This window comes from Nitrospirota bacterium (assembly GCA_013388455.1).
Classification (GTDB): domain Bacteria; phylum Nitrospirota; class Thermodesulfovibrionia; order Thermodesulfovibrionales; family SM23-35; genus JACAFF01.
In genome coordinates, this window is sequence record JACAFF010000042.1 from 1 (window position 1) to 47,718 (window position 47,718).

At 35.2% G+C, this 47,718-nt stretch carries 47 protein-coding genes and 1 tRNA gene; 21 read left to right on the plus strand and 27 right to left on the minus strand.

Annotated elements, in window-relative coordinates; all coding sequences use genetic code 11:
* Nucleotides 1-1,607, plus strand: a 1,607-nt coding sequence (locus HXY53_10195) for an Ig-like domain-containing protein (protein ID NWF76913.1), incomplete at its 5' end; no start/stop codon positions are given.
* A 71-nt stretch (nt 1,608-1,678) separates the two neighbouring features.
* Here HXY53_10195 and HXY53_10200 read toward each other — a convergent pair.
* From HXY53_10200 to HXY53_10270, 15 genes are all read right to left on the minus strand, one after another.
* Nucleotides 1,679-2,974 carry a hypothetical protein gene (locus HXY53_10200; GenBank protein ID NWF76914.1) on the minus strand — a complete coding sequence of 432 codons (1,296 nt, stop codon included), beginning with the start codon at nt 2,972-2,974 and terminating at the stop codon, nt 1,679-1,681.
* Between the two features lie 108 nt (nt 2,975-3,082).
* Entirely contained in the window at nt 3,083-3,460 is a 378-nt protein-coding gene (locus HXY53_10205; GenBank protein ID NWF76915.1) for a hypothetical protein, read from the minus strand.
* A gap of 50 nt (nt 3,461-3,510) precedes the next feature.
* Entirely contained in the window at nt 3,511-4,665 is a 1,155-nt protein-coding gene (locus HXY53_10210) for an acyl-CoA dehydrogenase family protein (GenBank protein ID NWF76916.1), read from the minus strand.
* A 147-nt stretch (nt 4,666-4,812) separates the two neighbouring features.
* Complete coding sequence (locus tag HXY53_10215; protein NWF76917.1) at nt 4,813-5,433, minus strand: response regulator transcription factor; 621 nt, start codon at nt 5,431-5,433, stop codon at nt 4,813-4,815.
* 290 nt (nt 5,434-5,723) lie between these two features.
* On the minus strand, nt 5,724-6,116 hold the full coding sequence (locus tag HXY53_10220; protein NWF76918.1) for a PilZ domain-containing protein: 393 nt from the start codon (nt 6,114-6,116) through the stop codon (nt 5,724-5,726).
* 146 nt (nt 6,117-6,262) lie between these two features.
* Entirely contained in the window at nt 6,263-6,889 is a 627-nt protein-coding gene (locus tag HXY53_10225; GenBank protein NWF76919.1) for a response regulator transcription factor, read from the minus strand.
* A 59-nt stretch (nt 6,890-6,948) separates the two neighbouring features.
* Nucleotides 6,949-7,320, minus strand: a complete 372-nt coding sequence (gene queD, locus HXY53_10230; GenBank protein ID NWF76920.1) for a 6-carboxytetrahydropterin synthase QueD — start codon at nt 7,318-7,320, stop codon at nt 6,949-6,951.
* Entirely contained in the window at nt 7,313-7,843 is a 531-nt protein-coding gene (gene hpt / locus HXY53_10235) for a hypoxanthine phosphoribosyltransferase (protein NWF76921.1), read from the minus strand. Before hpt ends, queD begins: the two co-directional genes overlap by 8 nt.
* Before the next feature lie 65 nt (nt 7,844-7,908).
* A complete protein-coding gene (locus tag HXY53_10240; protein NWF76922.1) occupies nt 7,909-8,625 on the minus strand; it encodes a CsgG/HfaB family protein in 717 nt (238 codons plus the stop codon).
* Nucleotides 8,626-8,639: 14 nt separating this feature from the next.
* Nucleotides 8,640-10,043: an HD-GYP domain-containing protein gene (locus tag HXY53_10245; protein NWF76923.1), complete on the minus strand. Its 1,404-nt coding sequence runs from the start codon at nt 10,041-10,043 to the stop codon at nt 8,640-8,642.
* Nucleotides 10,033-11,682, minus strand: a complete 1,650-nt coding sequence (locus HXY53_10250; GenBank protein ID NWF76924.1) for a HEAT repeat domain-containing protein — start codon at nt 11,680-11,682, stop codon at nt 10,033-10,035. The genes HXY53_10245 and HXY53_10250 overlap by 11 nt, the downstream gene beginning before the upstream one ends.
* Nucleotides 11,683-11,718: 36 nt before the next feature.
* The gene (locus HXY53_10255) at nt 11,719-11,997 is read right to left on the minus strand and encodes a hypothetical protein (GenBank protein ID NWF76925.1); all 279 of its coding nucleotides are present in this window, start codon (nt 11,995-11,997) and stop codon (nt 11,719-11,721) included.
* Nucleotides 11,994-12,779, minus strand: a complete 786-nt coding sequence (gene tatC, locus HXY53_10260; protein NWF76926.1) for a twin-arginine translocase subunit TatC — start codon at nt 12,777-12,779, stop codon at nt 11,994-11,996. Before tatC ends, HXY53_10255 begins: the two co-directional genes overlap by 4 nt.
* An 83-nt stretch (nt 12,780-12,862) precedes the next feature.
* Entirely contained in the window at nt 12,863-13,207 is a 345-nt protein-coding gene (tatB, locus tag HXY53_10265; protein ID NWF76927.1) for a twin-arginine translocase subunit TatB, read from the minus strand.
* 4 nt (nt 13,208-13,211) lie between these two features.
* Nucleotides 13,212-13,997 carry a hypothetical protein gene (locus HXY53_10270; protein NWF76928.1) on the minus strand — a complete coding sequence of 262 codons (786 nt, stop codon included), beginning with the start codon at nt 13,995-13,997 and terminating at the stop codon, nt 13,212-13,214.
* 150 nt (nt 13,998-14,147) lie between these two features.
* Between HXY53_10270 and trxA the strand changes: the two genes are divergently transcribed.
* The 7 genes from trxA (at nt 14,148) to HXY53_10305 (ending at nt 23,101) form a co-directional block, all read left to right on the plus strand.
* Nucleotides 14,148-14,480 carry a thioredoxin gene (trxA, locus tag HXY53_10275; protein NWF76929.1) on the plus strand — a complete coding sequence of 111 codons (333 nt, stop codon included), beginning with the start codon at nt 14,148-14,150 and terminating at the stop codon, nt 14,478-14,480.
* A gap of 71 nt (nt 14,481-14,551) precedes the next feature.
* A complete protein-coding gene (ffh, locus tag HXY53_10280; protein ID NWF76930.1) occupies nt 14,552-15,871 on the plus strand; it encodes a signal recognition particle protein in 1,320 nt (439 codons plus the stop codon).
* 47 nt (nt 15,872-15,918) lie between these two features.
* Nucleotides 15,919-16,596, plus strand: coding sequence for an HAD-IA family hydrolase (locus tag HXY53_10285; protein NWF76931.1), 678 nt, complete (start codon nt 15,919-15,921; stop codon nt 16,594-16,596).
* A gap of 88 nt (nt 16,597-16,684) precedes the next feature.
* Nucleotides 16,685-18,346, plus strand: coding sequence for an alpha-glucan family phosphorylase (glgP, locus tag HXY53_10290; protein ID NWF76932.1), 1,662 nt, complete (start codon nt 16,685-16,687; stop codon nt 18,344-18,346).
* 482 nt (nt 18,347-18,828) lie between these two features.
* Entirely contained in the window at nt 18,829-19,155 is a 327-nt protein-coding gene (locus tag HXY53_10295; protein NWF76933.1) for a hypothetical protein, read from the plus strand.
* Complete coding sequence (locus HXY53_10300) at nt 19,152-19,817, plus strand: hypothetical protein (protein ID NWF76934.1); 666 nt, start codon at nt 19,152-19,154, stop codon at nt 19,815-19,817. The genes HXY53_10295 and HXY53_10300 overlap by 4 nt, the downstream gene beginning before the upstream one ends.
* Nucleotides 19,818-19,939: 122 nt before the next feature.
* Nucleotides 19,940-23,101, plus strand: a complete 3,162-nt coding sequence (locus HXY53_10305) for a hypothetical protein (GenBank protein ID NWF76935.1) — start codon at nt 19,940-19,942, stop codon at nt 23,099-23,101.
* Nucleotides 23,102-23,139: 38 nt separating this feature from the next.
* On the opposite strand, the gene murA is transcribed toward HXY53_10305, so the two are convergent.
* The gene (murA, locus tag HXY53_10310) at nt 23,140-24,393 is read right to left on the minus strand and encodes a UDP-N-acetylglucosamine 1-carboxyvinyltransferase (protein NWF76936.1); all 1,254 of its coding nucleotides are present in this window, start codon (nt 24,391-24,393) and stop codon (nt 23,140-23,142) included.
* 202 nt (nt 24,394-24,595) lie between these two features.
* Between murA and HXY53_10315 the strand changes: the two genes are divergently transcribed.
* The 6 genes from HXY53_10315 to HXY53_10340 all read left to right on the plus strand — a co-directional run bounded on the left by HXY53_10315 (nt 24,596) and on the right by HXY53_10340 (nt 31,166).
* Nucleotides 24,596-25,858 carry a magnesium transporter gene (locus HXY53_10315; GenBank protein NWF76937.1) on the plus strand — a complete coding sequence of 421 codons (1,263 nt, stop codon included), beginning with the start codon at nt 24,596-24,598 and terminating at the stop codon, nt 25,856-25,858.
* 35 nt (nt 25,859-25,893) lie between these two features.
* The gene (locus tag HXY53_10320) at nt 25,894-27,087 is read left to right on the plus strand and encodes an Nramp family divalent metal transporter (protein ID NWF76938.1); all 1,194 of its coding nucleotides are present in this window, start codon (nt 25,894-25,896) and stop codon (nt 27,085-27,087) included.
* 25 nt (nt 27,088-27,112) lie between these two features.
* Nucleotides 27,113-28,183 (plus strand): S-methyl-5-thioribose-1-phosphate isomerase, encoded by a 1,071-nt coding sequence (gene mtnA / locus HXY53_10325; GenBank protein ID NWF76939.1) that lies wholly within the window; start codon nt 27,113-27,115, stop codon nt 28,181-28,183.
* 71 nt (nt 28,184-28,254) lie between these two features.
* A complete protein-coding gene (locus tag HXY53_10330) occupies nt 28,255-29,226 on the plus strand; it encodes a polyprenyl synthetase family protein (protein ID NWF76940.1) in 972 nt (323 codons plus the stop codon).
* Nucleotides 29,227-29,733 carry an AmmeMemoRadiSam system protein A gene (gene amrA / locus HXY53_10335; protein ID NWF76941.1) on the plus strand — a complete coding sequence of 169 codons (507 nt, stop codon included), beginning with the start codon at nt 29,227-29,229 and terminating at the stop codon, nt 29,731-29,733.
* Nucleotides 29,730-31,166, plus strand: a complete 1,437-nt coding sequence (locus HXY53_10340; protein ID NWF76942.1) for a tetratricopeptide repeat protein — start codon at nt 29,730-29,732, stop codon at nt 31,164-31,166. Before amrA ends, HXY53_10340 begins: the two co-directional genes overlap by 4 nt.
* 8 nt (nt 31,167-31,174) lie before the next feature.
* On the opposite strand, the gene moaC is transcribed toward HXY53_10340, so the two are convergent.
* The 11 genes from moaC to HXY53_10395 all read right to left on the minus strand — a co-directional run bounded on the left by moaC (nt 31,175) and on the right by HXY53_10395 (nt 42,330).
* Nucleotides 31,175-31,651 carry a cyclic pyranopterin monophosphate synthase MoaC gene (gene moaC / locus HXY53_10345; GenBank protein ID NWF76943.1) on the minus strand — a complete coding sequence of 159 codons (477 nt, stop codon included), beginning with the start codon at nt 31,649-31,651 and terminating at the stop codon, nt 31,175-31,177.
* A gap of 23 nt (nt 31,652-31,674) precedes the next feature.
* Nucleotides 31,675-31,761 (minus strand) — tRNA-Leu (locus tag HXY53_10350).
* Nucleotides 31,762-31,948: 187 nt separating this feature from the next.
* Nucleotides 31,949-32,632 carry a PilZ domain-containing protein gene (locus HXY53_10355; protein ID NWF76944.1) on the minus strand — a complete coding sequence of 228 codons (684 nt, stop codon included), beginning with the start codon at nt 32,630-32,632 and terminating at the stop codon, nt 31,949-31,951.
* Between the two features lie 33 nt (nt 32,633-32,665).
* Complete coding sequence (gene amrB / locus HXY53_10360) at nt 32,666-33,469, minus strand: AmmeMemoRadiSam system protein B (protein NWF76945.1); 804 nt, start codon at nt 33,467-33,469, stop codon at nt 32,666-32,668.
* A complete protein-coding gene (dnaB, locus tag HXY53_10365) occupies nt 33,466-34,830 on the minus strand; it encodes a replicative DNA helicase (GenBank protein ID NWF76946.1) in 1,365 nt (454 codons plus the stop codon). Before dnaB ends, amrB begins: the two co-directional genes overlap by 4 nt.
* Before the next feature lie 127 nt (nt 34,831-34,957).
* The gene (locus HXY53_10370) at nt 34,958-35,401 is read right to left on the minus strand and encodes a 50S ribosomal protein L9 (protein NWF76947.1); all 444 of its coding nucleotides are present in this window, start codon (nt 35,399-35,401) and stop codon (nt 34,958-34,960) included.
* An 81-nt stretch (nt 35,402-35,482) separates the two neighbouring features.
* Nucleotides 35,483-36,316 (minus strand): site-2 protease family protein, encoded by an 834-nt coding sequence (locus HXY53_10375; GenBank protein NWF76948.1) that lies wholly within the window; start codon nt 36,314-36,316, stop codon nt 35,483-35,485.
* 150 nt (nt 36,317-36,466) lie between these two features.
* On the minus strand, nt 36,467-36,910 hold the full coding sequence (lspA, locus tag HXY53_10380) for a signal peptidase II (GenBank protein NWF76949.1): 444 nt from the start codon (nt 36,908-36,910) through the stop codon (nt 36,467-36,469).
* Nucleotides 36,910-39,729 (minus strand): isoleucine--tRNA ligase, encoded by a 2,820-nt coding sequence (gene ileS, locus HXY53_10385; protein NWF76950.1) that lies wholly within the window; start codon nt 39,727-39,729, stop codon nt 36,910-36,912. The genes lspA and ileS overlap by 1 nt, the downstream gene beginning before the upstream one ends.
* 12 nt (nt 39,730-39,741) lie before the next feature.
* A complete protein-coding gene (gene fusA, locus HXY53_10390) occupies nt 39,742-41,844 on the minus strand; it encodes an elongation factor G (GenBank protein ID NWF76951.1) in 2,103 nt (700 codons plus the stop codon).
* Between the two features lie 27 nt (nt 41,845-41,871).
* Entirely contained in the window at nt 41,872-42,330 is a 459-nt protein-coding gene (locus HXY53_10395; protein ID NWF76952.1) for a SoxR reducing system RseC family protein, read from the minus strand.
* 103 nt (nt 42,331-42,433) lie between these two features.
* Between HXY53_10395 and HXY53_10400 the strand changes: the two genes are divergently transcribed.
* The 7 genes from HXY53_10400 to HXY53_10430 form a co-directional block, all read left to right on the plus strand.
* Complete coding sequence (locus HXY53_10400; GenBank protein ID NWF76953.1) at nt 42,434-43,282, plus strand: pantoate--beta-alanine ligase; 849 nt, start codon at nt 42,434-42,436, stop codon at nt 43,280-43,282.
* A 16-nt stretch (nt 43,283-43,298) separates the two neighbouring features.
* On the plus strand, nt 43,299-43,637 hold the full coding sequence (locus HXY53_10405) for a hypothetical protein (protein NWF76954.1): 339 nt from the start codon (nt 43,299-43,301) through the stop codon (nt 43,635-43,637).
* A gap of 53 nt (nt 43,638-43,690) precedes the next feature.
* Nucleotides 43,691-44,515, plus strand: coding sequence for a phosphoadenosine phosphosulfate reductase family protein (locus HXY53_10410; protein ID NWF76955.1), 825 nt, complete (start codon nt 43,691-43,693; stop codon nt 44,513-44,515).
* Complete coding sequence (locus HXY53_10415) at nt 44,515-45,843, plus strand: alkaline phosphatase family protein (GenBank protein NWF76956.1); 1,329 nt, start codon at nt 44,515-44,517, stop codon at nt 45,841-45,843. The genes HXY53_10410 and HXY53_10415 overlap by 1 nt, the downstream gene beginning before the upstream one ends.
* A 19-nt stretch (nt 45,844-45,862) precedes the next feature.
* A complete protein-coding gene (locus HXY53_10420) occupies nt 45,863-46,816 on the plus strand; it encodes an SDR family oxidoreductase (GenBank protein ID NWF76957.1) in 954 nt (317 codons plus the stop codon).
* A gap of 67 nt (nt 46,817-46,883) precedes the next feature.
* Nucleotides 46,884-47,462 (plus strand): response regulator transcription factor, encoded by a 579-nt coding sequence (locus HXY53_10425; GenBank protein NWF76958.1) that lies wholly within the window; start codon nt 46,884-46,886, stop codon nt 47,460-47,462.
* Nucleotides 47,463-47,527: 65 nt separating this feature from the next.
* Nucleotides 47,528-47,718, plus strand: a 191-nt coding sequence (locus tag HXY53_10430; GenBank protein NWF76959.1) for a hypothetical protein, incomplete at its 3' end; no start/stop codon positions are given.

Consider the following 47,718-nt stretch of genomic DNA (forward strand, 5'->3'; position numbering starts at 1 on the left):
TACTTCAGTTAGGCACATGCACAAGCCTTACACCAACAATCTCTCAAGGTGGAAGCTGCACTGTTACAGTAACCTTTTCTCCGACATCAGAAGGGTCAAAAACTGCAACATTACAGATAATATCGAATGATTCAGATTCTTCTCCTCTAAACGTATCTCTTAGCGGGACAGCTGTAACACAAACTGTCAATCTTCCAGATCTTACAGGTCAATGGCTCACAATGACACAGACCTGCAAGGCTAAGAAGACCGGGACAAAGTGCAAGATAAACGGGACATTGAGTATTCAGAATATCGGGACTCAAAATGCCACAACTTCTTTTGTGAGATACTACCTTTCAACAGATAACACATATGATAGCCAAGATACATTTCTGAAACAGGTTGCAACTGGAAAGGTGAAGGTAGGCAAACCCAAGACAAAGAAACTGAGTTACAGTTTCTCATCAGGGCAGTCAGCCTCAGGACAATATGTGATTGCTGTGATTGACGCAGACAATACAATAACAGAGAGCAATGAAACAAATAACAACATCTCCCATTACTTTGAAGGTGAAGCACCTCCTGCTGATACAACACCACCAACTATTACATCTATCCATCCTGCAGGCAATGCCACAGGAGTTTCTGTTAGCACAACAATAAGTGCAACATTTTCAGAGGCAATGGATTCATCAACTATTAACACATCTACATTTATAGTCTCAGGAGTTTCAGGGACAGTAACATATTCAGGAAACACAGCCACCTTTACCCCTTCAGGCAATCTTGCATATAACACAACTTATACTGCAACTATTACAACAGGTGTAAGGGATTTAGCTGGAAATCTAATGGCAGCGGATTATACATGGAGTTTTACTACAACAAGTAGTTCAGAGCCCCCTCCAACAACACTAACAAATCTCTTCTTTCTACACCATTCTACTGGTGATGGTTTGATTGTAGAAGGAGATATGAGAGGAGTAATCTCAACATATAACTCCTCTCATGGGACACAGTTTGAATTCTGGGATCACGGTTATAACTCTGATGGACTTCGTAATCCTCAGGGAGAATTTACAGGCACAAACTACAATATCCCTGGTGACAATACAGACCCTGATGGACTATATAATCTATGGACAAGTAACGAAACAGATTATGTCAATGCACGAAATCAGATTCTCAACAACCATGAGGTGATTGCCTTTAAATCGTGTTTCCCTGCATCGAATATACCTGATGCTGCAACATTAGCACAATATCAGACATGGTATCTCGGAATGAGGGATTTCTTTGACACACGCACAGACCGTCTGTTCATTGTAATGTCAACACCACCTTTACACAGGCTGGCAACTAATTCAACCACAGCAGCAAATGCAAGGGCATTTGCAGACTGGCTGTGCAGCGATACTTATCTTAGCGGGCATCCGAATGTTCGATGCTTTAACCTCTTTGATTATCTTGCACATCCTGATGATGGAAGTTCCAATGCAAACATGCTTCGTTATGATTATGAAGGGAGCCATTCAGACAGCGATTCACATCCAAATACACTTGCAAATCAGACCGTAGGACCTATTTTTGCAGATTTCCTTTGCACTTCAGCAGCAAGTTATTAATATTAAAAAAAGGGGCGAGTTTAAACTCGCCCCACTCTCTAAACTATACATCTCGATTCTTATTTTATTATTTATGGCAATACCTGAAGTGCGTCAAGGTCTATATAGTATCCTGTCGAGCTTGCATTCTTCTGCCCTGATACCTCAATGCCGACAGTATGGCTTCCTGATGAAAGTCCAGTCTTTCTCAATATTACCTGCCACTGAGGTGAAGGGCTGTAAAGGTCTACCATGCCGAGATATGAACCGTCAAGATATACCTTTGCCTTACCGAGTATAGGGGCTTTTGTGACAATCCAGCTTATTCCTGTACCGTCAAAAGAAAAGTTTAATCTTGCTCCGATCTCATTAGAATACATCAGTGCATGATCACTGCAGGAAGAACAGTTATATACATTCCACGTTCCCACATAGTCAATAGAAGGTGAAGGATCGTTTTCTTCAAACCAGTTGTAGATTGCATCGCCGTAAGCAATGGTATAATCGCCGAAACAAACTACAGAGTCTAACTCGCTGTAAGCAATCCTGAAAAACCCTGCCTCTCCCCAACCTGTTCCCCAACTGTTTTTTACGATAAAATATTGACCGGCGTCGTTATATCCTACAATCAACACCGCATGTCCACCTTCATAGGTTCCATATGTATATGAATAAATACCGGACGTGTAATAAAAAAAGTCAGTATATACATCCATTGATGTCACCAATGGGCCATACAAATATAGCGCATTCTTGATTGCATTTACAGTAGGATTAGTAGTTGCTACATAACCCCATTCATAAATCTTGTGTGCTTTGTTTTGCCAGTTTGAACAGGCATTTGAACAGTTCCCATTCGTTGCGGTGTAAGGATAGCATATCTCTGAGGCTGTTCCAGTATTTCTGAGAAAATTCGATGCGATATCCGTATAGCCTCCATAACAACCACCAATGGGACTGCATGATACTACAATTTGTTCTGACAGGTCTCTGTTAAATCCAGAATAGGAATATGTAATCAATTCTTTTGACTCGAGTGCCGCAGTTGTTGCAAATGCCCAACATGAACCACAGTCACCTTGATCCTTTATAGGTGTGACATAATTGCCTCCATTAGATCTCCAATCAAGTGACGAAGGAGGTGAGATTCGAATGCCCAATGTTATAAACTTTTCTTCACCTGTAAGATCAGGTTTAATAAATCCAAGTCGAAATCTCCTTTGCTCTTGAGATAATTCAGAGACCGAAGTTTTACCAGCAATCCACTTGGCGCCTTTCATGAGTATTTCCTTCTTTATATCATCTAATTCAGAGCCATAAACTAATGATGAAAATAGAAATATTAAGGAAAATATTAGTGCTAAAATACTGATTTTTTTGTTATACATAATAAACACTCCCCCCTCTCACTTATTCATTGATAATTATCTTTGAATCTCTTTATCTTGTCAAGACCTACAAAGGTTTTAAAAAAAATTTAAACTAAAGTCTTATTTTTAAGCATGTTCGATCTTTATCCTGATAGAACCCTTTACTTCTCTGAGAATTGTAGCATCACCAATAATCCGACCAACAAGATTCACATCGCTTGCAGGCACAGGATCAGAGCCTTTGCTTATAGGTGTAGGCCCGAAAAAGATTGCAAGTGCATTTCCTGGTGGCCAATAACCAATATCTCCAATTTTTACTCTGGAAGTGGCTGTTTCATCAAGTGGCAGTTCTACAGGGATTTCAAAATAGTATTCATCTCCCCATTTTTCTGGAATTGTTTCGATAGGAAGGACATTATAAATCGCAATTGCAGTCTTTGTTTCATATAATTCTGCGAATAGGGTAATATTTTTTATAGTAATTTTTATCTTTCTCTTCTCCATGATGGTTAACCCAAAAATGCAATTTTAGGATTAAAAAGTCTGCCTTTTAATTATTTTTTTGCAGACTCTTTTATGAGTGACTGTCCGATTATGTTCCTCTGTATCTGGTTTGTTCCCTCGTATATCTGAAGAATTTTTGCATCACGCATCATTTTCTCAACAGGATATTCCCTCATATATCCAGAACCACCCATAACCTGCACAGCGTTTGTTGTCACCTTCATTGCCATGTCAGTTGCAAAAACCTTTATCATTGCAGATACTTTAGATATATCCTTCGCACCACTATCTATATAGCGTGCTCCACAATACAAGAATGCCCTTGCTGCTTCTATCTCTGTTGCCATATCTGCAAGCATATGCTGAACAGCCTGAAAACTGATTATTGGATGTCCGAACTGAATACGCTGTCTGGCAAATTTTATAGCTTCTTCGAAAGCTCCTTGTGCTACCCCAACACCCTGGGCTCCAACACCAGCCCTTGCATTATCGAGTGTCCTCATAGCAATAATAAATCCCATACCTTCTTTGCTTATAATATTCTCCTTAGGAATTTTACAGTTATCAAATATCAACTCTCTTGTTGTAGATGCCCTTATACCCATCTTTTTTTCTTTCTTTCCAAACTGGAAACCAGGCGTTCCTTTTTCAACAATAAAAGCAGATGCCCCACGTGCACCCTTTGTTTTATCAGTCATAGCGATTATTGTATAAATATCCGCCTCTCCTCCATTGGTAATCCACTGTTTTGTTCCGTTTAATATATATTCACTTCCATCAAGCTTTGCAGTTGTTTGTATGCCAGCAGCATCACTTCCAGCATTAGGTTCGGTAAGCGCAAATGCAACAAGTCTTTTGCCTATAGCAATATCAGGAAGATATTTTTTCTTTTGTTCTTCGCTTCCAAATAGTAAAATCGGATAAGTTCCAAGTGCATTCGCTGCATATGTTGTTGCAACACCAAGACAAGCCCTCGAAAGCTCTTCTACAACTAAACAGAGTTCAAGACAACCTTTACCAAGTCCACCATACTCTTCTGGAACAAAGATGCCGAAGATATCTGACTGTGCAAGAACTTTCATAATTTCCCATGGAAACTCCTCTTTTTCATCAAGTTCTGCTCTTACAGGAACAACTTTATCTTCTGCTATTTCTCTAACAAGATCTCTTATCATTTTTTGCTCTTCAGATAAAAAGTAATCCATCTCTGTCCTCCATAATCTATAATCTTTTAGAAATTAAAGGTTCACAGTGAACTTGCCAAATGAAAACCTTTTTAAAATTTAATTCTAACAAAAAGGAGATAGGTTTTAAAAGTTTTCTACTTATCTTTTTATTGCTGAATTTATGACTTAAATAATGCAGGTATGCGATTGATTATTAATCTTGTGGTTATTCATACTAAACGCAATCAACTGAGAACGGTTCGATACATTGAACTTCTTGTAAATTCTATTTAAATGTGCTTTAATAGTTTGTTCACTAAGCGAGAGCTTCATTGCAATTTTTTTATTATTATACCCCTGACTGACATATTCTATAATCTCTCTTTCGCGGAATGTTAGAGATTTTATTTTACCGGATTTAGAGATAAGCCCTTTGTTATGCAGAAACTCCTTCAAAGTGCTGTTACTTATCCAGATCTGGCCTTCATGAACAACTTTTAAAGCTTTTTTAAACAATTTTAAATCTGTATGTATTGAAATAACTCCATAAATTTTATAGGAAAGCAATGCAGATATAATATCATCCTGATGTATCCCGATATCAATAAGTATAATTTTAGAATTAGGATATTGTGAAAAAAGTTTTTGGTTAAGATTATTAATATCTATCAAAATAATATCAGGTTTTAAAAAAAATATTTTATTACCATCATGATAACAAAATGTTTGAAAGCCTTCTTCTTTTCTTAGAAGTTCACAAAGTCCTTCGCAAAGTAAACGATTCGTAATAAGGACAAAGATATTCATTTGAATATTTAAATAGCACTAACCCCTATTATTCATAAATTTTTAAGACATTGACAGGACATAGTATTTAAGCGGATTTATTTTGCCAACATTCAAATACACCCCTCTTGGTCCTCCCTTCGCAAAGGGGGAATTAAAGGGGGAAAGAGGCAAAATACCTGTCTTATTAACCATAGTTTATGAATAATCAAGGCTAAAGGTATTTTTATAATTATCTATTGAAGTTTCTAAAAATTCAATTAGAAAAAAGTTGTAATTTTAGAAAATAAAGTATGAGAAAAGATTTAAAACTAAAGTTCAATAGAATTAAAACTTCCGTTTATAATTTTAAGGCCTGTCAGTGATATAGCTTCATCATGTGAAGTTGTTACCCATTTAATCTCAGCTTTAATAGGAGAATCAGCCAATTTTAATTCTAATATGTCACCTAAAGGAAAAGATGGCATGCCGAATATCTTCAAACCAATACCGGTATTTGAGAAATTCACAGTAGTAGCTTCCATTTGAATATCTTTATAAGTGCATACACATGGTATTTCTTTATTTTTACGATATTCTTTTCTTTTATCAGCTCCATATTTTCCGCTAAAAATTATTCCGCAGTAAGGGCATGGCTTAAAATTTTCTACAGAAGAACTGTATGAATCCTTGTTACATTTAGGACAAATTATCCTTAAAATCAAATATTGCCCCCTTAAAAATTGTTACCTCTAAGACGATGTATTTTTATTTAATTTTTAAACCATTTTTTAAGAATTTACAATTACCCTAAAGGTTAATTTTTGCATTAAAAAGTTATGTTTTATTACAAACTAAAGTTTTAAAACTTTTAGATACATCCATACCACATCTTATGCGTAAACAATGCAAGCTGAAGTCTATCTGATACGCCAAACTTTTTGAAAAGCCTGTTACAATGTGATTTAACGGTATATTCACTAATATCAAGCTTCTGAGCAATCTCCTTATTCCTGTATCCATCACAAATGAGGTTCAATATTTCCTTCTCTTTCTTGGTAAGATGCACTTTCTTTTCTGCTTGGTTTATCTGCAATATTACGTCTTTTATTGCCTTACGATCCAGCCATAACTCTCCAGAATGAACAACCCTCAAAGCTTTCTTTAACACAGCAAAATCTGCTTCAGGAGAAAGGATTCCTGATACCCCTCTAACTATTAGTTCAGGAACATGTTTTTCATAGTCATAAAACCAGGATTTATCACTTATTAGAAGGATTTTTACTTTTTTATCATCAAACGGAAATTCTTTTGGGAAAGAGCGAAATATTTTAAAATCAGCAAGGATAATATCTGGATTTAGTTTTATTATCTCTTCAAAGTCTATACCTTCATCAAATATTCCTATTATTTCTATATCAGGGTCACCTTTAAAAAGTCTTTTAATGCCCTCACCGAGAAGATAGCTATGGCATCCTATAGCAATTCTTATTGACAAAATGAATGAAACCTCCCTTTTAAATATAAATCTATTATAATATTGTTTTTTATCTAAAATTACTCTTCAAAATATGTAGCAGAGGCTGTTTCAGATTCCCACACAGTTACAGCAGATAAATGAACATTGTCATCGTTCAGCTTTTTTTTGAGTAAATCAAAAATCCATTTTGCAATATTTTCTGAAGAAGGATTTTTTTCAGTAAAAGGAAATATCTCATTCAAGAAACTATGATCAAGAGGAGCGATAACTTCTTCAGTTAAGTCTTTCAGTTCATGAAAATCTATTGCTATATCGATTTCATTTAGCTTATTTGCAAGAACATATACCTGAATTTTCCAGTTATGACCATGAATTTTTTCACAGTCACCATTATAACCTCTAAGTTGGTGAGCAGCGGAGAAATTACTTTCTATCATCAATTCAAACACTTCTGATATCCTTTTTAAAAACCGAAATATAAGGCAGATTTCTGAATTTGTTCTCGTAATCAAGCCCGTAACCGACCACAAACTCATCAGGGATGTCAAAGCCTACATAATCAAGTGGAACATCAACAAGCCGTCTATCTTTCTTGTTTAATAGCACACATATTTTTATGCTTTTTGGTCTTCTTGAAAAAACTCTCTCCCTTATTTTATTCAAAGTAATTCCAGTGTCAATTATATCATCTACAAGAATAATATCTTTATTAGTTATTTCTTCACGAACGTCATAAAAAACCTTCACCTCACCTGATGTTTGAGTCTTTATATAACTTGAGGCAATGATGAAATCTATGGTAATTGGAATAGTTATACGCCTGATGATGTCAGAAAAAAACATTAAAGCACCTTTGAGTATTCCAATAACAATTATGTCTTTTCCTGAATAATCCTTTGAGATTCTATCTGCAAGTTCCTTAACACGAATCTGTATTTGACTCTCTGAAAAAAGAGGTTTTCCAATAATCATATTACCCAACTATACATAAATTTTGTATATAATATAAATAAAATTTAACTAAAATTCAAAAATTCTTATTCTAATTCAATAGCTTTCTTCGTCCTTTCTTTCCTCTTCTCTTCTTTTTCTGTATATTCTTGCATACATTCATCATCTTTACCTTTCACAAGAGAGCATTCGAGATATTCTGCAATCTCAATTATACAGGCTCTAATTGCTTTTCCTGTAGGTGTTTTTTCATGTTTGGCAAGGCTGCCTGAAAAAATTCCAACACCACCACCTAAACTGATTCCTTTTGCAGCCGAGGATGCCTCTATGGTCCTTGCATCTACTATCTCAGCGGTTTCGGTGTCAATAACCTTTAAATCAACTGCAATATAGGCTTTTTCTTTGGAACCACCTATTCTAAAACCTGCAATGCCAAACCCTGCGCCTGAACCGCTTGTTTCTTCTTCATATGCAGAAACAGTAGCTGCAACAAGATATTGTGCGCCTTTTATTTTCCCTATCTTTGCTTTAGTTTTGTTGTCTATTCTTCCTGATTCACCCAGATCCTGCTCGCCTAAAACAGCATCTAACTCCTTTCTTTCGAGCACCTGAAATGCTTTAGTGCTTACAAGTTCTGCAGCTAACATATCCTGTAACTCCCTGCCAACCTGCCATGACCACCAACCTGCACTAGTGTGGTTTGTGAATCTTAAAACGCCGACTCGTGGTTTTTCATCTGCAAAAATGTTTGAAACTAACGTTAACATAAAACACATTGTCATAAAAAAGATAAATTTTTTCATATGTTAACCTCCTCTTAAAGTAAATATTCAGCAAGATTTATCTTATATTTATTCGGATCAAGGGTTTTTACTATTGATCTGATATATTTTCCTTTTTCATTCTTTTCATTAAGATCTACAACCGGTCCACGGACATTTTCACCATTGCTATCTATAATAATCATTACCCGAGGTCTATCAGCAAAAACAACATCACTCTCATATACAAGTCCAAGTTCTCTTGTATCAAGCATTACTAAAGTTCCAATTGGGAATACTCCGACCATATTAATAAAAAATTTAAACAAAAGAGGGTCAAGCTGTGAGCCGGATCTTTCCATCATAACACTCAATGCTTTATCTGGAGCTAAAGGTATTCTTGAATATACCCTGGCAGAAGTCATTGCATCATACTGATCCACCAGACTTACTATTCTCGAAAAAAAGTCGAGCTCAGAATAACGTCGGACTTTTGGATATCCTGAAAGATCATAATTCATATGATGTTCGAATGCAACAATAGATGAACGAATGGATATATTATCAACTGATCTTAATTTTAAAATTGCTATAACACCCCATATCGGATGGCGCTTGATAAGCTTCCACTCATCCTCGGTGAAGTTAGTTGATTTATTAAGAATATCATTCGGAATTTCGATCTTTCCTATATCATGAAAAAGTGCTACAAGTCCAAGTTCTGTAAGTATCTTCTTACTCAATCCAAGTCGTTGTCCGAGGGCTACAGATAAAATGCTAACATTAACCGAGTGGTGATAAGTATATTCGTCGTAGTCTTTTATAGCTGTCATACCTAAAAGGAGCTTTTCTTCTTCTAATATTTGATCAACCATCGTTTCAACTATTCTCTTTGCCTTTTTGATATTAACTTTTTCTCCAGCCTTTATTTTTGTTATAACACCCTTTGAATAAGAAACTGCGTTGAAATATACTTTTTTAATTATTTTGCGCCTGTCTACTTCTTCCCCTTCCTTTATCTTTTTCAGTATACCTATCTCTATATTATCTGATTCCTCAAGTCCATCAGACATTATCTCATAAGGAGAATCTGAGATTCCTGCTGCAAGAAATGCCTTTATGAATAATTGAATATCTTTCTTACTAATAATATTTTTAAAAATAATACTCCCGATCCGACGTTTCTTTAATTCTCTCGTTAAATAATCAAAGTTCAGTAGATGTTCAAGTGAGTAACGAACCCTGTTATCATTTATATAGAAAAATTCACCTATGAGATCAAGTGAAATAATATTTTCATAACGCAAAAGAGAATTAATAAGAGAAAGAAATCTTTCAATAGCAGTTACAACAGCAATATTATCTGTATCATGAATTTGTGCAGTTCGAAGAATAACAGATAAATGATTGATAATGTCCTGGTAGTTTTTTCTTATTTCTTTTTCTTCTTTAACTTCCATATTCTATTCTTTTGAGTGCTGCCTGAGTGTAATCTCTTAGAAGTTTATTCCCGGAATTTTTGAATTCATCAAGTATTGGCAAAACATCTTTGCTTCCGATTAATCCGAGACAAAATACAGCACATGCCTTATTTTCATATAGTTTTGCCCTGTTGAAGAACGTTTTTTTTCTTAAGATTTTAACTAAAAAATCAAGAACATCTTGATCTTTCCATTTTGATAATACTTCAAAAAAATCCTTTTTTTCTTCAATGTCCTTATCCTTAAATGCCTTATCCAAAATTTTTTCAAAAATTATTTTTTTAGCTGCCTCTGAACCTGTATTGCCAAGTGATTTTACTGATGCAATTCTCACTTGCATATCTGTATCATCGAGAAATTCCTTAAGAATCTGGATCACTTCTTTTCCACCAAGTTCCCCTAATGTTTTTATAACCTCTTTCCTGACCCTTATATCTGGATGTTTTACTGTTTTTATTAAATAATCAAGAGATCTTCTATCACCAATTCTTCTGAGAATATAAATAATATTTCTTACAACATACCATCTTGGATCATTTAATCCTTTTGCTATTGACTGTATGTCTTTAGATCCCAGAATTATAAGAGCCTCGATGACGCTCTTCCTCGCACGGATAGTTTTTAATTCGCCAAGAAACTTTATGAAAGCCGGAATAGAATTTTTGTCAATAAATCTAATGAATTCCTCAAAAATGCCTCCTTCAATCTCGATACCGCTGTCAAGAATCTCTGCAAGAAGACTTATAATTTCCTCACTACCTGTATATGAATAAAGCATTTTCACATATTTCTTGTCTTCTTCTTTAAAAGATGGTTCTTCTATAAACTGCTGAGCCATTTTCAATATATTCACTATTATCTTTAATTCCCCATGTTTCATTGAAAATTGAATAATATCTTTGAGAAATAAAGAAACGTTTTCTAACTCACTTTTATTTTCGTATTGGTAAATAATTTCGAAGAGAATGTTTACAAGTTTTTCTAACTTATTATCTGTGTCTTTTTCGAGTTTTTCAACAAGTAATTTTAAGTCATTATCTGTAAGTGATACAATTGAAATTTTTTTCACATCTTCTTCTTGAAAACCTTCTGAATAAGCTCTCATAAGGTCATTTAAGTCTGTAACCTTTTCTTTTACCTTTTCTTCTACGGTTGATGCATAATCTTCTTCGTCAATATCAATAAGAAAATTTTCGTCTACAATATAACTGATATTTTGAAAATCTTTTTCCCACAAAAGAGTTACTATATCGTCATCTATTGCCTCTCTATCAAAATCCATTGCAATTATTTTTAAAAATTCCTCAAGTTCTTCCTGTGTCAAACCATTTTTAAATGTTAATTCTCTTAAACCATCTTTAAAGAAAAATAGGGCAATATTATCTTCTTTGTCAGGATTGTAATAAATCTGTTCTGTATCATAAAGAATAGAATTCTGTTTAAATTTAAATGTTAGATGATCCTTGTAAACGAGGAAATCTTTAAATTTTGCATATGTGTCATCCAGCGTCTTTAAGTAAACAGGATTGTTTCGAGGATACATCCTAAAAGTTTTTTTTGCTTTTAAGATATTCTGAAGGATATCCTTCACTTCCTTTATATCATCAGAAACTTCCATAGTTAAAATTAACACACTTTTTTAAGGTGGTCAAACTCATATAATAATTATACGACGTTCTCTTGCAAAGTTTTTTATTATCATGACCGCTGAATTCATTCGCTGCAGCCTTGTATTTCTCCATCGGATTGCCTGTGTATCTCCCTGAGGAAATTTTTGGCCTCGAATTTCTATTTGAGCCTTTAAAAGTTCATGATAGAGTCCTTTTAAAGATTCTGCATCAAGAGGCTTTAAAAAGAGAGGATTAACAACTACATAACCCTCTGCTATATCGTAGGCAATAGCCTTCAGACTCTTACCTCTTATTGTCGTCATTGGACTAAACTCCGACTGATGAATATTCTTGACATCAAGATCCCTACTTCATATAAAACAATCATGGGGATAGCCATCAATGTCTGATTAAAAACATCCGGCGTAGGGGTTAGGATTGCTGCAGCAACAAATGCGAGCAAAATAGCGTATTTTCTCTTTTTTGCTAATGTATCAGGAGTAACAAAACCCATGCGTGTGAAAAAAATTATTATGATCGGTAGCTCAAAAACAAGGCCAAATGCAAGGATAAACTTAAGGCAAAAATCAACATACTTTCCAACGGAAAGCATAGGCATCATATAGTTCCCAATTTTATATGTCAATAGAAATCTTAATGCATAAGGAAGGACAATAAAGAAACAAAATGCAGCTCCTATCAAAAAAAGCATAGTCGCTGAAATTATAAAAGGTAAAATATATTTTTTTTCCTTCATGTGAAGACCTGGAGATACGAAACTCCAGAGTTGCTGAAAAATAAGAGGCAAGGAGATGAATATTGCGGCAACCAGTGCAACTTTCATATTGATCCAGAATCCTTCTGTAGGAGATAGAAAAACGAGCTTTGTATCCTTCAGTATATCCTGGAATATAAAATACATGTATTTATTTTTCAATGAAACAGTTAAATGGTAATGGAGAGGAAACATTAGAAACTCAAATATATATTCAGAAAAATTAAATGAAATAAAGAAAGTTATAATTAGTGCTATAGTTGATATAAACAGCTTTTTCCGTAACTCTCCAAGATGTTCCATGAAAGACATCGTTTTAGGATCTGTCATACTATTGCTCCAGATTCAGTCGTCGTCATAATCTTCCATTTTTCAAGAGGAATTTTTGTAAAGATATGCTCATAAATTAACATTTATCCAGCTTTATCTTTCGTATTAGTATCAAGAGCTTTATTGACTTCTGCTGTCTCTTTATCCATTTGTTTTTTTACTTCCCCTAAGGTATTGTCTATCGACTTCCCAGTTTCTTTCACATCACTCTCTATTTGTTTTTTTACATCTGAAAATGATTTACGTATTTCAGAGGTAGTATCTTCAAATTCTGTTTCAACCTGCTCTTTAACATCCTGAAATGCCCTTTTTAATTCTCCAAGACCTTTACCTAAAGTTCGTCCTAATTCAGGAAGTTTTTTAGGACCAAAAACGAGCAGAGCAACGATAAATATTACTATTAGTTCGGGCATTCCGATGTCAAACATGGAATTACTGTTCCTCCTCGTATATCTTTTTAACCTCTTTCTTTTCTGACGGTGAAAGGAAAGTTACAAGAAACATTATTCTTGTTTCAGGGTTTCTGTTCTTAAAATCGAACCCGGCACCGAAAGTAGTATAAATAAAGTCTGTCGTTTTTATACGGTATCCAAATCTTCCTTCGATTAGATCTATATTTTCACTCCAGTTACTTTTTTTACAATAAAGTTCTGCAAGAATTTTAAAATTGTGTGAAGCTGAAAAATCAAGACCTGCCAGAAATGATATTTCTTCATCAAGGCTTTTTGTGCCCGATTCTATGTAAAAAAGATTAAAATGACCGTTAACAGGCCCTACTCTTTTACTCATAATGAAACCAGCACCGTATCTACCATCTGTACTTATTTCATCTCGACCTGTTGGAATTGAAGCTGTAATTAGGTATGCTAATGAAGGTCCGTATTTCCCTTCTTCAAAAAAACGATGTTTGAACCCGAGGGAGATATCTTCAAAAGCATCAACAGAAGCTGAACCAAAAACAAATGGAATAGTAATTTCAAGTTCAACATTATCTTTAACACCATAAGCAGTTTTAAAAATAAGCCTGTAAAAATCAGGATCAATTGATATCTCAGCACCAGTAGAAACAGCAACTTTTCCCTTTGAAAGACTTTCTGCACTGAAGGTAGAAAATATACCGTAAGGATCTACTGGCTGGAGCCCTTTTATTTCAAATCCAAATGTATTTCTGCATAATATGACTGAGATTATAGAGACAAATAAGAAACATTTCTTCATCGTTAAAAAATAGCAGAAAAAACTAAATAGTGTCAATGAATTAAAGATTTCTGATTAAAAAAATCCACGTCAATTCGTAGCATTGACAAAAAATGTAATGAAAAAATATAATTAAAATGTATTAAAAAATAACTGCTAAAAATTAGGAGGATGACAGAAGTGGTACATGAGGTTACATCATCTACATGGGAAACTGAAGTAATAAAAGCTCAAGGCCTTGTGATGATTGATTTCTGGGCAGCGTGGTGTGGGCCTTGCAGAATGATTTCTCCAACAGTTGAAGAATTGGCTAAAGAGTATATGGGTAAAATAAAGGTTTTAAAACTGAATACAGATGAGAATTCTGATATTGCAACCAGGTATAAGATAATGGGAATACCTACTATTATGTTCTTCAAAGACGGCGTCAAACTTGACCATATAGTTGGGGTTGTTCCTAAACAACAACTCAAAGATCGAATTGATTCTTTCCTGAATTCATAGAGGTTTTTCTTCAAAACTTTATTACAAAATTTATAAAAATACAAAATTTGAGAAAATTCGCAACTCTATAAATGTTTGAATCACTAACAGAAAAATTAGAATCTATTTTTAAGCGTTTAAAAGGCAAAGGTCTTCTGAAGGAAGAAGATGTTGATATTGCCCTTAAAGAGATACGCCTTGCGCTTTTAGAAGCAGATGTTAATTTCAAAGTAGTCAAAGATTTTATAGAGAAGGTAAAAGAAAAAGCCATCGGCAAAGAAGTTCTCGAAAGTCTTACACCGGGACAGCAAGTAATAAAAATAGTTAATGAGGAACTCTGTGAACTCCTGGGTAAAACGAATAAAAAGATACAACTGTCACCGAATCCACCAACAATTATAATGATGGTAGGATTGCATGGCTCAGGAAAAACAACTACAGCAGCAAAATTAGCAAGGCTTTTGAAAAAAGAAGGCAGAAGGCCTATGCTTGTAGCAGCTGACCTTCAGAGACCTGCTGCAATCGATCAGCTTATCACTCTTGGAGCACAAATTGAAGTTCCGGTATTCAATTCAAAAGAATCCAGAGACCCTGTATCACTATGTAACGATGCGGTCAAAAAAGCAAAATCTGATGCAAGGGATGTTTTGATAATTGACACAGCAGGCAGATTACATATTGATGAGTCACTTATGGATCAACTCCGCAGGATAAAGGAAACAGTTTTACCAAAAGAAGTTATTTTAGTGGCTGATGCCATGACAGGACAAGATGCAGTGAATATTGCTAAAAATTTTGAAGAACAGATAGGTATTGATGGCATTATTCTTACAAAGATGGACGGTGATGCCAGAGGGGGAGCAGCAATTTCGATAGTATCTGTTACAGCTAAACCAATCAAATTTATTGGCACAGGTGAAAAGATCGAAATGCTTGAGCCTTTCTATCCCGAAAGGGTTGCTTCAAGAATTCTTGGAATGGGTGATGTTTTGAGCCTTATTGAGCAAGCTCAGAAGACTTTTGATCAGAAGGAAGCAGAAAAACTTCAGAAAGCAATTTTGGATGAATCATTTACTTTTGATCATCTCAAAGAGCAGCTTGCAAAGATGCGCAGTATGGGACCTCTTGAAAATTTAATTAATATGATTCCAGGTTTGAATAAAGTAAAAAATCTAAATATAGATGAAAAAGAGCTTATAAAAGTAGAAGCTATTATTAATTCAATGACTAAAAAGGAAAAAAAAGATCATACTATTATTAATGGAAGCAGACGTAAAAGAATTGCAATAGGAAGTGGGACAACAGTTACTGATGTCAACAGGGTTATAAAGCAGTATATTGAAATAAAGAAAATGCTAAAGATGTTCAAAGGAAAGAAGGGATTCAAATTGCCTAAATTTCTACCCTTTTAAAATCTACCCTTAATATTGTTGTATAAATACCACAAATAAAAATAACGATGAATTTGACAGAACTCCGATTAAATAATATAGATTTTGTTCTGCTTGACATGGATGGAACCTTGCTTGATAAATACTTTGATGATTATTTCTGGGAACATCTGGTGCCTGAGAGATATTCTGCTAAACACAATATAGAATTTTCTAAAGCAAAAAAAGAGCTCATAAAAAAATATAAAATCCACGAAAAAACATTGAACTGGACAGATTTAGACTTCTGGTCTGAAGAATTGCGTCTTGACATTCCTGCCTTAAAAAAACAGATAGAGCATCTTATAAATGTTCATCCTCATGTAGAAAATTTTTTAAAGCTTTTGAAGCAAAAGAAAAAGTGTGTATATCTTGTTACAAACGCCCATTACAAATCAATCAACCTTAAACTGAAAAAAACTATGATTGGAAAATACTTTGATTCAGTTCTTTCTTCGTTTGATACAGGTTATCCTAAGGAAACAATTGATTTCTGGCTTGAAGCGGAGAAAAGGCTTGGGTTTGATAAACGGAGAACACTTTTTATTGATGATACTCATGATAATTTAATAACTGCAAAGCAATTCGGGATTAAATATATCCTTTTTAAAGGCAGGTCAAACTCAAAAATAGACCCTGAAAAATCTGAAGAATTTTTATACATTACTGATTTCGATGAGCTGATAGATGCTTTTCTCAATTGTTAATATATATATAAATATCATAGAATAGTTACTTATGAAAAACGCATGTCCTATTGAATTAACAAAAGACCCCAAGATTGCATATTTTTCTATGGAGATTGGTATTCACAATGATATTCCTACTTATAGTGGAGGTCTTGGCGTGCTTGCAGGCGATACTATCAGGACTGCAAGTGACCTTAAGCTTCCTATGGTTGCAATAACGCTTCTAAGTAAAAAAGGATACTTTATACAGGAACTTGATGAATATGGAAAACAAAAGGAATATCCTGTTATATGGAATCCAGCAGATTATATGACGCTACTGCCTACAAAAATTTCTATTCAAATTGAAGAACGTGATGTTATTGTGCAGGCATGGCAGTACAATGTGAAAAGCCTGACAGGTGGATGTGTACCTATATATTTCCTCGATACAGATACCCAGGAGAATATACCAGAAGACAGGGAAATCACATCATACCTTTATGGTGGAGATATTGCTTATAGGTTAAAGCAGGAGATAGTTCTTGGTATAGGTGGTGTGCGAATGCTACATGAGATAGGTTATGAAATTAAGAAATATCATATGAATGAAGGTCATTCAAGTTTGCTTACGATAGAGCTTCTTAATAAATTCAAGCGTCCGATAGAAGATGTCTGGGATGAAAGGCTTGTATGGGATACTGAAAAGGTTAAAGATCTTTGTGTTTTTACAACACATACACCCGTTGAAGCAGGACATGATAAATTTCCATATGATATTGTAAAAAGGATTCTTGGAGAACCAATACCTTTAAATGTCTTAAAAGAGCTTGGCGGGCAAGATTGTTTAAACATGACACGTCTTGGTTTAAACCTTAGCGAATTTATCAATGGTGTTGCTAAGAAACACAGCGAGGTATCCAGAAATATGTTTCCAGGCTATGAAATCACTGCAATAACAAATGGAGTTCATACATACACATGGACCTGTGATAGTTTCAAGCGCTTGTATGATAAATACCTTCCTGGATGGGCTAATGAACCTGAACTATTTGTGAGGGTAGGACGAATACCAGATGAAGAAATCTGGCAAACTCACCTTGAAGCAAAAAAGGTTCTTTTTGACTATATCAGGGAAAAGACAAATATCGATATGAGCCTTGACATACTTACTATAGGATTTGCAAGAAGGGCAACAGCTTATAAACGGGCTGATTTGATCTTCAGTGATATTGATAGACTTGAAAGGATTGGGTCTAATAAACTACAGATTATTTATGCAGGAAAGGCTCATCCAAAAGATGAAAATGGGAAGAAACTCATAGAGAAAATATTCTCAATTAAAGAAAGATTAAAAGATAAAATTAAGATGGTATACCTGAATAATTATGATATGAATATCGCACTGATGATGGTATCTGGTGTAGATGTATGGCTAAATACTCCTTTAAGGCCAAGAGAGGCATCAGGTACAAGCGGAATGAAGGCAGCACACAATGGAGTAATTAATTTCAGCGTTCTTGATGGATGGTGGATAGAAGGACATATTGAGGGATATACTGGATGGTCAATTGGACCAATTCCTTCAGAAACAATTCTGGTAGATAATATGGATACCCAGGATGCTGATGACCTTTATAATAAGCTTGAAAGAATAATAATCCCCATGTTTTATGAAAACAGACATACATGGGTTAGAATGATGCAGAATGCTATAGGGAAAAATGCCTATTATTTTAACAGTCACCGCATGATGCGCCGTTATGTTACCGATGCATATATAAGGTAAAATTTAAACTAAGTATATTCAATCATTGAATTATAACTCTTATTTAAAAAACAATTTGACATGTTGACAAATTACAGAAGATTTTTTATATTTTTTTAAATCATTCTGGATATGAAATTAAGAATGCATACTATAAAAGATATAAGCCACGAAGGCAAATATGCAATGAAGGCATTTCTTTCGTGGCTTTTAATTTTCGGAATCCATTAATTAGTATAAGAAAGATTTTCTATTGTAATGCTAACTCTCAATAAAATAGAGGCACCACTAAAATTATATTATACTTTTGATAGAATATTATGATATGAATATTTTTGATTAAAAGCAAAATTTCAATGTATTTGTGATTTAGATCACAGATTTTTCAAAATTATAGAGTTAATAAAATAATTATAGTAACTGTAAAAATAAATATATATATATATATATAGATATAAATAGTATAGTATGATATAATTATTATAAAAAATATGAGGTGTATAATGAAACGTGAAAAAGAAACATATTGGATTTTTTTAATATTTACATTGTTTTTTATTATATTTTGCAGCACGTCTCCAGTTTATTCAGAAGATGAGCTTTACTTGACAGGAATAGTTAAAGAGGTCGATTTTAAGAAGGGGGTTGTAACTGTAGAAGTATTGTCAAAAACATGTTCAGGGATTAAAACTTTTCAAACAGAAGATATAGAAAAACTCTTAGATAGTGAAGGGAAAAAAATCTCTTTTTTTATTAATACTTCAACATGCATTCCAAACGAAATTTATACAATGCATGGTTGTAATTTTCATAAGGAGTTCAAGAAATGAAAAAAAATCCATTAATAACTATTGGATTAATCATTATATTAATGTTATCAATTTCTTTTTCAGAAACTAAAGCGCAAACAATGAATGATTATTGTCAGATTCCTCCATTTGTCGGTTTTGCCGTTGAGCCAAATATTTTATTTGTAATAGATGTTAGCGGTAGTATGAGCTGGAAAGCGTATTCTTATAACGACACTGATACTGACGGAGATGGTTATCTTGACAATTATAACCCAAATGTTTCTTACGAAGGATATTTCAATCCTTCAAAAATATATAAATTAGATGCTAACGGAATATATGAGGAAACAACACCTACAGGGGTCCCCTGCACCTGTACTTGCATTAGATGGAGATGTAGAAATTTTAACTGGGGAGGATGTGTTTGGCATGGAGGAGGTTGTAGCAGATGGGGTTGTTGTATTGAGGAACAATGCACAGGAGACTGTAATCTGGAGTCAGGAAATTATCTTAATTATTTGAATATGGCAAGAATAGATTTGCTCAGATGGGCTATTACAGGAGGCACACCAAGTTCCTGCACCGGGAGCCAAACTTTCAATTCAGGATATTGCAATCCTGAATTATGGGATCAACCAGGAAATGATGTTAAGGTAGGAAATGTTTGTAACAATAACCTTATGTTAATGGTGATGGAATAGCTGATGGTGGATGTATCCTTTTAGCCGATAACGGGACTCAAGTTAAGGTACCATGGGACAGGATTTATGCTGGTTTGTCTTTTAAGTTTAAAACTTTAGAATTAAGACCAAGAGTAGGGGCAATGTTTTATAGTGGTACCAGTATAAGAGCCCAAAAGATATACATTGGAGATTTTACAGCTCCTAATTCTACTTCTGATGAATTTCCATATATGAATTTTATAACATATGTAAATTCAGCTTCACCATCTGGTTCCACGCCTACAGGACCTGCTATGTGGGATGCTTTGAATTACTTTGCCCAGAAGGCACCTGAATACAATGGTTTTTCACCTCAATCAGGTGCAGAAGATAGATGGAAGAACCCACTTTATGTTTGTGCCCAGGGTGGGATAAATTGCCAATACGTTCCATGTGCTAACAATTTCGTAATATTATTATCAGATGGACAATGGAATACGGGAGGTGGTCCGCCGGCCTATTTTACCTGTTCAATCAATTCTGGGTTTGAAAATCATTCAGCAGATCCTGTAGTCCCAGCATATAAAATGCATATGGGATTTGATAATACCATAACAAATGCTCACATAAACGTAAAAAATGTATATACAGTAGGGCTTTTTCTTGGTGGTACTGGAGAGCATTCTATGAAGAACGTAGCGGTCTATGGTTCATTTGATAATCTTGCAAGAACATGGCCTGCTAATTTAAATGGATACCCTAATGATACATGTTATATGGATGACTGTGGAAATGGTAGAGGTAGTCCATGTGAACCCTTACCAGAGTCATCTCCTGATTGGGATAAAGACGGAGACAGCAACCCAGATACTTTTTATAGCGCGACAAACGCTTTGGAGATTAAAGACAACCTTCTGGATGCTGTGCTTTCTATTCTTCAGCAGATAGCATCAGGGACAGCGGCTTCAGTGCTTGCTTCTGGTGAAGGCAGCGGTGCAAACCTGGTTCAAGCCGTCTTTTATCAGCAACGCTCTTATGGCTCAACTGATCTCTCATGGACAGGTTCTCTTAAGAACCTTTGGTATCATATTGACCCAATGCTTAGCGATGCAACAATAAGAGAAGATACATCTTCTCCTAAAGTTCTAAATTTGTCGAATGATTATATTATTAAATTCTTTTTTGATGAGATAGATTATACTACCAAGGCAAAACTTTTTTCAGATGCAAATGGGGACGGTGTCGCTGATAGCACTACTCCGGAAGCTACAGTTCTTTTTGACAATGTAAAATCACTTTGGGAAGCGGGAAAGGTATTACATCAGACAGATCCTGCAAATAGGACTATTTATACATATGATGGAACAAGTCGAATTCTTCTGCCAGACACTATATCTGGTAGTTCTCCATTAATTTCCCTTATGCAGGCAACAAATGCAAACGAAGCAACTGCAATATCAAGATACACAAAAGGGATTGATTTGAAAATTTGTTCTATATTAAAGAATATATGCGATGATGATACTGATTGCATTGAAATTGGTGAAACATGTAAAGCGTATAGGAATAGAACAGCAACTTATGATGGTGTAACAAATACCTGGAAGTTGGGCGATATTGTCAATTCTACTCCAAGAATAGTTTCATGGAGCCCATTAAATTTATATTATAAAACATACCTTGATGCAACTTATAAAAAATTTACTGAGACACCTGCCTATTTAACCAGAGGTCTTGTACTTGTAGGGGCTAATGATGGAATGCTCCATGCTTTTAAATTTGGTAATTTGAAGTTGTTTGAAGAAAAATTTAAGAAAGCAGAATTAACAGGAGCGGAACTGGGAAAAGAAGAGTGGGCTTTTATTCCTAAAAATGCATTACCTTATTTAAAATACATAGCAGATACAAATTACTGTCATATTTACACTGTAGACATGACCCCATATGTTTTTGATGCCAGTATTGGTGCTCCTGGAACAGGTGATATCTCAAATGATATAAAACCCTCAGACGGCTCTTCGTGGAGGACGATTGTTATAGGTGGAATGAGATTAGGCGGTGCATGCAAGGATGTTGCGACAGAATATGGGGTGCAAGCACCAGCATCTGGAATAGGATATTCATCATATTTTGCGCTTGACATTACAGACCCGGCAGATCCAAAAGTCCTGTGGGAATTTTCTAATCCTAATCTCGGTTTTTCAACGACTGGACCTGCGATTATCAAAATAAGTGAAAGAACAGATGGCATTCCTGATAATAATAAAAATGGCAAATGGTTTGTTGTATTTGCATCTGGGCCAACAGGACCAATAAATACTGTAGCACATCAGTTCAAGGGCTATTCAGACCAGAATCTGCGCATCTTCATTCTCGATTTAAAAACTGGCCAGCTGCGAAGAACAATTGATACTGGTATACAGAATGCTTTTGCTGGTTCAATGATTGGAGCTATGGTAGACTTTGATCAGATTAATACAACAAGTTCAGGTTTTTATCAGGATGATGCTCTATATTTTGGTTATACAGAAGCAGAAAATAATCCAATAACAGTAAATACGAGATGGTCAAAGGGTGGAATAATACGGATAATTACAAAAGAAGACCCTGATCCTAACAATTGGATCTGGAGCAAAGTTATAGACAATATAGGACCAGTCACAACATCTGTTAAATTATTGCAAAATTACAAAACAAAGGTTGTACGTCTCTACTTCGGGACAGGAAGATATTATTATAAAATTGCAGATGAGATTGACGACGCAAATAATATAAGGAAACTATATGGCATAGTAGAGCCCTGCTATACAACATCGGGTTTCAATAATAATTGTGCTATTACTGTTTCTGAAAGTTCTCTTAGTTTAGCTGATACTGCTGAAGGAACAACAGACTCAGAGGGCTGGTATTTAGTGTTAGATTCATGTACCAATGAAGCAGGAGAAGAGGTTTCTTGTGCAGATTCTTCTGTGTTTTATAAGACTGAACGGATGGTTACAGACCCTCTTGCTAGTGTTATTGGAGCAATTTTCTTTACCACTACAAAACCAGCTTCTGATATATGTGGATTTGGAGGAATAACTCATCTGTGGGCTTTAAAATATGACACAGGAGGTGCTGTGTCAAGTTCAATTCTTAGAGGACAGGCGCTTTTGCAAGTGTCAACAGGGAGTATAGAGGAAGTCGACCTATCATCAGCTTTTACTCAAAAGGAGGGCAGGAGAACTGCTGCTATTCAGGGAGTGCCTCCTCAAGGAAATCCTCCGGGGATTCTTGTTCCGCCTACACCTATAAAAAAGATTTTTCATATAAGGGAAAGATAGGAGATAGTCCATATTAATTCAAGGGATTCTCCATCTTCTTACTCTTTCACTCTTCTAATATCAGCCCCGATCTTTTTTAGTTTTTCTTCCATTTTTTCATATCCTCTGTCAAGATGGTATATTCGGTGTATTGTTGTTTCTCCCTTTGCAGCAAGAGCTGCAATAATAAGAGATGCACTTGCTCTGAGATCAGTAGCCATAAGTGGTGCACCTTTTAATATTGAGACTCCTTTTACTGTAGCAATTCCACCTTCAACGGTTATATCAGCTCCCATCCTGTTTAGTTCAGCAACATGCATAAACCTATTTTCAAAAATCGTTTCTCTAATAACACTTATACCGTCAGAGATGCACATGAGCGCCATGAATTGTGCCTGCATATCAGTAGGAAAACCTGGGTAAGGCATAGTTTTTATATCAGTAGATTTTAGTCTTTGTGGTCCTACAACACGGATATCATCTGATGAATATTCAAAATGTAGGCCGGCTTCCTTCAACTTCATAACGATTGAGTCAAGATGTTCTATATTACATCCTTTTAGTAACAACTCTCCACCTGTGATACCGGCGATTGTCATGAATGTTCCTGCTTCTATCCTGTCGGGAATTATAGAATATTGAATCGGTTTTAAATCGTCAACACCTTCGATTTCAATAACACTTTCACCTGCTCCATGTATCTTAGCGCCCATTGATATGAGAAACTGTGCAAGATCTCTTACTTCTGGTTCTCTCGCAGCATTTTCAAGTAAAGTTTTTCCCTTTGCAAGGGTGGCAGCCATCATAAGGTTTTCAGTTCCTGTTACTGTTGGGATATCAAGGTATATTGAGTTTCCTTTTAATCTTTTAGTCTTTGCAACTATATATCCTGATTCAAGCTTAATATCAGCACCCATCTTTTCAAGCCCTGTTAAATGAAGATTTACAGGTCTTGCTCCTATAGCACATCCTCCAGGAAGTGATACCTTCGCTCTTCCAAATCTTGCAAGCAAAGGCCCGAGAATAAGTATTGAAGCGCGCATTGTTCTTACGAGATCATACGGTGCATCAAAATTACTGATTTTGCTTGTGCTTATAACAACTGAATTATCTTTATAGTTGAAAAAAACTCCCAGATGTGAGAGAATTTTACCCATCGTAAGAATATCTTTTAAATAAGGTACCCTTTTAATCTCGGTATTTCCACTTGTTAGAAGGGATGCTGCCATAATAGGAAGAGCAGCATTTTTTGCACCGCTTATTTCAACTATCCCTTTTAATTTTTTACCACCATGGATTACAAGTTTATGCACTTTACACCTCTTTAATAAGTAATTCTTGAGATTGACTAAATTTTAAATATTTTGACAGCTAAGAGTTAAATTATAATACTAAATTGAAGGAATTTAGAATATTGCAAACTATATGTTGCTTTTAGCCGTGCAAATTTGGAAAATATAGCAATCTAAAACTATTTAATTTTATGTTATTAATAAAAGGTTGGGGGGTTCCATAATGCCCTTTTTCGGTGAACTTTTTGTCAGTGAGATATTGAGGAAACCAGTACTTGATCCAAAAGGTGAAGAACTTGGCAAAGTAAAAGACCTTATTGTCATAAAGGGAGAACCGTTACCAAAGATATCTGCTTTGATTATTGAAAGAAGAAAAAAGATTTATAAGCTCCCATGGTATGAGCTGAATATATTCAATAAGAGAATAATATCTTCTAAAATATACCCAGAAGGATTAACTCCTTATGAATATGATGAAAAGGACCTTTTAATACTGAGAGATATACTCGATAAACAAATCGTTGATGCAAATGGAGCAAAAGTTGTAAGAGTGAATGACGTGAAACTTGAAGGTTATAAAGATGAAGCTATACTTATTGCAGTGGATGTTGGAATGAGAGGTATTATGCGAAGATTGGGTATGGAAAGAAGTGGAGAGGACTTAATGAAACTCTTTAAAAAGCACCTTCCTTACAATTTGATAAGCTGGAATTATATTCAGCCACTTGAACCAAAACTGACACAGATATCACTAAAAGTTCCAAGGCAGATGCTGGCTGAATTACATCCTGCAGACATTGCAGAGATTATAAGTCAAGTTTCACATAAAGAAGGGGCAACTTTCTTCAAAGGGCTTGATATCGAAACAGCAGCAGAAGCACTTTCAGAACTCCAGCCAGATGTGCAGGTGGATATCATAAGCGATATGGAAACAGATAAGGCTGCTGATATAATCGAAGAAATGCCACCTGATGAAGCTGCTGATATACTAAGTGACCTTCCCGCAGACAAAGCAAAAGAAATACTTGAACATATTGAAAAAGAGGATGCAGAAGATATACAGGAACTCTTGAGCCATGAAGAGGATACAGCAGGAGGTTTGATGACTAACGAGTATATTGCTTATACTCCTGATACTACTGTGAGAAAGGCTATTGATAATTTTAAGAAAGATGCAGAAGAGGTTGAAACTGTGTATTACATATATATAATAGATGACGAGGAAAAGCTCTGTGGGGTTGTATCATTAAGGGACTTACTTCTTGCAAGGCTTGATGATAAGCTTTCAGAAATTATGGAGACAAAATTAAAAACAGTAACGCCTGATGTGGATGAAGGTGAGGTAGCTGCAATTATTTCAAAATATAATCTTGTGGCCATTCCTGTTATAGACAATGAAGGACATTTACTCGGGATAGTAACAGTAGATGATATTATGGATAGGATACTTCCACCAACAGCTAAGCGCAAAAGGAGAATGGTGTGAAACTCTGGAAAAAGTTCTCAATCTTTCTTGCTGTTATGGGACCTGGAATAATAACTGCAAATATTGATAACGATGCAACCGGTATTACAACTTATTCTGTGTCAGGTGCACATTTCGGTTATTCTCTTTTATGGATGCTTATCCCTACTACAATTGCCCTAATAGTCATACAAGAAATGATAGGAAGAATGGGTGTTATAACAGGAAAAGGGCTTTCAGATCTTATAAGAGAAAATTATGGCATAAGATCAACATTTTTCGTTATGGTCGTTTTACTCATTGCAAACTTTGGGACAACCGTTGGTAATTTCTCAGGATTGGCAGCAAGTACAGAAGCCATCGGACTTAGCAAATATATAATCGTTCCCATAGGAGCTATATCCATATGGATTCTTGTTACAAGAGGGGGGTATAGAACTGTTGAAAAAATACTTCTTATAGCGTGTCTTCTATACTTCGGTTATGTTATCTCTGGTTTTATTGCCAAACCAGATTGGGCTGAAGTCTTTAAAGGGACTTTTATTCCTCAAATACAATGGAATTTTGGATATATTTTCCTTACCATAGCAATTATCGGGACAACGATAACTCCATGGATGCAATTCTATCTTCAAGGTTCTATTGCGGATAAGGGTATAAGACAAGAGGACTACAAATTATCAAGGCTTGATGTAATAATAGGTTGTTCTATGACAGATATTATAGCCTTTTTCATAATGGTTACCTGCGCAGTAACTCTTTTTGCACACGGTATTAAAATAAATGAAGCTTCAGAGGCAGCTTTGGCACTTAAACCGCTTGCAGGCACTTATGCTTCTTATCTGTTTGCCATCTGCTTGGCAAATGGCTCACTTCTTGGAGCAATAATTGTTCCTCTTTCGTCCGCCTATTGTATATGTGAAGCTATGGGATGGGAAAGAGGTGTGAATAAAACATTTAAAGAGGCGCCACAATTTATGTGGATATATACCTTATTAATAGTTATACCTGCCCTATTAGTACTCATACCCGGAGCTCCTCTTGTCTTACTCATGGTTTTAGCATCTTTTCTAAATGGAATACTCTTGCCTATAGTTTTAGTCTATGCAATATCACTCGTGAATAATAGAAACATAATGGGAGATTATGTTAATTCAAAAAATTATAACTATATTTCATGGGGAACAGTGATAATTATCATAGCTCTAACAGTATTTATATTAGTAACTATGTTTTTGCCAATAAGTTAATAATTTATGGGACTATATTTAAAATATGTTTAAAACTATAAACTGGGTTGATGGAAAAGTTGTAATGCTCGATCAGACAAAACTACCTTTCGAGGTTGTTTATATAGAATGCTCTGATTACAAAAAAGTCGCGGAAGGAATCAGGAAATTATGGATTCGCGGTGCTCCAGCGATTGGAATAGCAGCCGCAATGGGTATAGCAATTGGAGCACAGGAAATAAAAGCAGACAATTTTGAGGAATTTGTTAAAAACTTAGACATTATTTTTAATGAAATGCTTTCTACAAGACCTACCGCAGTAAATATTCACTGGTCTATAGAGAGGATAAAGAGTATTTTAATAAGAAATAGGGAAGAATCAATAAGCAGATTAAAAGAAATCATTATTGAGGAATCTCAGAAAATACTATCAGAGGACATCTTAGCAAATAGATCTATAGGAAGGTGGGGTGCAGAATTCATCAGTGACGGTGACACAATTCTGACACATTGTAATGCTGGCGCTCTTGCAACAGGAGGATACGGAACTGCAACAGCGCCTATACTTGTAGCAAAAGAACATGGAAAAAAATTTCAGGTTATTGTGGACGAAACAAGGCCTGTTTTACAAGGAGCAAGGTTGACAGCATGGGAACTCATGCAGGAGGGAATACCTGTAACTCTTATAACTGATAATACAGCCGGAGCACTTATGCAAAACAAAGAAATAGACTTTGTTATTGTTGGGACTGATAGAACAGCAAAGAATGGTGACGTTGCAAATAAGATAGGCACTTATCCCCTGGCGGTTCTCTGCAAAGAAAACAAAATTCCATTCTATGTTGCTGCACCATTAAGCAGTATTGACTTTGAAATTCCATCAGGAGAATATATTCCTATAGAAGAACGTGGACCAGAAGAAGTTACAAACATATTTGGTAAATGTAGGATTGCACCTGAAGGTGTAAAGGTAAGAAACATTGCTTTTGACGTTACTCCACATAAATATATAACAGCCATAATTACTGAAAAAGGAGCATTTAGACCAAAAGATATAAGAAAGTTGATAGAACCAAAAATAGATATCGAAAAGTATAGATACAAACCAACAGATTAAAAATCTTAATATTATTAACAATATTGACCATGCTCTTGACTTTAAAATATCAGCTACCCTACCATTAAAGAATGCAACTTGAGGATATTTTCACAAGCTACGAATCTGAACTTAGAAAAGTGGAAGAGAGATTAAGGAGTTTATTTAAAAGTCCAGTTTTTACAATACCACTCATTGGAAAGCATATACTTGATGGTGGGGGAAAAAGACTCAGACCACTGATTCACATACTCAGTTGTGAACTGGCAGGTTTTAAGAGTGATATTTGTTTAACAATTGCAGCAATTATTGAATCTATTCATACTGCTTCGTTATTGCACGATGATGTGATTGACGGTGCTGAAATTCGTAGAGGCAAAAAACCCGCTCATGCTATATGGGGAAACCAGATTGTTATCCTTGTTGGAGATTTCCTATATTCAAATGCACTAAGGATTGCTGTTATGCAGAATAACCAGAGAATTATGGAAACTCTTTCAGAAGCAACAACAAGAATGACAGAAGGCGAAATACTTCAGCTTTCAAAAGTTAGCGACCCTGATATTACAGAAGAAGAATATATGAATATAATATCTGCGAAGACTGCCTCTTTAATATCAGCTGCCTGTAAATTGGGTGCTATACTCGGGTCGCTTACAGAAGAAAAGGAAAATGCCCTTACGAGATTCGGAACAAAAATAGGTATTGCTTTCCAGATGGCTGATGATATACTTGATTATATGGCAGATGAGAACAACCTCGGAAAAAAACTGGGAAAAGATTTGAAAGAAGGTAAAATAACCCTTCCGCTTATTTATCTTCTTAAAGTAGTAGATGATAATGAGAAAAAAGAACTCAGGGAAATAATAAAAACAGGCTCACGAAAAGCAGGGCTAATTAAAATACTAAGACTGTTTAAAAAGTATAATTCCATTGAGCTTTCTCTCCAGAGGGCAGAAAAATTAATAGATGAAGCCAAGGTTGACTTATCCATTTTCCCTGACTCATCGGCAAAGACTGCACTTTTTACTATTGCTGACTATACTCTTCAAAGAGGAAAGTAAATGCATCCATTAGTAGAGCTTGCAAGGAAGACTGTAGAGACATATGTCAGAGAAGGGAAAATAATAGAATTGCCGGATAATCTTACACCTGAAATGTCTGAAAAAGCTGGTGTATTTGTATGTATAAAAAAAGGTGAACAGTTGAGAGGTTGCATCGGCACATTTATGCCTACCAAAGAATCTATTGCAAGTGAGTTAATTTCAAATGCAATTGCAGCTTCAACAAATGATCCACGATTTGAGCGTGTTCAGGAAAATGAGCTTGCAGATCTAAATTATACTGTTGATGTCCTCTCCAGTCCCGAAAAAGTAAATAGTATTTCTGAACTTGATCCTAAAAGGTATGGAGTTATCGTAATATCTGGATTCAAAAAAGGTTTATTACTGCCAGATCTTGAAGGGGTTGATACTGTTGAAGAACAACTAAAAATAGCAAAAATGAAGGCAGGGATCATGCCTGATGAAAATGTTGAAATATATAAATTCGAGGTGAAAAGATACAAATGATAGAAATCCCGCTTAAAGGAAATCTCAAAACATTTAGTCTGCCAAAAATTCTCTCTTATCTTAATAAAAAAAGGTATACAGGCACATTAATAATCAATACACCTGTTTTTACTAAAAAGGTCTTTCTTATAAAAGGTGATGCAATCTTTGCGGCTTCATCTTATGAAGACGACAGATTGGGAGAAATGCTTATCAAAGCAGGTAAAATTACTTTAGAACAATTGGATCAATCAGTTAATCTTCTTAAACAAACAGGTAAAAGGCAGGGTGCAATCCTTGTAGAACTTGGGTATCTTACTCCCAAAGATTTATTCTGGGGTGTAAAATATCAGGTTAAAGAAATAATTTACAGTCTGTTTCAGCTTGAAGATGCAGATTATGAATTTGTTCATGGTGAAATACCAGCTAATGAAGTAATTACCTTAAAGATGAGCATGGGCAATCTGATTTATGAAGGAGTTAAAAGAATAGATAACCTGACACGTGTCAGAAATGAAATGCCACCAGCAGAATCTGTTCTGAAACTTAGTACTGATCCTGCAATGCTTTTTCAGGACATTGAACTTTCTTCGCAAGACAAGAAAATGATTTCATTGATTAATGGCAAAAGAACTATAAAAGAACTTGTTGATAGTTCATGGTTTGGCACTTTTGAAGCCATGAAGATTTTATATGTTTTATGGTCTGTTGGAATACTCGAAGAGCAGGAAATCCCTGATAAATTCCCTCAAAAAGATATTTCTGAAGAACCCATTTCTATTAAAGAGATATTCCAGCCATCTATAACTGAAGAAAGTGAAGCAGAATTTATACATAAAGTAGACAGGCTCTATATGAGTCTCAATAGTTTAACGGAGTATGAATTACTTGAGGTTGAACGAGACGCGGATGAAGAAACACTGAAAAAGAACTATTATAAGCTTTCAAGAGAGTTTCATCCTGACAGATATTTTTCTTCTTCTGATCCAAATATAAAAGATAAGCTTCAGGCTATCTTTGATACCATAACAAAGGCTTATGAAACTTTACGAGCAAATCTTATGAAAGAACCTTCTGATTCCCGTATGAATATCCCGGATTATCAAAATGCAGAAGAATTTTTCAGAAAAGGACTTGAGGAATCAAAAGTAGGACAATTTAATGCTGCTATTGATTTATTCAAGAAGGCAACTGAGTTAGACCCCAAAAATGCAAAATATTGGAGCTATCTGTCACTTTCACTGGTGAAAACAAATAACCTAAAAAAGGCAGAAGAAGCAATATTCAAAGCTATAAATATACAACCTGATAATGCAGACTTTTATGCAAACTTGGGCATAATTTACATCAAGGCTGGTATGAAGAAAAAGGCATACAATCAATTTAAGACTGCTCTCGAACTTGACCCTGAGAATACGAAAGCAAAAAAGGGAATTGATAAGACAAAAAACTGATTGTTTGATTATCTTCTTTTATAAACACCACTTTTGCCGCCGCGTTTTTCTTTTAGTATGATATCAGAAATTTGCATATCTTTATCAACTGCTTTGCACATATCATAAATTGTCAGAGCTGCAACTGATACTGCTGTCAAGGCTTCCATCTCAACACCTGTTTGACCTTCACATTTCACTTTTGCTTCTATATCTATCTTATTCTGTCTGATTTTAATATGAAAATCTATATTTATTGAGGTTATATTTAAAGGATGACACATTGGAATAAGCTCACTTGTTTTTTTCGCTGCCATTATGCCTGCAACCTTTGCTACACATAACACATCTCCTTTTGGAACTTTCTTATCAATAATCAATTGTAAAGTTTCTGGTTTCATTGTAATAGAACCACTTGCAATTGCTTCTCTTCTGGAAACAGGCTTTTCAGTAATGTCAACCATTTTTGCCTTTCCCTCTTCGTCAAAATGAGTAAGTCTTTTCATAATATTTTTAATTTTTAAAAATCTGGTGCCGAAGGCGGGAGTTGAACCCGCACAGTCTTTCGACTACTAGACCCTGAACCTAGCGCGTCTGCCAGTTCCGCCACTTCGGCAAATAATTACTATCTAACTATTATACACATTATTTCAAAAAAACAGGTATGTTTAAGCCGAAAAATGCAATTATCTTGATAACTTAACCTTTAACTGATGGTTTTAATTTCATCGAGTTAAAGAAATTTTTGAGCAATGTCTGCATTATTCGGGTTAAGCGGATTTATTTGGGTTAAACTGCTATATTTAGTCTAAACTGATGGATTCGAGAAAAAGTTTTAATTTTTTCTTATCTTCATGAGGTATATTTAAAAATTCTATACCTATATTATATCTGTATACCGAAGGTTCTTGTGACTCAAATTTTTCACAATTAACAACCCTACAGTCTGCAATTATAACATCCTCATTTAAATAAAGCTCTATTTGATGCTGAGCATCTTTTTTTAATGGAAATTCTGTCTCGATAAGCATTCCTGAAAGACTTAGCTTTTTTACTTTATATTTTTGGGGATAATCTATTTTCACTTTTTCGCTATCAGTAATCTGAAATCTGACTCCGCCCAACCTGCTTTCTATTTTCTTTATCCTGTTTTCCTCTATGAATTTTATTAACTGATTTGCTTTCTCACTTAATGTATCAGTAAATTTAATGCCTGCTCGATATACGGGAATCAAAGTCTTTGACCCCTTTTTTTCCTTAGAAATAAGAACCGCCCATACTACCCGCCCCCTTAAATTCAGATTCTTATCTTTAAGTTGCACTTTGAATGTGTACTCCCTGTTGAGATCAAGTCTCTTGGTCGTTTCTATAGCTGCTCCGTCTATACTTATATTTATGACCTCGAGATCAGAAGTATAAAGAATATTTCCTGTAACACCTTCAACATCATATCTTTGTTGTCTCCTCCCTTCAGTACCCTTCGTCATTTTTATTGACTCCTATGAACATAATATCGAAAATCATCTCAAGACAATCCCTGCATAACCTACAACATGATCATAATCTCCACTTATTTCAGCTGACGTAGCATATTTTATAAGGCGTGCAGAACGAGCACCTAACGCCTTTGCTGCGAAAATCATTGATACAACTGGCAGATAACCACACATTGATATCCTCTCTTTTAAAACAGTCTCATAGAGACCTTCAGGATCAAGAGATAATATTTTCTGTATTGCTTTTTCATCTTTATTTCTAGCAACTTTGTCCGGTACATAATGACTCATATCAGAACTTGCAACAACTACAACAGAATAATTAGCTTCTGTAACTGCTTTAGCAATTCCTTCACCGAGTATTTTACATTCTTCTAACAAAGCTGATAATATAAGGATAGGAACGATCTTTACATCTTGCGAAAAAAACCCTATAAATGGCAATTGCACTTCAAGGGAATGTTCGAACATATGTGCCTGTATATCTTTCTCTACTATAGGAGTATTAATGGAGATTCTGTGAGAAATTTTCTCATCTATACTAAAAGTTCCTGTTGGGATTTCCCATTCTCCTTTTGCCATCATGGATATTCTTGGACCAATGCCTGTGTGATTAGGACCGATTAATACAAGGGTCTCCGGGAAGTCTATTGATGAATAAACAGCACCTGCAACATGTCCTGAATAAATTAATCCAGCATGAGGGGACACCACTCCGATGACTTTTTCTTTCTTAGTATTTTTATCTATATAATTCTCTACCTGCTGTTTCAGTTTGGAAGGGGTACCATAATAAAATTGTCCTGCAACAGCTGGTAGTCTCTTCAAAATACTTCCTCCTCAAAATCCTGAAAATCTCTGTCAGTCATGTTCATAAACCTTGTGCAATTAGATACGAAAGCAAGGTTTACCGAACCAGTGGGTCCATTTCTCTGTTTTGCAATAATAATTTCTGCAATTCCTTTTCTTGCATCTTTGTTATAGATCTCGTCCCTGTATAAGAACAAAATTACATCTGCATCCTGTTCAATTGCACCCGATTCTCTCAAATCTGCCAATATCGGCTTTGGGGGTCTTCGCTGTTCAACGCTTCTATTAAGCTGACTGACTGCAATGAGTGGCACATTCAATTCTTTTGCAAGTGCCTTTAGAGAGCGGGATATGTCTGATATTTCCTGCTCTCGCCTCTCAAAACTACCCTTCCCTCTCATAAGCTGAAGATAGTCTACAATGATGAGTGATAGCCCGTGTTCCATTTTAAGCCGTCTTGCTTTTGCCCTGAGCTCAAGCACTGTAATACTTGAAGAATCATCAATAAAGATTGGTGCACCTGTTAGGTTACTTGCTGCACTTGTTAATTTATGCCAGTCCTCCTTTTTTATAAACCCTTTTCTGATACTGTTCGAATTTACCATTGCTTCTGAACAGAGCATTCTGAATGCAAGCTGCTCTTTTGCCATTTCAAGACTGAATATAGCAATCGGTTCTTTTAATTCAAGCCCAACATACTGAGCAATATTAAGAGCAAATGCTGTTTTACCCATTGACGGTCTTCCGCCTACTATTATCAAATCTCCTCTCTGAAAACCTGTTGTAAGGTCGTCAAGGTCCCTAAATCCTGAAGGAATGCCTGTTACTGTATCTTTTTTATCATAGAGATGCTCTATCATTTCAAAGCTTCCTTTTATTACATCCCTTAAGGTAACAAACGATGTCTTGATTCTTTTATCTGATATTTGAAAAATAGTTCTCTCAGCGAAGTCTACAAGATCCTCTGCGTCTAAATTATCTTCATAAACTTTTCCAGAAATCTCATTTGCTGACCGCAGAAGACCTCGTAACAAAGATTTTTCTCTGACAATTTTTGAATGATATTTTATATTTGCAGAAGTTGGCGTCAGATTAATAAGCGATGAAAGATATGATATGTTGCCAACTTCTTCAAGCTCATCCTTTTTCCGTAGATAATCTGTCAGTGTGATCAGGTCTATAGGCTCACTCTTATCGAAAAGTTCTGTCATTGCATTGAATATTTTCCTGTGGGAATGCTTATAAAAATCTTCTGGGTCGAGTATTTCAAGTGCTTTTGGCAATGCATCATTATCAATAAGAATAGCACCAAGTATAGACTGTTCAGCCTCGATATTCTGGGGTGGGAGTCTGTCCAAATGCAAATTTACATCTTTCATATTCGAGCAGCTTTTTTAAAAGATAACTTATTTTTTATTAATAATGTATTTTTCTTCCTTAAAATTTTTTGATATAGGAAATTTATCTCCTCAAGAATATTCAAACTACAAATCCATTGCAAACTATTTACTCTGGTAAAACTTCGATATTAAGTTGTGATAATATATCCGAATGTAATTTTATAGTCACAGTATATTTACCAAGCCTTTTAATTGGCTCTTCAAGAAGAATTTTCTTCTTATCAATTTCAAACCCTTCATTCTTCAGTTGTTCAGCAATATCCATAGAAGTGACTGAACCAAATAGTTTTCCTTCTTCACCAGACTTTGCCTTAATTATGATAGACATATTTGCTATTTTGTTTGATAGTTCCTGTGCGGAATTTCTTATTTTTCTGAGTTTCTCCTGTATTACTTTTTTCTCATGTTCCAATGATTTAATATTTTTTTCGTTTGCTTCGACAGCAAGTCCTCTGGGTATAAGATAATTCCTTGCATATCCATTTGACACATTAACAACTTGACCCATGTCACCTAATTGCTTAACTTCTTCTTTAAGTATGACCTTCATGAAACGTCTCCTTATAAATTCAAAATTTCGTGGATGGTATAGTATAACATGTCTCGTCTATTATTTATCAGCAGTCTCACCTCATATAAGCTTAAATGGTACGGGTATAAATGTAATTATTAAAATCATCAGTGAAAGCCATCCAACAAATCTTCTTCTATGGTCTAATGGAATTTCCCAGTATATTACAGGCGGATGTCTGAGCCCCAGGATAAGCATCAATATAGCCCATAAAGCCCAGCCTTCCCATAATAACAAACCCAGCGCAAACATAGCAAGAACAAGAAGCATTGAAATATGTTTGTGTTTCTCACCAAGAAGTGCATATGCTATATGTCCTCCGTCAAGTTGGCCGATAGGTATTAGATTAATAGAAGTGACAAAGAATCCTATCCACCCTGCAAAGGCAACAGGATGAAGCATAATATCGTAATCGGCGGGGATTATTCCGATTATCAATTTAGCCAAAATTGAAAAAAGCATAGAATCACCGAGACTTAATCCTCCTTCATATTTTTCCATTGATACAACCTCTGACATATTGAGCCCTATAACTGATACAATAATAGAGACTATAAAACCTGCTATAGGTCCCGAAGCACCTATGTCTATCAGGGATTTTCTGGAAATAATCGGCGATTTCATTTTTATAAATGCCCCGAATGTTCCTATAATCGTTGGGGCTGGAATAAAATACGGAAGTGTTGCTTTTACTTTGTGCTTTTTTGATGCAAAATAATGTGATAATTCATGACTGAGAAGAATAGTTATCAGGGCACCTGCAAAAGGAAATCCTTTATATAGTTTCCCCGGTTCTTTTGTCAGGTCTACACCCACATGCATCGCACCTACAGTAAGTGTAGTTAAAAGAGTGAGAACAAACAGGAAAAGGTGCAAGAATGGGAACTTTTTCATCCTTGATAATCTCCTTTCTCATTTTAAATGACATAACATAGAGGGTCCTGATATTCTTAATTATAGTCTAATTTTTGGTTCTTATCCAATTTCTTTGCTAAAACAATTAAAGTAAAAAGCATTTTTAAATGGTCTTTTAAATTCGGTAATTTACCTTTTAAAAAGAGAGGTGAGCAAAATAATCCCGATTCCGATTGTTAGACAAGAGTCAGCTAAGTTGAATGCAGGCCAATGGAAAGTACCTATCGAAAAGTCCATAAAATCTACAACCTTACCATATAAAATTCTATCAATCAGGTTGCCTGCAGCTCCACCAAATATAAGAGAAAGGCCTACAAAATTATAAGCATTCTTTTTAAGGAGATAGATTACAAAGATTATGGCAATAATTGAAATAGTTATAAAGAAATGGGTATTCATGTCTTTTAATATTCCAAAAGCAGCACCTGTATTTCTTACATTAACAATATGAAGGAACGGTAATATCTCTATTGAATCAAAAACATCCACATATCTGATAATAAGATATTTGCTAGCCTGATCCAGAAGAATTACAAGTAAGATTATAAAGATGATGATTGTTGATCTTTTCATTATGAAAAGAGAACCTTATAGCATCTTTCACATATATCCGGTTCTTCGCTGAATGAGCCCACAGACTCACTCCAATTCCAGCAACGCTGGCATTTTTTCCCTGATGCACGTTCAACAAGAATCTCGATACCAGGCATCTCTGCACTTTTGTAAGAATCTTTAAAACTTTGATCAGATATTTCAACTGCTGAAACAATAAAGAATGTTGGCAGAAAATCTATCTTCTGCATAAGAAGATCTTTATATTTATCTGATAAACTGAGGACAATCTTTGCTTCAAGCGAATTTCCGATAAAACGTTCTGCCCTTTTTAATTCAAGAGCCTTATTTACTTCATTTCTTAAAATAAACAATTCATCCCACATCTTCTCGAGCTTTTCATCATAGTATTTTTCATTAAATTCTGGAAATGATGCAAGAAATACAGATGGCACAATCTCAGGGATATCTTGTTTGTATCCTTTTGTCTTTTTTAGTATGCTCTGCCATACCTCTTCTGCAGTAAAAGATAGTATAGGTGCCATTAATCTTGTCATAGTTGAAAGAATATTATAAAGAACCCATTGTGCAGCAAGCCTTTCTGCTGAATCTGATCTAAATGTATAGAGTCTGTCTTTCAATACATCAAGATAAAAAGAGCTCATATCAATAACACAGAAATTGTAAATATTATGGAATACATCATGGAAATTAAATCTTTCATATGCTTCTATAACCTTTCTTGTAAATGTCTGCAATCTGCTAATCGCCCATCTGTCTATTTCAAGCATATTATGGCTGTAATCTTTACCGTCATAGTCATTAAGATTGCCAAGGAGAAATCTGCATGTATTACGAATTTTCCTGTATGCTTCAGTAAGTCTGTCGATGATTTCTTTTGAAATCCTGATATCATCTCTATAGTCTTCAGCAGATACCCACAAACGTAAAATCTCAGCACCGTTTGTCTTAATAATTTCCTGAGGGGCAATCACATTCCCAAGAGACTTAGACATTTTCTTACCTGAACCGTCAACAACAAAACCATGTGTAAGAACAGTTTTGTATGGTGCTTTTCCGCGTGTACCTACTGAAGCTATGAGTGAACTCTGGAACCATCCTCTATGCTGATCGCTGCCTTCGAGATAAAGGTCTGCTGGCCACGATAACCTTAAATCTTTCTCCATAACAGCAGCATGACTGACGCCTGAGTCAAACCAGACATCGAGTATGTCTGTCTCTTTCGAAAAAAGAGACCCTCCGCATTTTTTGCATTTATATCCTTCAGGAATTAATTCCGCCGGCTCCTTTAGAAACCATATTTCAGCACTCTGTGCTTCAACTAAATTAACTATACCTGTAAGAATTTCAGTATCTTTAACAAATTCTCCACAATCTTTGCATTTTAAAAGAGTAATCGGCACTCCCCAAGACCGTTGCCTTGATAAACACCAATCAGGCCTGTTAGAGATCATTCCATAAATCCTGTCTTTACCCCATCTGGGTATCCATGTTATATGCTCTATATTTGAAAGACAATGTTCCCTGAGTTTATTTTTTGTAATAGATAAAAACCACTGTTCTGTTGCTCTGAAAATTACCGGCTTTTTACATCGCCAACAATGGGGATATGAGTGTGTAATTTTTTCTTCTTTAAGCAAAGCATTTTTATTCTTCAAAATTTCGATAATATCTGCATTTGCTTTGAAGACATGCTTACCTTCCAAAGAAGATATTTTTTCATTACCAGTGAAATCAAATTTACCATAATCATTTACCGGAGCATAAATATCAAGACCATATTGCAAGCCGATTTCATAGTCATCCTCTCCGTGTCCTGGAGCAATATGAACAATTCCTGTTCCTTCCTCAAGTGATACAAATTGACCCAGAATTATTTTTGACTTTCTTTGAATAAATGGATGCAGTGTATACATCCCTTCGAAATCCTTTCCGGGAATTTTAGCAATAATATCTCCATTTAACTTGAGTTCTTCTCTGAGTGATTTTAATCTGCCCTCGGCAACTATATAAAATTCACTTCCCTGCTCAATCACAAGATACTCAAAATCAGGATGGAATGCGAGTGCAAGGTTTGCAGGTAGTGTCCAGGGTGTAGTAGTCCAAATGATAACATATATATTTTTCCCTTTTAGTAAAGGAATAATTTCCCCAATACTATCCTGATCAAGTGCAAATTTTACAAAAATTGAAGGTGATTCTTTTTCATTATATTCTACTTCTGCTTCTGCAAGTGCTGTAACACATGAAGGACACCAGTGAACAGGCTTTTTACCCTTATATACATAACCACCATCTACAAATTTGCAGAATTCTCCCACAATCGTTGCCTCATAAGAATTAGACATGGTTAAATAAGGATTTTCCCAATCAGCGAAGACACCGAGACGTTTGAACTCCTCTTTTTGTATATTTACAAATTTTTCTGCGTATTCTCTACACAGTTTTCTCTTGTCTATAATATCAAGCGTATCTTTTTTTTCACCTAAATTCCTGTCAACTTGAAGTTCAATCGGTAAACCATGACAGTCCCATCCAGGAACAAAAGGAGAATAGAAACCCTGCATGGATTTATATTTGACGATAATATCTTTTAGTATTTTATTCAGTGCATGACCGATGTGAATATGACCATTTGCATAAGGCGGCCCATCATGAAGAATATAATGACGGTTCCCGATGTTCTTCTGTTGAAGCTTTTCGTATATCATTTGCTCTTCCCAGAATTTTATGACTTCTGGTTCTTTCTGGGTAAGATTAGCCTTCATAGGAAAATCTGTTTGTGGAAGGTTAAGTGTATCTTTAAAGTCTTTCTTCATATTTGCTCTAAGTTACTTTTCTTCAGCTCTTTCTTTCTTCTGTGCTTCACGTTCAGCAATAATTTTCTGTGCCAGATGACTTGGCAGTTCCTCGTAATGAGAAAATTCCATTGAATAAAGCCCTCTGCCAGATGTCAAACTATGAATTTGATTTGCGTATACAAGCATCTCAGACATAGGAACAAGTGCAATAATCTTCTGATTACCACCAGCCTGAGGTTCAACACCCTGAACTTTTCCCCTTTTTGAATTCAGATCGCCAATAACTGCTCCCAGTGTATCATCTGGTGTGATTACTTCTACTTTCATTATAGGTTCAAGTAGAATTGGCTTGGCATCTAACATTGCTTTCTTCAATGCCATAGACCCTGCTATCTTGAATGCCATTTCGGATGAATCTACTGAATGATATGATCCATCATATAAAGTTACTCTAATATCAACTATAGGATAGCCTGCAATAACTCCCTCTCTCATGGTTTCAACTACTCCTTTTTCAACTGCAGGTCTATATTGTTGTGGTATAACACCGCCGACTATCTTATCTACAAACTCATAACCACTCCCTCTCGGCATAGGTTCTATTTCTATCCAGCAGTCTCCGTACTGTCCTCTACCACCTGATTGTTTTTTATATTTTCCCTGGGCACGAGTAGAGACTTTGATCGTTTCTCTATAAGGAACTTTGGGGGTCTTCATAATGACTTCAACCCCAAATTTTCTCTTTAAACGTTCAAGTGTAACCTCAAGATGTACCTGTCCCATTCCTGAAAGAAGCATTTCCTTTGTCTCTTCATCACGCTGAAATCTTAAAGTTGGATCTTCTTCAAGAATCTTGTGAAGTCCACCACTTACCTTCTCTTCATCGCCTTTGCTTTTTGGTGCAATCGCATATGAAATAATAGGGTCTGAAAACTTTACTTTTTCAAAAACTATTGGATGAGCCTCGTCAGATAGGGTATCCCCAGTATATGTTTCTTTAAGTTTTGCAACAACACCTATCTCCCCTGGTCCCACAATCTGGGCAGGTATTTGCTTTTTCCCCTGAAGATAGTAGACCTGCCCTATCCTTTCCTTTACACCTGTTGTTGCATTAAGAACATTAGAGTCGGCTTTAAGCACTCCTGAATAAACCCTGAAGATCGATAGCCTTCCCGCAAAAGGGTCTGCTATTGTCTTAAAAACATATGCTGATAAAGATTCATCCTTAAGAGGCTTTTTTTCGACGTCTTTTCCATCCTTTATATTCTTTCCCTTTATCGGTGAAATTCGCGACATTTCTGTTGGAGACGGAAGACAGAGAATAATCGCATCGAGGAGATTAGCAATAGCAATATTATTTATTGCAGAACCACACGTGACAGGAATAAATCGTTTTGTAATTGACCCTTCTTTTACTCCTTTAATTATCTCATCATCTGAAAGAGCCCCTCCTTCAAGGTATTTTTCTAATAGCGTATCGTCGGATTCTGCAATCTTTTCAACAAGTTTTTTTCTATATGCTTCGACATCTGGGATAATATCAGATGGAATATCAATTTCTTCAGGTTTACTATTTTTAAAATTAAAAGCCTTCATCTTTATCAGGTCAACAATACCTTTAAAGTTTTCTCCGGAACCTAATGGAACCTGAAGCGGTATGGCTTCAGTCTCAAAAGCCTTTTCTATGTCACCAACTGCTCTCGAAAAACTGGCATTTTCTTTATCCATTTTATTTATAAAGATCAGTCTCGGAAGTTCATAATCAGAAGCGTATTTCCATATCTTTTGCGTTTCAGCTTTTACTCCGGAAATAGCACTCACAATTAATACTATTCCATCAACAACACGCAGACAACTCCTCGTGTCTTCTATAAAATTAATAAAGCCAGGAGTATCAATAAAATTAATGCGGTAGGTATTCCAGTCACAAAATGCAACAGATGAGGAAATGGTTATCTTCCTTGAAATTTCCTCGGGTTCAAAATCTGTTGTAGTCGTTCCATCCTCAACATGACCGAGTCTATCAATAGCTCCTGCATTAAATAACATAGTTTCTACAAGAGAAGTTTTGCCTGCACCTCCATGAGCTACAACAGCAACAGTACGTATTTTTTCTACCTCAAAATTTGCCATAAAACCCCCTTAATTTTTTAATAAAATTTAAATCCAATCTTTCTCATTCAATACTTTTTCAATGACAGATTTATTATGTTGTTTTTTCCCTGATGAAATACTCCATATTTTTATAAATAAAAAAGATATTATTAATGCACCAAATCCAAAGAGAGCGGATAAAGTATCTGAATCAATATTACTGAAGTAACTGCTGAAGATTTCTTTTCCACTAATAGCTCCTATTACAAGGGAAAGAGCTGGAATACCATAAACAATAAAAGACTCCTTGAGATAAGTATAAGGCTTAATAACAACTTTTACTCTTTGTCCAACCTGGGCATCAATAGGATTAAATGCCTCAATTTCCATTGATTGTTCCGCAGGTTTACAAGTTCCTAAACTGCATCCCTCACACATTGTTTTCCTGGGAATTTTCACTGTAGCTGTCTTACCATGAACGCTTTCAATAATACCAAATTCTTCCATAGATTTGAATTTTACCATATAAAGTCTTAAAAATTCCTGTTGAACTACACAAACCAATTTGACAAAAATATCTTTATTTTTATAGGGTATATCAAAGACGTCGATTAATGGGAACATAGCTATGGAAGTTATCCGAATACCCAGAATAATGCAGTATACTTCAAAAAACCATCTGCTTAAAGGGAAGACAATAGGTTTCGTCCCAACCATGGGCGCACTTCATGAAGGCCATCTAAGTCTTGTTAGAAGGGCAAGACAGGATAATAATATTACGGTGGTTAGCATATTTGTCAATCCAATACAGTTTGGCCCTTCAGAGGATTATGCAAAATACCCAAGAGATATCGAAGAAGATACCAAAAAACTACAGAAGGAAAACATTGATATACTTTTCCTTCCTGATGTCTCTGGAATGTATCCAGAGGATTTCCTCACCTATATTGATGTTGAGAAAATTTCGACAAAACTCTGCGGAGCATTCAGACCCGGCCATTTCAGAGGTGTTGCAACAGTTGTAATGAAATTATTCAATATAGTAAAACCTACAAGTGCATACTTCGGTCAAAAAGATTTTCAGCAGACGGTCGTTATAAAGCAGATGGTTAAAGACCTCGATCTTGATATTGATATAATCATATGTCCTACCGTTAGAGAGACTGATGGTCTTGCCATGAGTTCGAGAAATGTATACCTCGATACTGAACAAAGAAAAGCAGCAACAATTATTTATAAAACCCTTCTGGAAGCTTCAAACCTTATTAAATCTGGTATAATAGACGGCAGGAAAATTCAAAAAATAATGCAGGAAAAAATACTGAAAGAACCTGCTGTAACAAAAATTGATTATATCGGTGTATATGATCCAGTAACGCTTGAAGAAATTTATAATATTAAAAAAGATGTATTACTGGCAGCAGCTATACGTATAGGTTCTACAAGGCTTATTGATAATATGATATTAAATTTATAGAAAAAAGGATAACTTTATGTTACAAAGAATTCATATTCAGGTTCTTGATAATCCTGAAGAAGATATATTTTATAATGAATATAGCTCTGAAATAGCAGTAACAAATAAAGCTCTAACAGAGGACCTCTCTAAGGAGATGAAATATTCTTATCCTTATGTGGTATTTGTTGAATATATCGATCTTTTTATGGACGGTGAAGAAGAATTTGATGATATCAGGGATCTCTTAAGACTTGGAGCAGTAAATACGCCAGTTGTTTTGATTAATGGTGTATTAAAAATACATGGGGGTATCCCTTCTACTATAATTAAAAACGAGGTCGAAAAGTTACTTTCTTCAGGGCCTATTCATTAAATCGTTATGAACCAGTGGATTTTTAATCTTTTTATTTAAAGGGGGATTTTGTGATTAATGACCATGAACAAAAATATTTAGAAGGTCTCAATATTGATGAAAAAATTGATTTTTCAAAAAAAATTATAAATGATGCTATCAGCAGGTTTGGTCAAGAAAAGATTGCCCTTGCAATTACAGGAGGCAAGGATAGCACAATGCTTTTATGGCTTTTCAAAAATGTATGCAGTGAACTTTCTATTAAGATTCCTAAATGCATGTTTATCGATGAAGGAGATGTTTTCACTGAAATCCTCGAGTTTGTCGAGACTTTAAAAAAACAATGGAATCTTGATATTGTCATTGCAAAAAATACTGATGTCGCAGGAAAAGTGAAAAAGATAGGTGATATTATAAAAGTAAAAGACCTTAACGAATCGAACAGACAGGAACTCAGAAATCTAAATTTCAACGAGGATGAATTCACTTTTGAGCCAGAATCATATATCGGCAATCACCTGATGAAAACAGTCCCGATGAAGACGTTTATTCAAGAATATAAGATTGCAGCTTTGGCAACAGCTATCCGATGGGATGAACAGGAAGCGAGAAAAAATGAGGAATATTTTAGCCCGCGAACAAATCCAGATCATTATCGTATCCATCCGATTCTACATTTTAAGGAAAGAGATATATGGACTGCTATACATAAATATAAAATTCCATACTGTATTCTTTATTCACAGGGTTACCGTTCACTCGGTGCTAAAAGCACAACTTATAAAAATTCAGATATTCCAGCATGGCAGCAGGATCTGGAACATACTACAGAAAGAAGTGGTAGAGGACAGGACAAAGAACTCGTAATGGAAAAATTAAGGGATTTAGGTTATATGTAATGTTCGATTTTCTGAAAAAAGGTAAAAAAAAGAAAGTTGTAATATTGGGAATCGATGGAACACCCTGCAGTCTGCTGAGGGATTTAATTCAAGCAGGCGACATGCCTAATCTATCCTCACTTACAAGCACTGGTACTCTATCCCCGATGTTTGCCTCAATCCCTGAAGTTTCTTCTACTTCATGGACAACCTTCATGACCGGTGTAAACCCTGGAAAACATAGTATTTATGGATTTATGGATTTAAAGCCAGGCACCTATGAACTTTTTTTCCCTAATTCTCACAATATTACTTCACCCACTTTATGGGATATTCTGACCGAACATGAGAATAAGTGTATTGTCCTCAATGTTCCTTCTACATATCCTGCCCGACCCCTTAATGGAATTCTAACAGCAGGATTTGTTGCTATAGACCTTAAGAAAGCTACCTATCCTGAATCGGCTTATGAATATCTGAATTCTATAAATTATAAAATGGATGTTGATGCACAAAAAGCGAAACAATCTCTCGAAACATTTTGTGAAGATGTGCTTGTAACTTTTTCAAAAAGGACAGAGGCTATTCTTCATTTCCTGAAGAATGAAGAATGGGATCTATTTGTCGGAACTATTACAGAAACTGATAGGCTTCACCACTTCATGTGGGATGCATATGAAAACAAAGAGCATAAGTTTCATAATTTTTTTATTGACTTCTATAGAAAGGTTGATTCGCTAATTGGAGAAATTGCTTCAGTCTGCAATGATATCCCATTCATGATAATATCTGATCATGGTTTTACTTCCATAAAACAAGAAGTCTATATAAATTACTGGCTTTGTGATAAAGGATATCTAAATTTTACAAAAGCTCCTCCGGATTCACTTGAACAGATTGATTCCAATACAAAAGCATTCGCACTCGATCCTGCTAGAATTTATATTAATCTTAAAGGAAAATTTCCACGTGGCATTGTCGAAAGTGGTTCTGAATATGAAAAACTCAGGATGAAAATTAAAGAAGAATTGCTTGCATTAGAGATTAATGGCAGTAAGGTTATCAGGAATATATATACAAAAGAAGAGATATATAAAGGAACATATACAGATAGAGCACCAGACCTCGTTGTAGTAGGGAACCATGGTTATGATCTTAAAGGAACTCTAAATAAATCAAGCCTTTTCGGAAGGAGTATTTTTACAGGTGCTCATACACAGGATAATGCAACATTCTTTATAAACAGAACCATCAATGACAGCAAAATTCATATTATGGATGTTTCACCTACAGTATTGAAATTAATGGGTATAAAATATGAATTTTTTGATGGCAAACCACTAATTTAAAAACAGAGGTAAATGCGTTATGAAGCATAAGCGTTATTCTTTGAAAAGAATTTTAGTCACTGGAGGCGCAGGGTTTTTAGGCTCTCATCTATGCGAAAGACTTCTTAAGGATAATTTTGAAGTTCTATGTGTCGACAATTTTTATACAAGCAGACGTTCTAATATAGCACATTTGTTATCCCACCCAAATTTCGAAATTCTACGTCATGATATTTGCTTTCCTCTTTATGTTGAAGTGGATGAAATATATAACTTAGCCTGTCCTGCTTCACCTATCCACTATCAGCATGATCCAGTACAGACTATAAAGACCGCTGTGCATGGTGCAATAAATATGCTTGGATTGGCTAAAAGATTAAAAGCAAAAATTTTTCAGGCATCCACTTCTGAAGTATATGGAGACCCAACTATTCATCCGCAGCATGAAGATTACTGGGGCAATGTAAATCCCATAGGTGTTAGATCCTGTTATGATGAGGGTAAACGCTGTGCAGAAACACTTTTTTTTGATTACTACCGTCAACATAAACTCAGGATAAAGGTTGCCCGTATCTTCAATACTTACGGTCCCCGGATGCATCCTCGGGATGGTCGTGTTATAAGCAACTTTATTATCCAGGCATTGAAAGGTGAAGATATAACAATTTATGGAGATGGAAGTCAGACAAGAAGTTTTTGCTACGTTGATGATATGATAGATGGTTTTATTAAAATCATGGAAAGCCCTGATAATTTCACCGGTCCTGTTAATCTGGGGAATTCTTCAGAAATTCCTATCATTGAACTTGCCAGAAAGATTATTAAACTGACAAAATCAAAGTCTGATATTGTTTTTAAACCACTTCCTCATGACGACCCGAAACGCAGGCAACCAGATATATCATTAGCTAAAAAAATATTAAACTGGGAACCTACAACAAGCCTTGAAGAAGGCTTGGGAAAAACTATTGCATATTTTAAAGAAATATTATAATTTATTTTGTTTAAAATTATATAAAATTCAAAACCTTGAGGGTGGAATTATAAGATAATAAATTGTAATGATAAAAGTTGCAATAATCTCAAAAAAAATCGATAAAGATAAAATTCAATCTTTTAAAAATGCCTTTTTACAATCATATGAAAAACTATCAGATGCATTAATGTGGCATCCTGATATTATTATAATTGATGATGAATTCCTTCATGAAAATATTCCATCTAATATCAAGATTCTTGTAGTTGGTTATTCAACAAGAGATAAGATTTTACATTATATTCATTATTCTTTTTTTTGCGGTTTTATAAACCCCGACACATCACCTCAGTTACTGGAAAAGGCTATTAAAGCAGTCCAGAAAGGTGAAGTTTGGGTAAATAGAGAGTCTATTTCCGTAGTATTTGATGAATTTTCTAAACATGTAAGAAGGAAAAATTATAATCTGGATCTATTGAACGGTCTCTCGAAGAGAGAACGTGAAGTCCTGAATTTGATGTTAAACGGATTCAGTAATAAATCCATCGCAGAAAAACTTTTCATCAGCGAAAAGACCGTAAAAACACATATCTATAAATCTTATAAGAAGCTTGGTATCAGCAGACGAGCAGAGGTAATGTCTCTTTTATTGAATAAAAGCTAAAATTATGCGTTTTAAATATAAACTTATTTTAAAAAACATTTAATCTATGGAGACCTATTAATTTCATGCATAATGTTTTTTTAGCCATAACGAATAGTCTTCTTTCTAAGAGGATTAAAAGATGTATCCCGAAAAACCTTAAAATCCTCAATGGCAATAGCCGAAGAAATGGAGATGGGCTAAAAGAGGCCATTGAAGGTGGCGCTGATCTGATATTTATGGATTGCAAATACATCTGTCTTCTCAAAAAGACTCA

What these genes read in the sequence shown, in the direction of transcription:
- HXY53_10200 (NWF76914.1), bottom strand. Translation starts at nt 2,974, where the DNA reads ATGTATAACAAAAAAATCAGTATTTTAGCACTAATATTTTCCTTAATA.
- HXY53_10205 (NWF76915.1), bottom strand. Translation starts at nt 3,460, where the DNA reads ATGGAGAAGAGAAAGATAAAAATTACTATAAAAAATATTACCCTATTC.
- HXY53_10210 (NWF76916.1), bottom strand. Translation starts at nt 4,665, where the DNA reads ATGGATTACTTTTTATCTGAAGAGCAAAAAATGATAAGAGATCTTGTT.
- HXY53_10215 (NWF76917.1), bottom strand. Translation starts at nt 5,433, where the DNA reads ATGAATATCTTTGTCCTTATTACGAATCGTTTACTTTGCGAAGGACTT.
- hpt (NWF76921.1), bottom strand. Translation starts at nt 7,843, where the DNA reads ATGATTATTGGAAAACCTCTTTTTTCAGAGAGTCAAATACAGATTCGT.
- HXY53_10240 (NWF76922.1), bottom strand. Translation starts at nt 8,625, where the DNA reads ATGAAAAAATTTATCTTTTTTATGACAATGTGTTTTATGTTAACGTTA.
- HXY53_10245 (NWF76923.1), bottom strand. Translation starts at nt 10,043, where the DNA reads ATGGAAGTTAAAGAAGAAAAAGAAATAAGAAAAAACTACCAGGACATT.
- HXY53_10250 (NWF76924.1), bottom strand. Translation starts at nt 11,682, where the DNA reads ATGGAAGTTTCTGATGATATAAAGGAAGTGAAGGATATCCTTCAGAAT.
- HXY53_10255 (NWF76925.1), bottom strand. Translation starts at nt 11,997, where the DNA reads ATGACGACAATAAGAGGTAAGAGTCTGAAGGCTATTGCCTACGATATA.
- tatC (NWF76926.1), bottom strand. Translation starts at nt 12,779, where the DNA reads ATGACAGATCCTAAAACGATGTCTTTCATGGAACATCTTGGAGAGTTA.
- tatB (NWF76927.1), bottom strand. Translation starts at nt 13,207, where the DNA reads ATGTTTGACATCGGAATGCCCGAACTAATAGTAATATTTATCGTTGCT.
- HXY53_10270 (NWF76928.1), bottom strand. Translation starts at nt 13,997, where the DNA reads ATGAAGAAATGTTTCTTATTTGTCTCTATAATCTCAGTCATATTATGC.
- trxA (NWF76929.1), top strand. Translation starts at nt 14,148, where the DNA reads ATGACAGAAGTGGTACATGAGGTTACATCATCTACATGGGAAACTGAA.
- ffh (NWF76930.1), top strand. Translation starts at nt 14,552, where the DNA reads ATGTTTGAATCACTAACAGAAAAATTAGAATCTATTTTTAAGCGTTTA.
- HXY53_10285 (NWF76931.1), top strand. Translation starts at nt 15,919, where the DNA reads ATGAATTTGACAGAACTCCGATTAAATAATATAGATTTTGTTCTGCTT.
- glgP (NWF76932.1), top strand. Translation starts at nt 16,685, where the DNA reads ATGGAGATTGGTATTCACAATGATATTCCTACTTATAGTGGAGGTCTT.
- HXY53_10295 (NWF76933.1), top strand. Translation starts at nt 18,829, where the DNA reads ATGAAACGTGAAAAAGAAACATATTGGATTTTTTTAATATTTACATTG.
- HXY53_10300 (NWF76934.1), top strand. Translation starts at nt 19,152, where the DNA reads ATGAAAAAAAATCCATTAATAACTATTGGATTAATCATTATATTAATG.
- HXY53_10305 (NWF76935.1), top strand. Translation starts at nt 19,940, where the DNA reads ATGTTTTATAGTGGTACCAGTATAAGAGCCCAAAAGATATACATTGGA.
- HXY53_10315 (NWF76937.1), top strand. Translation starts at nt 24,596, where the DNA reads ATGCCCTTTTTCGGTGAACTTTTTGTCAGTGAGATATTGAGGAAACCA.
- HXY53_10320 (NWF76938.1), top strand. Translation starts at nt 25,894, where the DNA reads ATGGGACCTGGAATAATAACTGCAAATATTGATAACGATGCAACCGGT.
- mtnA (NWF76939.1), top strand. Translation starts at nt 27,113, where the DNA reads ATGTTTAAAACTATAAACTGGGTTGATGGAAAAGTTGTAATGCTCGAT.
- HXY53_10330 (NWF76940.1), top strand. Translation starts at nt 28,255, where the DNA reads ATGCAACTTGAGGATATTTTCACAAGCTACGAATCTGAACTTAGAAAA.
- amrA (NWF76941.1), top strand. Translation starts at nt 29,227, where the DNA reads ATGCATCCATTAGTAGAGCTTGCAAGGAAGACTGTAGAGACATATGTC.
- HXY53_10340 (NWF76942.1), top strand. Translation starts at nt 29,730, where the DNA reads ATGATAGAAATCCCGCTTAAAGGAAATCTCAAAACATTTAGTCTGCCA.
- moaC (NWF76943.1), bottom strand. Translation starts at nt 31,651, where the DNA reads ATGAAAAGACTTACTCATTTTGACGAAGAGGGAAAGGCAAAAATGGTT.
- HXY53_10355 (NWF76944.1), bottom strand. Translation starts at nt 32,632, where the DNA reads ATGACGAAGGGTACTGAAGGGAGGAGACAACAAAGATATGATGTTGAA.
- dnaB (NWF76946.1), bottom strand. Translation starts at nt 34,830, where the DNA reads ATGAAAGATGTAAATTTGCATTTGGACAGACTCCCACCCCAGAATATC.
- HXY53_10370 (NWF76947.1), bottom strand. Translation starts at nt 35,401, where the DNA reads ATGAAGGTCATACTTAAAGAAGAAGTTAAGCAATTAGGTGACATGGGT.
- HXY53_10375 (NWF76948.1), bottom strand. Translation starts at nt 36,316, where the DNA reads ATGAAAAAGTTCCCATTCTTGCACCTTTTCCTGTTTGTTCTCACTCTT.
- lspA (NWF76949.1), bottom strand. Translation starts at nt 36,910, where the DNA reads ATGAAAAGATCAACAATCATCATCTTTATAATCTTACTTGTAATTCTT.
- ileS (NWF76950.1), bottom strand. Translation starts at nt 39,729, where the DNA reads ATGAAGAAAGACTTTAAAGATACACTTAACCTTCCACAAACAGATTTT.
- fusA (NWF76951.1), bottom strand. Translation starts at nt 41,844, where the DNA reads ATGGCAAATTTTGAGGTAGAAAAAATACGTACTGTTGCTGTTGTAGCT.
- HXY53_10395 (NWF76952.1), bottom strand. Translation starts at nt 42,330, where the DNA reads ATGGTAAAATTCAAATCTATGGAAGAATTTGGTATTATTGAAAGCGTT.
- HXY53_10400 (NWF76953.1), top strand. Translation starts at nt 42,434, where the DNA reads ATGGAAGTTATCCGAATACCCAGAATAATGCAGTATACTTCAAAAAAC.
- HXY53_10405 (NWF76954.1), top strand. Translation starts at nt 43,299, where the DNA reads ATGTTACAAAGAATTCATATTCAGGTTCTTGATAATCCTGAAGAAGAT.
- HXY53_10415 (NWF76956.1), top strand. Translation starts at nt 44,515, where the DNA reads ATGTTCGATTTTCTGAAAAAAGGTAAAAAAAAGAAAGTTGTAATATTG.
- HXY53_10420 (NWF76957.1), top strand. Translation starts at nt 45,863, where the DNA reads ATGAAGCATAAGCGTTATTCTTTGAAAAGAATTTTAGTCACTGGAGGC.
- HXY53_10425 (NWF76958.1), top strand. Translation starts at nt 46,884, where the DNA reads ATGATAAAAGTTGCAATAATCTCAAAAAAAATCGATAAAGATAAAATT.